The organism is Oceanobacillus alkalisoli (genome assembly GCF_021556485.1).
In the GTDB taxonomy this organism is placed as follows: Bacteria; Bacillota; Bacilli; order Bacillales; family Amphibacillaceae; genus Oceanobacillus; species Oceanobacillus alkalisoli.
The window spans coordinates 1-57,671 of record NZ_JAKGBW010000022.1 but is presented as its reverse complement, the minus strand read 5'-3'; the positions used below and the strand labels follow the sequence as shown (position 1 = coordinate 57,671).

Genomic DNA, 57,671 nt, shown 5'->3' with positions numbered 1-57,671 from the left:
ATCAGCATAGCTCCTTCATATGTATAATGATTGCCGATTCGGGCGGCAAAGGATGACATGACGGCAAAAGCGATCAAGGGCAAGCTCGTTAACAAACCAGCACTTGAATTCGTTAAGGCGAAATCATCCCGAATAACTCCGAGCAGCGGCCCCACAGCTGTAATCGCTGGCCGCAGATTTAGAGAAATTAAAATAATCCCGACAATTAATAGAAATTGGTACCCCTTCGACATAGGCAGAAATTGATTATCCGTCGGCATGAAAAATCCCCTCCTTGAGCGGTGAACCGTCGGGTAACAGTAGAATCATAGCATATATTGCTGAAATTCACCAATTCTTACAATCTGCCTTTATCCACTGTTCAAAACAAAGAAAACAAGATATACTGTTCTACAGTTTCGTCAAAAAGATGAAACCTTTGATAAAAGTCATCCGTATCAAATAGTAGGGAAAAAGAAAGGGGATTAGTAATGAAGAAATTTACAGTAGGCCTTGCAATTTTACTGATGGGCTTCTTAGCAGCTTGTGGGAACAGTGAAAATGCAGAGGAAGTATACCAGAAAGCTGTAGAGGCTGGAGAGAATATGGAAAGTGTTGAAATGGACATGGTGATCAACCAAACGATTGAGAGTGACGCGATGGAAGGTGCAATGGAGATGGAGATGGATACGCAATCTTCTATGACAATCGACCCGCTTGCAATGCACCAGACTGGCACGGTTAACATGGAAATGGAAGGGATGCCAATCGAAACAGAGATGGAGATGTATCTGACGGATACAGATTTTTACATGTATGAATCCATGTCACAAACGTGGTTAAAAATGAGTGCAGATATGATGCCGACAGAAATGATGAATACAGATCAAACTGCCCAAGACCAATTGGAGATGCTTGAGTCCTTTATTGATGACGTCGAATTTGTAGAAGAAGATGACTATTATGCATTTAAGTTTGATGGGGAAGGGGAAGAGTTTGCCGCACTTACCGAGGAACTTATCAAAGAGAATTTGGGTGAAGAAACATTTGCTGATCTAGGAGTGGAAATCTCCGAAATACTTGAAGAAATGACGATTCATTCCATGTATTATGAAATCCATATCGACAAAGAAACATATGATACGACAAAAGTAATGACGAATATGGACTTCGACATGAATGCAGAAGGTGAATCGTTACGTATGAATCAAGAAATGACTGCAACATACACGGGTATTAATACAGTCGATGAGATTGTAGTTCCACAAGAAGTAATCGATGCAGCTCAGGAAATGTAAGAATGAGTCAAAAAAACAGTCAGCTGGAAAATACTAGCTGGCTGTTTTTTTGTTAAGTGGGCGAATCGCGTACTTAGCCTGTGAGGACGCTTCCGTCTTTGTTATTACTGAAGCGAGTGATATAATTCTTCTATTCTATCACTTTCTACCGGGCGGCTGAAGAAGTAGCCTTGACCTTCGTGACATTGTTGCTGTTGAAGGTACTTGAACTGATCACTGTTTTCAATTCCTTCTGCAATAATCCGGAACTGGAGGTTTTTCCCCATGCTGATGATTGTGTTGACGATAATTTTACCATCTCTGTCAAGATCATCGATAAAAGATTTGTCGATTTTTAATGTATCGATCGGCAATTGTTTTAAGTAACTAAGGGAAGAATAGCCGGTTCCGAAATCATCAATGGAAACTTTGACACCAAGTTCCTTTAGATCATGCAATTTCTTTGCGGAGTTCTCGATATCCAGTAAGGTTCCTTCCGTAATTTCCAGTTCCAAATAAGGAGCGTCAAGCCGAGCTTCATGAAGGATTTCTTTCAAATTCGATACAAAATGCGGATCACGGAATTGCAGCGGAGACACATTGACGGATACCCGTTGTAGGAATAATCCTTGTTGCTGCCAGCTCATCATTTGATGGCAGACACTATGGAGAATCCATTTCCCGACCGGTACGATAAGACCTGTTTCTTCAAGAATTGGGATGAATTCCATTGGGGAAACTTTGCCAAGTAATCGGTTATCCCAGCGCAGCAACGATTCCACTCCAACAATTTTATTTGTTTTCAAGTTAATTAATGGCTGATAGACGAGGGAAAATTCATTCCGTTCCAGTGCATCACGAACTTCGAGTTCAATCTGATAGGTCCGTTCCATTTCCCTGATTTGATTACTGGAATGGAAGTGATAGTTGCTTATTCCTTGCTTTTTTGCATGGTACATAGCGATGTCTGCTTTTTTCACTAAATCTTCCAGCACTGCAATTCGTTCGCTGTCCTTTTGGAAAGGATAGCCGGAACTAATGCCGATGCTTGCTGTTAAGAGCAGCTCATGATAATCAATTCGGACAGGTTCACGGATTGCGTGCAGAATCGCGTTTAACAACAGATTCTTCTCATGTTTCGACTGATTCTGAAGGAGAATAATAAATTCTTCCCCGCCATACCGACAGATGAATGCCTCTTTATGAATGCTCTTTTTTAATCGTTTTGCTAAAGTGATTAAGACTTGGTCTCCGATATCATGGCCGAAATTATCATTAATTGCTTTAAAACGGTCGATATCGATAAAGAGAATGGTAATTTCGGTATCAGCTGCATCCTGCTTGTCCATTATCCATTTCTTCATATAATTCCGGTTTGGAAAGTTTGTCAGAGGGTCAATATAAGCTAGTCTTTCCATCATTTGCTCATGCTTTTTACGCTCCGTTATTTCACGTTGGATTAGCACATAATATTCATTCTCGGTTGCGTTATCGATAATAGGAGAGAAATTTGCTTCCACCCAATAATGGGTTCCATCCTTTTTCTGCTGTCTGATGTCGTCCGTCCATTTCTGCTTATTATTTGCAGCTTGTTTAACCATCGTTGAAAAGTCGTCAGTGAAAATGTCTGTAAATGCCTGCCCCAACAATTCTTCCTGCGTATATTGGGTGACTTCTATAAATCTTGTATTAACATACTGAATGATTCCTTGATGATTGAAAACGATAATCATCGTTAAGTCGTTTATCATTTTTTCAATTTCGTATTGAAATTTTTTCTGGTCGGTTTTATTTGATGTTTCATTCATATGACTTTCCTCACTCTTCCACTTGAATTAATGTCATGATGATGACCTTACAGTATAATTTTACTATATATGAAGCGGGTTGTCTGAGACAAATAAATAAATCTTTGTGTCTTTACTGTGATAAGATGTTTGGTTCAGGGTAATCATAGCCTTTTGTATCAACTTCAACGGTTTTCATCACTTGATCTTCAAATGGTTTATCCATTTCATCGCGATCAGCGGACACGATTGTTTCCACCACTTCCATTCCTTCCGTGACTTTACCGAAACCAGCATAATCCCCATCTAAATGGGGGGAGTTTTCTACCATGATAAAGAATTGGGAGCCGGCTGAATCCGGTGACTGCGATCTTGCCATGGACAGCACGCCTTTGTCATGCTCTAAATCATTTTCGAAGTTGTTGGAGGCAAATTCACCAGCAATCGAATAACCTGGTCCACCTGTGCCAGCACCATCTGGATCACCGCCTTGAATCATGAAACCGGGAATGACACGGTGAAAAATGACGCCATCATAAAATCCCTCCTCAATTAAGGAAATGAAGTTTGCTACGGTATTTGGAGCAATTTCAGGATATAATTCTAATATGATTTGTTCGTCATTCTCCATTGTAATCGTAACAACCGGATTTTCTTCCACATCGCTTGGATAAGCGGCTGCATCATCTGTATTTTCTTCAACTGGAGTTTCTTGTTCACCGCAAGCTGTTAAAAATATGGCAAACAGAAAAATAGTGAGTAAGAAGTATTTTTTCATCGTTTACTCTTCCTTTCGCTGCTTTAATAGTAAGGCACCAACTTATTATAGCACGTTACGCATCGCTGGTTTAAGCTTGATGGCCTCCAATCTTCTTGCTTCGTTCAAGGAGGATGCCTGCTTCCGTATAACTGGAAGCTCGGAGAATCGAGGTTGCACCGTATTTATCGCGAATTGCATCCATGACATAGCCGATATTATTTTTCTTTAAATTGTCTTCAAATAGATTGAGCTGGACATGTTCGTGATCATAAAGATTTCCGAGGGTTACGTACACATGGCGGATATAGCTGCACCCATCATAAAATGTTCGGAAAAGCTGCATACAGACTTCATACATATCCATCGTTACATTTGTAGGGCGTCCAATACTTTTTGAACGGGAAAATCCGCCTTTTTTCTCTGTGGAATAGGAAATACTAAGGCTAATCGTCTTTCCCGCCTGATTGGCAGTGCGGGCGCGCCGGCAGACTTCTTCACATAAATCTAAAATACAGGTCGCAGCTTCCTTTCCTGTGTAGTCTCGGAGCAGAGAAATTCCATGTCCGAATCCTTTTTGTACCGTCTTTGTGAAATCACCGTAGACAGGGCTTAAATCAATGCCCCAAGCATGCGAGTAAAGTTGTTCTCCCATTATGCCAAAGCGTTTTTTTAATTGACTTAAGTCATAACGGGCGAGCTGACCAAGCGTAACAATTCCCATACGGTTCAAGTTACGCTTCATTCTGCTGCCGATTCCCCAGATTTTTTCAATTGGAAACGGCCAAATTTTCTCTTCAATATCTTCATAGCGACATTCAGCGATTCCCTCTTTCTTTGCGTGAAGGTCCATGACGACTTTAGCAAGAAATTTATTATCCCCAATTCCGATTGCAGCCGTAAGTCCAAAGCTCTCCATAATTTCTGCTTTTATTTTCTCTGCAATCTCTCGGCGGTCACCGAATAGTCGCTCGAGCCCATTGACCGTCACCCATATTTCATCAATGGAATAGGGGTGGATGGCTTCTTTCGGTGCATAATTATGGATTAGCTTTGTAATTTCCAAGGAAACATGTAAATAATCGGCCATCCGGGCAGGGGCAATATAAATCTCCGGATCATCAGGAAGTTCGAAATATCGGCTGACATTACTGATGCCATATTTTTCTTTTAAAGCAGGGGAAGCGGCGAGGACAATACTTCCTGGCCGGTTTAAATCCCCAACGACGGCAAGCATAGTTGTCATTGGATCGAGATTACGTTTTACCGCCTCAACACTAGCATAAAAGGAGCGCATATCGATGCATAGAATGTCATGCCGCGGGTAAATTGAATAATCCATCGTAACACCACCTATAGAGAACGTTTGTTCTTATTATAAGTGGTTTATGAAACGTTAGCAATGGTAAAATCTGCAAAACAAAAAACTCTACCGAAACATCCGGTAGAGCAGGGTTCATGCTTTTTTGTCAATTCCGCTAATTGTTCCGTCAAGCGTCATTGGGGCATCCAGATCGACGAAAAATAAGACAAGCGTTGTATCCGTGATTGCTGTGAGCGATGGAAGAGATTGGTCGAGATCTGTAACTGATTGCTTGCTTCAAGCTTTTTGAGCATTGTTTTTCCTCCCGTTCTAATTTCTCCTTGCGATAAAGTATGCGGGAGAATGGAAGGGACGGCAATGAATTAGCTTAGGAGAAGGTTAGGGCTGCTCTTCTAATGTTTGTTTAACTTTCAATCGGTATGCTTCATCACCTATTAAATTCACTTCAAATGAATTGATGTTGTTTTGCAGCATCAAGCTTTGCCATAAGTTGAGGTCGTCTGTGAATAAAACAATTTCTATTCGATCACCCTCAAGGTCCTCAGCGTACAAGGCATCGTTTAAGATAAAAGCGGTGGATCCGCCTTTTGATCCGATATGGGTATAATAGTCCTGATTTGCTTCATTTATTTCCATCGGCCACTCCATTAAATCTCGCATGATTGCAGCTGCTTCTGCCGGCAGTTCGTCATTGGATATGATGGTTAACAGCTGCCCGTAATCCTTGGCAGACGCTCGAGTTAATCGGTCAGACCAGACCTTTTGAACCTCAAGTGGCAGATCAAACGAATGGTCATTAATATCAATCGTACCTTCTTTTAGTTGTTTGCTGAGATTAACTGCAAGTTCCCGGTAACGTTCCATCGGTATAGCCTCGAGTTCTCTGATGATATCCTCTTTGTCCATAGAGTCGTCAGCAATATATTCTGGAAAGAGCAGGGGACTGACTAAAGGATATATCGGTTCATGCTGTGTGAGCCCAACGGATTCTATCCGCTTGTTAATTGCGGAGATATCGAGCAGGTGGAGAAGGTAGTCGGTATTCGCATTTGAACTGTATGTAATCATTCCTTTAGCAACTTCGTGAAGAGGTACTTGCGCATCCTTTACTTTACCCGCCGCATGAATAGATTCGAGCCATGTTTCATGTGCATTCCCGTCCGTACCTTCATAAAAAAAGCGACTCAACTCATCAAGCGGGACGGGCTGAGTTTTATCCAGTGCCCCGGCTTCAACTTGCATTGCGTATTCTAAGGCAATCATTATTTTGACAGTACTTGCAAGTGGACGTACGATGTCTGACTGATAAGCAATGACTTCTTCGCCATTTTTCACAACATAAAGGGAAGTTGTTTCCCGATTATCTTGTAAATGATTGAGGACATAATCTGGGTTGTCACGGAAAATAACGAAGAATGCAGCTCCGATAACGATAATGATTCCGCCATAGATGATTAAGCGTTTCTTCGTATATGTTTTTCTATCTAATAGGATATAGGCTATCACACCAAGAAGAAAGGCTAGTATGTAATCTACATTAAAAAGTAATACGGTAATGATAATTGCGAGTACAATGGCAATCGTAATAAATGCTTCCCGAATTTTTTCTTTCGTTCGGTATTCTTTACGCAGAAAGGCAAGAAGCGCGAAGACGACGATGCCGGAAAGCCCAATCCAGGCCCATATATTCATATAGACACACTCCTTTAGTTAGTTAATTTATCGTATGGAAAGAGATTAAAAAACTTATCCTTCAACATTTAAAAGAGATAAAAGGATAATACTTATTTTATGTTTAGTAATAAATAAACCCACCTGATTCTGTAAATAATTCAATTACATTCCTGCTTTTTTTCAGTAGCAAATATCAAACCACTACAGACACCGATAATTATGAAAGCAAGCCTTAGAGCCATATTGTCAAATACTACTAAATCAACAACTGCCATCACGATAAAAAATGTAAAAAATGAAGCCCAATTTATTTTCAAAAGTTATTTCTCCTTTTTAAGTATATTTAATGAATTTCATAATACGTATTTAATGCTTCACCATCACCATATGTAGTTGAGTTGGTTCGTTCCCAACTACATATGGTGATGGAAAAGCCGACTTTGGTAATTATGAAATTCATTCTATTGTTTAACAAAGTGCCCCGATTATTGAAAAAACTACTGAATCAAACCTATTTCCACATATATCAATTCCACACGATAATCCGAATACCTGTTAATAATTTAATACCTTCTTTTTAGAACGCTCACAATGCTCGCATGGAGAATCATTAAGCCAGTAATTAAAAACCAAATCGCTAATTTGTACGTTTCATAGTCCAAATGCTGAATGAACCAATCATACAATTCAATGAGAAACCATCCTAACGGTATTAAAGGAAATACAATACCATACGATTTATTCGAAATGCTTTGACCCCGTTCATCCTTAGATTCCTCTCCCAATTCAAATTTTAAAGAAATAAAAACAGCAACAAAGAAGATAATGACATAAACAAGGCGTAGTATAGCTAAAAGCATATCCACCTTAATCCTCCTCCATTTCATATTGGAAAACATCTAGCAAATCGACATTAAAGAAAAGAGCAATATCGAATGCTAATTTCAAAGAGGGATTGTACCTGTTTTTTTCAAGAGAAATAATCGTTTGTCTGCTAACACCTAACTTGTCTGCAAGCTCACGCTGGGACAATCCTCTTTCTGCTCTTAACACAACAATCCTGTTACTTATTTTTCTTTTTTGGTTAAAGGACATATCCATTCACCTCTTCGAAAATAAAGGTAACATATTTTTTACATATAGTAAACTATTTTTTACTTTTGGTATGAAATAAATTACAGGAGAACTTGGGGAAAGCTGTGGGTTACTTGTATTTAGTGTAAGTGCAATTTTGTCTGTTTGCTCTAAGAGGGCAAATAGGACGAGCATAGAAATGGAGAATAAAACAATTATTTTTCAAAACAGCCGGGGAGGGGAGAGAAAAAGAAAAAATCCCGGCTACTGTATAAAGAAAAACAGTAACTGGGATTATCTTGTTGTTTATGAAACGAAAATTAATTTGTAATATCTTCTGCCGGTCCGAAGATTTCAAAATGGATATCTTCTTCAGCAACACCGTATTCTTTTAAGATTTTATAAGCAGCACGCATAAAGCCTTTCGGTCCGCAGAAATAATAAGCAGCATCTGTCGTTGGAAGAATGGTGCTTAACCATTCGGTATCAATATGTCCTAACTTATCGTATTGGTCATCTGTTTCCGGGCGATCGTACACGACATAGCTATTCACATTGTTATGGGATTCTGTAATTTCGTTCACACGGTCCTTCATTGCATGAACATTACCATTTTGTGCAGCGTGAATATACGTAACTTTACGTTCTGGCTGTTCCTTGATCACTGTTTCAAGCATACTCATCATTGGAGTAAGCCCGACACCACCGCTTAATAAAACGAGTGGACGAGTATCTTCCGTATCAAGGTAGAATTCTCCAGAAGGCGCACTGATGGAAAGCATATTTCCTTCTTCAACATGCTCATGTAAATAAGAGGATACAATTCCAGCTGGAATATCAGCAGTGCCATCTTCCCGTTTCACACTAATCCGGTACATACCTTCGTCTGGTGCACAGGATAAGCTGTATTGACGTTGATGTGTGTATGGTTCTCCTTCGATATCAACTTTTACTGTAATGTACTGACCCGCCTTGTAACCAGGGAAAGGATTACCGTCTGCCGGCTCCAGATAGAACGACGTAATCACGTTACTTTCTTTCACTTTCTTCATTACTTTAAAGTCGCGGTAATCAATCCAACCGCCTGTCATTTTTTTCGTTTCTTCATACATTTCTTTTTCGACGGAAATAAATACATCGGCAATCACACCATATGCTTTTTCCCAAGCATCGATGATTTCATCTGTTGCTGCGTCTCCCAGCACATCTTTAATGCCTAGAAGCAGATATTTACCGACAATCGGATAATGTTCCGGCTTGATGTTCAGACTCTTATGTTTATGTGCAATCGAGTCGACAGCTGGTAAAATCGCTTCCAAATTATCAATGTTTGCAGCAGCAGCATAAACCGTATTTGCTAAGGCTCTCGGTTGATCCCCGTGTCGTTGATTTGTTTGGTTGAAGATGTTTTTTAATTCTGGATGGTTTTCAAACATCAATTGATAGAAACGTGTTGTAATTTGTTCGCCATGCTCTTCTAATACTGGTACAGTCGCTTTAATAATGTTTCGGGTTTCTTCAGTTAAACCTGTTGTAGTAGTTGCCATAATTTAAACACTCCTCTTTTGAAAAGTTTAAACATGTATTTTGAATACATCTTTATTGTATAATCAATGTAATCACTGTATCAATAGGGAAAACTGAACTTATGTTACAATCATGTGAACCAGTATTTAATAAGGAGAAACGAATATGAATCTAAAAAAATATACAGATTATGGACTGCGTGTTCTATTATTTGCGGGGATGAAAGAGAACGATGAACTAGTAAACATTAAAGAAATCTCGGAAGTATTTAATATATCGCAACATCACCTTGGAAAAATTGTTCACGAATTAAACAAGCTTGAATTGATCGAAACAATCAGAGGACGAAATGGCGGAATCCGTCTAGCAAAGCCTGCAGAAGAAATTAATGTCGGGATTGTTGTCAGGCAGCTGGAGAATGATTTTGCCATGCTGGAATGCTTTGATAAAGGTCAGAGCCATTGCGTCATTTCACCTGGATGTATGTTGAAACATGTCGTCAATCGGGCATTGCATGCATTTTTTAAAGTGCTTGATGAGTATACGTTGAAAGATCTCATTCATAATGAAGAGGAATTAAAGGAATGGATGGGGATTCAATAAATGAATACAGTGGGCGTGAATCAAAACAGGGTTATGATGTTATATCTAAAAAATAATAGTATCTTTTTTGAATGCTGTGTGTTATACTGAGGTTACTTAATTGTTCGTGCTAGCAATACAGGATTTTGTCAAAGCATACATTGTATTTCATCGTCTTGAATTATTATCAGAACAACCAAAGTAATAAACGTGCTTGATGCACAATGGAGGAATTTCATATGAACACAGGTTCAGTAAAATGGTTTAACGCAGACAAAGGTTTCGGTTTCATCGAAGTTGAAGGTGGAGACGATGTATTCGTACACTTCTCAGCAATTCAAGGCGATGGTTTCAAAACTTTAGACGAAGGTCAACAAGTTTCTTTCGATATCGAAGAAGGAAACCGTGGACCACAAGCAACTAACGTTGTTAAATCCTAATTTATAAAAAAACCCTTCTGCTTCTGTAGCAGAAGGTTTTTTTGTGTTTAAATAAAATCACGGGACTAAATGTTCTAACGTTTATACTACAAAATCGGTTAAAAGTAGCACGAGCAGAAAAAAATATGACACCAGAAGAATTGGAGAGATTTAAAGATATGGGGATTGTTAGAGCGTCAAACCAGTTGAGAAAGGGTGAATGATTATTGCTGGTTAAATAGAGGGGGATCTGAGTTTGACAGTATTTGTTATTCCCATTGTAGCTGCATTATTAGTTACTATCATTTTATCGGTTATGTTCAGAGGTTCGGATAAGGTGGATAAAGGTTTTAAATTAAATTATTTTAAACTGTCGTATAGGAGAAAGCTGATAAAAACCTTAATAAGTTTACCTGTAATAACTTTGGCACTCATTGTTATTTATTCTTACACAGAGTGGAGTATGGCAGCCAATGTACTTTTAGGACTATTATTTCTTACAATCTATTTTGGTTCAACTTATTTATAACTATTTTATGTGGAAGAAAAATGAAAAATAATCAAATCTATTTCAACTAAAGGTTACCCTTAGTTGAACAAGAAGTTCGTTAAGGAAGGGACTTAAGAGAACCTGTTTGAGGCAATATTTTGCAAACAGGTTCTTTTAATTTACTCAAATATGATTGACTTTTTGAGCGAAATCGTCCAAACTAAAAAAAGAATAAACGTTCGGTTGAGAAGCGTGGATCAAGATTAAATGGAGAGTAGAAAACAAAAAATCCAGTGTGAAAAGTTAAACATACATGAAAGGGGATTGACTTAAAGATGGGATACACATTAATCCTCGCTGAAAAACCATCCGTAGCAAAAAACATTGCAGATGCATTGCAAATTAAGACAAAGAAAGATGGTTATTATGAAGGGAATGGCTATTTCATTACATGGGCTTTTGGTCATTTAGTAGAATTATATGATGCAAAAGACTATGAACCGAAGATGCAGCGCTGGCGTATGAATTATTTCCCGTTCATTCCGCAGGCGTTCAAATATAAAGTGAAAAGCAATCCGCGGAACCGGAAGTCGGCTGACCCCGGAGCTGCGAAGCAATTAAAAATTATTGAATCACTCATTCGAAAACCGGAAGTGGAATCTATTATTTCCGCTTGCGATTATGATAGAGAGGGTCAACTAATCGGGGACAGCATCATATATCGTGGCGGTAAACGTCCGAATAAACCGGTGTACCGTCTCTTACTGAATGAATGGACACCGAATGAAGTACGGAGCGGGTTAGAGAAACTAAAGCAGAATGACGAGATGCAACCGCTTCGGGATGCGGGAATCAGCAGACAGTGGGCCGACTGGGTAATCGGTATTAATCTTACGTCTGTCACAACATTGAAATACCAAGAGGGGAGTGGGCAAGCGTTAAATATCGGGCGCGTGCTCCTGCCGACATTAAAAATCATTTATGACCGGGATAAGGAAATCGAAAATTTTAAACCCGAAGATTATTATAAACTTGCCGCTGTTTTTGAAACAAAAGAGAAAAAGATTTATGAAGGGACATATACAGAAGGCAAAGAAGATAAATTTAAGAAAAAAGAAACGCTACTTGAGATCGAGGAAAAAATTGCCGGCAAACAAGGACAAGTCATCGATAAAAAAGTGACGAAGAAAAAGGAATTCCCGCCATTTCTCTTCAACCTCTCGAATCTCCAAGGGTTTATTACGAACAAATATAAAGGCTGGACCTCTGATAAAGTCCTGAAAGTTGCCCAGTCCCTATATGAAAAAAAGCTGATTACCTATCCAAGAACTTCGAGTGTCGCACTTGATGAGAGTTTAGTCGGGAAGACGGCACATGTATTAAAGACGCATAGCGAAGACTTACCTTATAAAGATGAAATTAAATTTATGAAGACAAGGCGGGTATTCAACAATGCGAAAGTAGAAAGTCACAGCGCAATCATACCGACTTATTTAAAACCGAAACGGCTCAACGCTGACGAATCAATCGTTTATCAGGCAATTAAAAACCGGTTTATCATGCAGTTTATGCCGATTGCTGAATACGAGGAAACCAACCTGACGACGAAAGTAATCGATGCCGCAATTGACGGTGTTTTTATGACAAAAGGAAGAGTCCAACTAATGGAAGGTTGGAAAAAAGTAGAGAAAATCCAGTCGAAGGATGTCCTTTTGCCTATTATTCAAGTCGACGATCAAGTAGGTATTCAGGAAACGAAATTAACCGATCATTTAACAACGCCACCAAAACAGCATACTGAACGAACGCTGCTGCGAGTGATGGAAACATGCGGTAAGAATATAAAAGAAGAAGACAGTGAAACAGATGAAGAATCGCTCGGCAGCATATTAACGGGTTTTAGCATTGGTACACCAGCAACACGTGCAGAGACGATTAAAAAGTTGAAGGATGTTGGCTATGTTTCCGCAGCAGGTAAAAATCTTACCTGTACAGAACTCGGCAGAAAGCTTGTCGAGACTTTCCCGGTGAAAAGTTTATTTGACTTGGAATTCACTGGCCGACTTGAAAAACGTCTTGCTGATATTCAAAAAGGGGAAGAAACGCGAAAAGACTTTCTCACCCTCATTTTCCAGTTTACAACAGAAGCAGTTGAAACAATTAAAGAGGACGAAGAAACAATTATCCAGAAAGTAGCGAAAAAGAAGGCGACGAACGAAGTATTAGGTAAATGTCCAGCTTGTGGAGAGGATGTTGTTGATACTTACATGGCCTTTAGTTGTAGAAACTGGAAAAACGACTGTAAATTCGCCATTTGGAAAAATGATAAATTCCTTGCCACGATGCGAAAGAAACCGACCAAAACAATGGTGAAACAGATTTTGAAAAATAACCGGGCGTATGTAAAAGGGTTGACGAGTAAAAAAGGGAAGAAATTCAATGCTTACCTTTCTTATCATAAGAAAGAAGGAGCAGCATATTATAGCTGGGAAATGGATTTCAATAAGAAACAAACTCAGGAAAAATGACGAATTCCTCAGGAAAATGAAAGATATAGGAATAATTTATCAAAAACCATTGAAAAACCTCCTGCTAAAAGCTTACAATAGAGACAATTGGAAAGATGTAGCAGGGAGGGGAAAATCGTGAAACCCAAGAAGCTATTAATAATTAACATTATTACGTTTCTTGTTTTTGTAGGGGTTGTCGGCTTAGGAATTTATCAAGCAAATGCAAATCGGGACGAACTCGGGAAGATAGATGAGGAAGAAATCGAAAAAGAAGAAACAGAAGTAACTGAGGAAGAAGATAGTGAAATGGCGGAAACAGAAGAAGAAAAAGATGATTCAGTAGACGCGCCGCAGGATATTGTTAAAAAAGAAACACTTAGTACTTTAGTTTTAAAAGATAAAGCGAAGTTCGCGCTTGCTTCGAACGATACATTTGAAGAAGTAGAGGAAGAGCCGCTGGAAGAACCAGAAGTTCCGGAAGAAGAAACAGTGGATAATGAATTAACAGAAACAGAAGAACCGTCGAACTGGACTGTTCCAAATAATAATTCAAATTCTGGAAATGATAATACTACAGATAGCTCAAGTAATTACAATAACTGGCGTGATAGCAGCTCTGACACAAACAAGCAGCCGACACCATCGAATCCGAAACCAGATCCGACTCCAAAACCAAAACCAAAACCAAACCCAGCTCCGAAACCACCGAAGCCAGAGCCTGATCCGGAACCAAAGCCAAAGCCAAACCCAAAGCCAGATCCAAAGCCAGATCCAAAGCCTGAACCTGACCCAGATTCAGAACCAGAACCAGAACCAGAGGAGCCGATTGAAGAAGATCCAGAAGGCGGAAGGTTGCATTAATAAGGAATGGAAGAAGGGATTTGTCTGAACAAATCCCTATTCAACTGTTATATGTAGCCAAAAGAATGACCTTTCTGAATTTAATAAAAACGATTTCATTAATGGCTTAATTAAGTAAAGTTTGCTATCATTATAAAGTAGGTTAAAAGTTAACTGGTACGAGCGTTCTTTTTGTACATAATCATGCTTAAAAAAGAAATAGCGCTTTTACTAATCACAGAAAAAATACAAAAAAGGGATGGTGTTTATAATGAACAAACCCAAAATTGTTGTCTTGGGGGCAGGCTATGCAGGACTTACTGCTACGAGAAAATTAGCTCAAAAACTGTCACCTGAAGAAGCAGAAATTGTACTGATTAACAAACATAACTATCACTATGAGGCAACATGGCTCCATGAAGTTGCAGCAGGTACAATTAACCATAACCAGGCTCGCTATATGATCTCTGATGTGGTTAATCCGAAACGTGTTCGTCTAATTTACGATACAGTAGTGGAAGTTAAAACAGAAGACCAGCGTGTCGTACTGGAAAACAGTGAAGTGGAATACGATTACCTTGTTTTCGCATTAGGATTTGTAACGAATACATTCGGTATTAAAGGGATGGAAGATAATGCATTCTTCATTCAAGATATCGACAGTGCGCGCATTATTCGCGAGCATATTGAATATAAATTCGCACAATACAGCAGCGGAGAATCAACGGATGAAAGTGATTTAACCGTACTTGTTGGTGGCGGTGGATTTACAGGTATCGAATTTGTTGGTGAATTAGCCGAGAAGATTCCTGAACTCTGCAAGAAATATGATATCCCGCGTAATAAGGCACGCATTATTAACGTCGAAGCGGCACCATCTATTTTACCGGTATTTGAAGAGGATCTTGTAGCATATGCGAAGAAATCGTTAGAAGACCGCGGTGTTGAATTCAGAATCGGTGCGGCTATTTCGGAATGTACAGAAGAAGGATTCATTGTTGGAGAAGATAATGAATTAATTAAAGCTGGTACAAGTGTCTGGACTGGAGGAGTAATGGGAAGTCCAGTACTTGGAAAATCCGGATTTGAAGTATTCCGAGGCAAAGTTAATGTTGACGCTGACCTGCGCTTACCAGGATCTGAGAATGTATTTATTATTGGTGACTGCTCATGGACAATGGATAAAGAAACAGGAAAACCATATCCACCAACTGGTCAATTAGCAACACAGGAAGGTGCCCATGTAGCGGCTAATATCAAGAATGCATTATATGGCCTGCCATTAACAGACTTTGTTTTTGATAACAAAGGTACAGTAGCATCACTAGGAATTTCCGACGGTATTGGAAATATCCTTAATGGTGTGAAATTGCAAGGGAAGCCAGCTGCTGCGATGAAGAAAGTTGTTGACGACCGTACACTCTTAGTAGTCGGCGGGCCGAAAGCATTGCTGAAAAAAGGTAAATATCGTCCTTTCTAATTTGGAATTCTACTATTAGTCCACTATAAAAGGTAAAAGGGGTAGATGAACGATGAAAAGATTTTGCAGCATTTTGTTGCTCACTGTAGCTGCAATTGTAGGCTACCGAGCAGTAAGTGATATCCTGGAAGACTCAAGGGATTTCCGCTAATAAATAAAAATAACAATCAGAAAGCCACCCAGTTTATAAACTGAGTGGCTTTCTGATTTATCGTATGTAATGTCTCTCGTTGAGCCATATTATAACAGAGGTGATAAAGTTGCGCCGTAATGTATTAAATTTTGTGTTCACGCTCACTCTGTTATTGTTTCTCTTGTCAACAGAAATTGTCTCTGCAGATGAAGATGATGAAATTGCTCTACAGAGAGACGAACTTAAATCTTATTCGCTGTCTGACTGGGAGCATGGATTTGTAGATTGGAAAAAGCTGGACGAATTAATGGATCAATTGGAAGAACAAGTTACAGTACCTCCCATTAACGCAACGCTCGGCAATGGTTTTGAAATTATGGAGGAGCAGCCTGGAAAAACGTTGGACCGAAATGGTTTTACTACTTCTTTTTTAAATGCCTTTTACACTGGAGAGGATCGGGCGGTTGAAATTCCGACGAAAGCAGTTCAGCCAAGGGTAGATCAGGAAATGATGCAAGAAATTATTCAAAAACGTCTTGGCTCTTATACGACTTACTATAATTCCGCAAACAAAGAACGGACGAAGAATATTAACCTTTCTGCAAAAGCTGTGCATGGCACGGTTATTTTTCCTGGTGAGGTGTTTTCCTTTAATGATATTGTTGGTGAACGGACAGAAGAGAAAGGATACCAGCGGGCACCTGTTATTGTAAAAGGGGAGTTTTCGGAAGATATTGGTGGTGGTATTTGTCAATTATCTTCAACGATTTTTAACGCAGTTGATTTGCGCGGTATTCAAATGATTGAAAGGTATACGCATAGCCGCTCCGTACCATATGTACCACCGGGAAGAGATGCAACCGTAAGCTGGTGGGGGCCAGATTTCACATTTAAAAACTTATACAATGAACCGATTGTTCTTACCGCTAACGCTGGAAGTGGCAGTTTAACGGTAGGGGTATTTTCATCAGAAACAGTAGAATATTTCCAAGCAAAATAAAAGCAGTGTCCCTAAGTTAAAGGGATACTGCTTTTATTTCGTTTATCCTTAAGCTTTATGAAGTTCTAGTTCGAAATGAATTTTAACTTCGTCGGATACGAGGACGCCACCTGTTTCAACTGCAGCATTCCAAGTAAGTCCGAATTCTTTACGGCTGATTTTTGTTTCACCGCTAAAGCCGGCAACTGTTGAACCGCTCATCGGATCTTTACTTTGCCCTTCGAATGTAACGTCTAATGTAACTTGATTTGTATTTCCGTTAATTGTTAAATCGCCAATTACATCATACTCGTTATTTCCTTTGCTTTTCACATCCGTTGAAACAAATGTAAGTGTCGGATGATTCTCTACATCAAAGAAGTCTGCGGAACGAAGGTGGTTATCACGGTCTTCGTTACGTGTGTTTACACTTGCAGCATCAATCGTTACTTCAATTTTAGAATCGGTAAGGTCTTCCACATTCGCTTCAATCACTGTATCAAACTTGTCGAATGTCCCTTTTGCTCTAGAAATCATCATGTGTTTAACTGAAAAACCTACTTCACTATGCGCTAAGTCTACTGTCCATTTTTCTCTTGTCATTAGAAAATCCCTCCAAATATTATTAAGCACTCTTCAATACTTACTTTCTGTTACCTAGTATATATTAATAAATCGGTAATGTCAATAGCTCTTAATTAAATAATACTTATTTAAATATAAATTAACAAAACGAGTCCATTATAAATTTAAATACCACTAAGTAGGTCATCTCAAACGTGTATTCTGTTTAAATGGATTTAAAAAATGAAATTCTTCAGATAGTTCGATACAATGAGAGGGGGAGATTAAGGAGGATCGAAATGAAAGAATATAATCCAACTTGGGATTTGGATTCATTATTTACAGGTGGAAGTGCGTCACAGGAATTTAGAAATTATCTTAACCAAATACAAACGGAGATTAAACAATTAGAAGAGCAATTCATTACATTGGAAGCGAAGTCAGATATATTTTCCGCTACGCTTACCGAGTTTATAAAAGAATTGGAAGAGACGTTGTTCAAGATTCGTGAGGCGGGGGCATTCGTTAGTTGTTTAAGCGCCCAAGACGTAATGGATGAAGGGGCTCATACACTTGTTGCAGAATGCAGCGCACTTTCCGCTTCGTTTAATGGAGTGCTGACAACCTTTATGCAGAAACTTGCGGAAGTTCCAGAAACCGAATGGCAGGCAACGATTCAGCATGAAGCCTTGCTAGATATAGGATATGTATTAACGGAATACCGGAATAAAGCACAGGACTTACTTGCTGTGGAGCAAGAAGTACTAATTAATGACCTTGCTGTCGATGGTTATCATGCATGGAATCAAATGTATAGTACGATTGTAGGAAATATGAAGGTAGAAATTGAAGGGGAAGAGTATTCGATTGGCCAAGCCTCGAATCTGCTAAATTCAAGCAAACGAGCAACTAGAAAGCAAGTTTTTGATCAGTTAAACGACGAATGGAAAGAACAAGCATCCTTATTTGCACAAACATTGAATCATTTAGCTGGTTTCAGGCTGCAAATGTATAAGCACCGGAACTGGGAAAATGTATTAAAAGAACCACTGAGTATGAACCGAATGAAACAGGAAACATTAGATGCAATGTGGACAGCAATAGCTAATAATAAACAACCTTTTGTAACTTATTTAAATAAGAAAGCAGAACAATTGCATCTAGATAAGTTAAGCTTCTATGATGTCGACGCTCCTATTACTGACAATGTTAAAAAGGTGAGTTATACAGAAGGTGCAAACTTTATCATTGAGCAATTCCGTTCTTTCAGTCCAAAGATGGCGGATTTTGCTGAGCAAGCTTTTGAAAAACGATGGATTGAAGCGGAAGACCGGCCTGGCAAACGTCCTGGCGGTTTTTGTACAAGCTTTCCGGATAGTAAAGAAACGAGAATTTTTATGACGTATTCCGGGACTGCATCAAATATTGCTACGTTAGCCCATGAACTTGGTCACGCTTATCATCAGCACATAATGAATGACATTCATGGCCTTAATCAGCGTTATGCAATGAACGTGGCTGAGACGGCTTCTACATTTGCGGAAATGATTGTTGCGGATGCAGCAGTCGAACAGGCGGAAACGACAGAAGAGAAAAAGGCTTTATTAGAAGAAAAGGTCAGTCGTAGTGTCGCTTTCTTTATGAATATCCATGCTCGGTTTATTTTTGAATTGAATTTTTATAAGGAAAGAGAAAAAGGTTTTGTCTCTCCGGCAAAATTGAATGAATTGATGGTGGAGGCACAGAAAGAAGCTTATCAAGATTCACTCAATGAATATGACCCTTATTTCTGGGCATCCAAACTGCATTTTCATATTACAGGGACGCCATTTTATAATTTCCCTTATACATTTGGCTATTTATTCAGCCTCGGCATCTATGCCCGTGCAAAAGAGCAGGGAGAGGGCTTTGAAGATGACTATATTGCATTACTGGAAGATACAGGCCGGATGTCTGTGGAAGAACTTGCGATGAAGCATTTACAGATTGATCTTACAAAACCGGATTTCTGGGAAGGTGCAATCGAGCTTTGCATCGAGGACGTAGAAGCGTTTCTTAAACTGTAAATTTGTTTTATAACTGTACATTAGTTATAATAGGTTTAACGAAAAAAGCATAGAAAAAGCCAACAGGGGGAGCTTGTAGCTGAGAGTGAGCAACGGAGGATTGCTCAGACCCTTTGAACCTGTTAAGTTAGTACTAGCGTAGGGATGATGGTCTTTTGATGGATAAAAAGCAATGTGAGCGGATTCCCCATCAGGAACCTTCCCTTGGCATTGCTTTTTTTGTATTTAAAATAGCTTATAAAAGGGGAGTTATAACGAATGAAATCTAATAAACTATTGTTTTTAATTGAAGTGTCAATCTTCACTGCGTTAGCCTTGCTATTAGATATTTTACCAATATCATTTAAAATCTGGGCACAAGGCGGTTCGGTTTCCTTTGCAATGATCCCAGTGTTCATTGTAGCACTGCGTTGGGGGTTAAAAGGAGGTTTAGTATCCGGTTTCCTCTGGGGAATGTTGCAGATCGCAACGGGGAACGCATATATTCTGACGCCGCTCCAAGGATTCATTGATTATGCACTCGCCTTTACAGTGATCGGATTTGCCGGTTTGTTCGCAAGGCAAGTTCAAGAAGCGGTACGGGACGGGCGAACCAAGGTATATCTGACATATATAACAGCGGGTGTACTGCTCGGTTCTGTGTTGCGTTTCCTTGCGCACGTTGTTGCCGGGGCAGTATTTTTTGGTTCAGCAGCGGTCGAGGGACAATCCGTTTGGGTATATTCAACAATCTATAATGCATCCTACATGTTCCCATCATTCGTATTGTCAACAGTGATTGTATTCTTTTTATTTCATAAACAACCACGTGCATTGCTCAACCTGGCATCAAACTAAACTGCAACCTATCCGCTTACATTGCAATCGTAAAAAATCTCTCCTGAATGAAGGAGAGATTTTTTTAAATTAACTGTTTCATAGTGAATACATAATTCTTTCCGGCTGCAATATGATAAATAGGAATCAATTCGTTCTGGTTGATAATTCGCTCAAAGTCGCCGATAATAGAAGATAATTGTCTGAATAAATATAAAAGTACATATGAAAGGGGAAGTGGGTATGAAGGCGTTTGTTTTAGAATATGGAGAATTGAAACTAAAAAGTATGCCAGAACCAAAACCACAGAGTAATGAAATAGTCGTTAAGTTAAAAACAGCGGGTCTGAACAGGAGAGACCTCTATATACCGAACCGCAGAGGCAGCGATAAAGAAGCACTCATCCTCGGTTCTGACGGCGCAGGGATCGTTAAATCAGTAGGAGCAGCTGTTACTCGTTTTAAAGAAGGCGATGAAGTCATCATCAACCCGTCACTAAACTGGCACGAAAATAGTGACGCACCTCCAAAGGGATTCGATATCCTTGGCATGCCAGATCATGGTACATTTGCTGAAAAAATTGTTATCAATGAAGAACAAGCGGAAAAGAAACCGGATTACTTAACATGGGAAGAAGCTGGCGTTCTTGCACTTGCTGCCTTGACAGGCTACCGTGCCTTAGTGACAAAAGGAGATATTAAAGCAGGGGAAACAGTCTTTATACCTGGAGCAAGCGGTGGCGTAAACACGTATATCATCCAATTTGCAAAAAGTCTTGGAGCTCGTGTGATTGTTACTTCGAGAAGTGCTGAAAAGTTGAAACAAGCAGAAGAGATTGGGGCGGATCTTGCGATTGGAACGCAAAGTGACTGGAAGGAAGAGTTGAAGAACGAGCAGATTGATCTTGTGATCGATAGTGTAGGTGCAGCGACCTTTAATCGTTCGTTGGACGTATTGAAACAAGGCGGAAGAATTGTTATTTACGGAGCAACAGCAGGAGATCAGGCAGATCTTAACTTACGGACCTTCTTCTATGGTCAATATAAACTGTTTGGCTCCACGATGGGAAGTCGTGAAGAACTTCAACAGTTACTAGCCCATATGGAGAAACATGAAATAAGACCAGTTATGGATAAAACCTTTGCACTTGATGACGCCCAGCAAGCATTCGACCACCTGGAGGAGAACAGCCAGTTTGGTAAAATCGCTTTATTAACAGAATAAAAAATAGGACTGGGAGTTTTTCCTAGTCCTATTTTTTTACTGTATTTGAAAGCCTCTGTTTGTAACATAATTAGGGATACTCCAAACACCGATTTTTTTATTTCGAGCTTCTGACTCAGCTTTATAAAAATCAGAAGCATATTTATCATTTGGTGGGAAAACATAGGCGACTCTAGCTAATCCTTCCTTAATTAAAAGCTCATTGAATAGCTCATCATCTTTTGTGTAAAGATAGGCTAATACTCGGTCATAGCGATCACGTTCATCTGTCCCGTATTCTAAAAAGATTGGATCAAATTTGTCGAAGGAATCCGCCATCCGTGCACTCGCCTCTTCTGCAAAGGGCTGATGGTTTCCTGCTTTGTGATCCAGTTCGGGAGTATCAACAAGCAGTAAGCGGACATATTCTTCTTCACCGTCAATTTCGGCTAGGAACGTGTCTCCATCTACCACTCGCAAGAATGTAGCATTAGCCCCTTCATCTTCTTGGAAAAAGAAATAAATAACAGCGAGTATTAGGACTGTGAGTATGGTTGTTACCGTTCTTTTCTGCATTAACTTTCTCCTCTTATTATAATTTCTTATTATAACATGAGTGAAAGAACTGCATCGCTAAAAATACTATGCTTTTGGCTTAAAGAGAATAGCACCAAGCACACCGAAAATAATTGCGGCTGAAATACCAGCGCTCGTTACTTCAAACATGCCGGTAACGACGCCAATCAATCCGTGTTTCTCAGCTTCAGCTAATGCCCCGTGGACTAATGAGTTTCCAAAGCTTGTAATCGGAACTGTCGCTCCTGCTCCAGCAAAATCAATTAACGGTTCATATAGACCAAACCCATCAAGGATAGCACCTGAGATGACGAGAATGGTCAGGGTGTGAGCGGGACTGAGTTTGAATACATCGAACATGATTTGTCCAATTACACAAATAAGGCCACCAATAACAAATGCCCAGAAAAATACCATGAACTAGTCACTCCATTTCAATTGAGACTGCATGTGCAATAGCAGGGATGGAATCTTTTTGTTGAACACTTAGTGGTGAATGCAAAGAACCAGTAGCTACAAGTAACATCCGTTTGAACTCACCTTGAATCATCCGTTTCAGGAAATGCCCGTACATGACGATCGCTGAACATGCTGTTCCGCTTGCACCTGATTGAACAGGTTGATCTGGACCGTAAATCGTCATGCCACAATCCACATATTGCTTATCTTCCAACTGAATTCCTTGTTGTTTTAATAAATCAAAGGAAGTTTTTCTCCCGATTTTTCCTAGATCTCCGGTTATAATCAGGTCATAATAATTTTCGTCTACATTTCTTTCCTTGAAATGTGTTTGAATCGTCTCCACTGCAGCAGGTGCCATCGCTCCTCCCATATTAAAAGGATCAGTAATCCCCATGTCTACAACTTTTCCAATTGTTGCAGAAGTTATAGCTGGACCATGCCCCTGCTTGCCGATAATTGCACAGCCAGCACCGGTAACTGTCCACTGGGCAGTCGGAGGTTTTTGGCCGCCATAATCATTCGGGTAGCGGAATTGCTTCTCCGCTGCAGCATGGTGACTAGCAGAGCCACTCACGATAAAATCGGCAAATCCGCCATCAAGTAAAGCAGCAGATAAAGCGAGCCCTTCTGTAGATGTAGCGCAAGCGCCGAATAAGCCAATGTAAGGCATAGCAAGTGTCTTAGCGCTAAAGGTAGTAGGTGTAATTTGATTAATTAAATCTCCGCTTATAAAGAAGTTTACCTGTTCTTTTTCAACTGGACTTTTCTGAAGGGCTATTTCAACTGCCTCTTCCATCAGGCGCTGCTGAGCTTTTTCAAAGGTTTTCTCCTTCAGCCAGCCATCATCGAATAAATAATCGAAATCACTTCGCAGAGGTCCTTCCGCTTCGAAAGGGCCACCGGTTATGCCGGTAGAGAGAATGACCGGACGATTTTGAAATTCCCATGTCTGCTTTCCTTGTAACATTTTATAAGCCTCCTAATTGCAGGAAAATCGTTTTGATTAACGCAATTACAAATGCGGCAAATACACCATATACGATCACGGGGCCGGCAAGTTTAAACATATTTGTTCCAACTCCAAGAATGAATCCTTCTGTCCGGTGCTCCATTGCTGCAGAAATGACGGCGTTCCCGAAACCGGTAACAGGAACAGCTGACCCAGCACCGGCAAATTGACCAAGTCGATTATAAAGGCCAAAGCCTGTCAGGATCATCGTAATAAAAATAAGTGTTGCAGTTGTCGGATTCCCTGCAGTTTGTTCGGTGAAATCGAAGTAATAAATATAAAAGGTGGTGATCACTTGTCCAATTAAACAGATAAAACCTCCAACAAGAAAAGCTTTTACACAATTAAGTAAGATTGGCCGCTTCGTTTCCCGTTTATCTTCAAAGGATTGATACTGTTTTGCTTTATTCTTTTGATCTGCCATCGGAAAAAAACCTCATTTCTTATGTCTGTTCTTTGGATAACTTCCGGATTCTTTCAAGCTCTTTCTTTAAGTCAGCTCTGGACAAAGTACCATTCGTTATTCGTTCTTCAAGCTTTCTTAATTCGAGAACTATTTTCTGATCCGTCGATAGTTCAATTTTGTGCTTATGGAAGGAGGATTCGACACTGTCTTTTAAGTTCTTTTCTAATTTCTTCAATTGCAGACGGTCATGCTGTTTCGGATCAATTGCAATGACGATTACGTCGTCATTATTGATTGCAATAACTTCATTGAGTTCATGTTCCTGTTCAATAAGTTCTTTTGCATGCTCACTTGGTTCTTGATTGCAGTTGGTAGATGTGCGCAGGATGGATGGATTTGTTTCATTTGCTGATTGGCCGGTATTGTTCGTTGCACAAGCATTCAGCACAAGTAAGAGAAGAAAGGAAATTACAATTACATAACGTCCCATTGTATTCGTTTCACACCTTTCTGCAAGGGCTTATATTCTTGAAATTACAGTTTATAGCATTGGGAAAACAGGAGGAAATATACTTGGAATTTACTTCCTATCGAGTTAGAGAAGAAGAAAAAACATCAGGAGGTAACCTGATGTTTACTGTTTATTTATATTTTTACTTTGTACGTATGCTGCTACGTCTATACGGGTTGGAATTTTATATTTCCGGAGCATTTGCTTTGACCAGTTATCATCTTTCAAATTGGAATCGCGAGCTTGGTAATAATCTGAAATCGTTCTATCATAACTCTCTACATGTTTATGTGTTGCTTGCTGGTATGTATTCTCATGGAAGACAGCTTCAAATGGCAGACGCGGCTTAAGGTTTGGCTCATGATCTGGGTGACCAACCGCAAGACCGAACAATGGGATAACATATTCCGGAAGCTTTAAGAGTTCGTCTACCCGGTTAATATCATTTCGCAAGCTCCCAAGGTAACATGCGCCAAACCCTAAGGCTTCCGCCGCGATAACCATGTTTTGTGTCACTAATGCACCATCTACCGTGGCAACGATGAATTGCTCAGTGCTTTCCAAATTCTGTTTAACATTTTCATGAACTGCATCAGAATCCAAGTTAGCAATCCGGCTAAGATCAGCACAAATAACAAATAGGTAGCCATTATTTTCTACGTAGGGTTGGCCGGATACTTTTCTAAGCTCTTTTTTTATATTTTCATCCGTTATCCCGATGATGGAGTACGCCATGACATTACTCGACGTGGAGGCTCGTTGACCAGCTTCTACGATTGTTCTTACTTCCTCTTTCGTCAACTTTTCGGGGGTGAATTTTCGAATAGAACGATGGTTATGGAGTAGTTTAATTGTTTCGTTCATTAGATGATCTCCTTTATCTTAAAATTATTGTAGATTTAAATGGTACGTTTCGGTAATAAATGGTGGTTCCTCAAGCGTGGTCCAAGCATCCAACGCTTCTTCAGTCGGTTCGTTCAGGTCGGGAAAATCAATTGCCAGTGATGAATCATCCGACCATTCAATAGAAAAAATCGGCCATGTAAAGCCGAGTCCGAAAGCTTCATCCCCTTCATTTCTCATGGTAACAGCTGTCCATTCCTTAAGATCAAACACAATAACATGACTTGGAACCAAATGTGCTTCTCCAGGCCGGTTAAAATGAAAAGCGACCTTTGTTGCGTCAGGGGAGAATGTATGGTTTACATAGGAAGCCATATCTGCAACTAAAAATGCGGACTTATTTTGGTCAGGATGTAAGAGAAGATAGGAACATTGCTTATCGTAACAAGAAAAGCACAAAATAAAGAATTCTTCCATTCCTAAAACGTACTTCTTCAGCTCCATGTCCGAGATAGCTTGCTGTGGTTTTTTCTGGACCTGAAGAAATTGATGAAGGATAGGAATATCACGGATGGAAAGAGAAATGATTTCCTCATCAATTGTAAATTCCACATATTCTTCTATATCTTCAGGATCCTGGTCTAATGATTCCGATTTTTTTGCAGCGGAGGTTTCCAGCGGTTCCAGATCCAGGTCAGCTTTATGAATAGGAGAGAGCGTATCGTTTTCCGAACAAGCTGATAAAAAAATTACAATGAAGACGACAGAGAGAACCATTCGCATCATAACCGCTCCCTAGTTGTATTTTTACAATCCAATTGTACACTACTTTTCGTAAACATGCAGTTGCTTTGCACTTGAATTGTTTGTTAAGTTTTATTCCCATCTGCTAGCATTTTTGATACACTTCAATATAATGAAATCAAGGGGGCATTAGGGTGAAAACTTTTAAATTAAAACAATTGCAGATTGTAGAATTCGATACAGACGCTTATAAAACAGTACATATCCCATTATTTGATGGATTGATTATCAATCGGGAAGATGTAGAAAATCGTTGGTTGATTGAAGCATATACGAATCCTGAACTGCTTGATTACTTCACAGCATTAAAGGAAAATAATTCGGAATTAATTATTCATGTCAAAATTACAACAGAGTCGAATGAATTGGCAACTTGTATTACATCGATTATCGATATCAATCCAATTGGTGATAATATAAATGTATTATTACTCGGCACCATGGTGGATCAAAAAACAGAAAAAATAGAGAAGGTTTTAGAGAAATTAGTGACAGAAGGAAATAGAGGAGAGGATTTGCTGAATAAGTTTAAAGAAAATCTTTAAAAATTGAAGTCATAGGAGTATCCCAGCAATGAATATACGTGATGGTAAATTAATATGGTTGAATCGATTAACACCAGTACAATTGCTACTGCTTTTTTATATTGTTGCAGTCATTTTCTCGACTGTGCTTCTAGCCTTGCCAGTGGCATATAAAGAAAATGCATCCATTTCATTTATTGATCTTTTATTTACAGCCGTTAGTGCGTTAAGTGTTACGGGGTTAAGCACAATTTCAATTGTTGATACATTCAGCACAACAGGAGTTATTCTCCTGACAATAATTTTACACCTCGGAGCAGTCGGTGTAATGGCGATCAGTACGTTGATCTGGCTGATAATCGGAAAAAAAATTGGCTTGATTGAAAGAAGATTAATTATGACGGATCAGAATCAGACAAGTTTTAAAGGAATGGTTCGTTTAATTAAGCAAATTATTATTCTAATCTTGTTTGTTGAACTGCTTTTTGTCATTATTTTAGGTTTTTACTATTTAACGTATTATGATTCTGTAGCAGAGGCCTTCTTTCATGGTTATTTTACAACGATTACGGCTATATCGAATGCAGGCTTTGATTTGACAGGTTTATCAATGATTCCGTTTCGTGGTGATTATTTTATTCAAGGGGCAGTTATGTTTTTAATCATTTTTGGAGCGGTTGGTTTCCCTGTTTTAATTGAATGTAAAGAGTTTTTGCTAGGAAAAAGGAAGAAAAACAGGACGTATCGCTTTACTTTATTTTTTAAAGTGACCGTTGCGACTTTCTTTGCATTGATTCTTATAGGAGCGATTGGAATATATCTGTTGGACATTAATGGATTTTTCAAAGGAGTTGTCTGGCATGAGTCATTCTTCTATGCAGTTTTCCAATCTGTAACAACGAGAAGTGGCGGACTTGCGACACTAGACGTAAGCAAGCTAACAGACGCGAATCAGCTCTTTATGTCATTTCTTATGTTTGTAGGTGCCTCACCGAGTAGTGCGGGCGGAGGGATTCGAACGACAACTTTTGCACTTGTGATGTTATTTATCTTAACGTATATTAGCGGGAAGAAGCAGGTACGGATTTTTAACAGAGAAATTCACGAAGAAGATTTGAGGAAAGCTGTAACAATTACCCTAGTTGCACTTTTCATCATGTTTGCTTCGGTCTTGCTCGTTTCGGTTGTCGAGGATTTTTCGTTGACACAGATTTTATTTGAAGTCACCTCGGCATTTGGTACGGTTGGACTTTCAATGGGCATTACGGCGGATTTGAGTATTCTCAGTAAAATCTTGCTCATGCTTCTTATGTTTATCGGAAGAGTCGGTATTATCACGTTCTTACTCATCTTTCGTCCGCGTGTCAACCCGAGTAATGTCCGCTATCCTAAGGAAAGAATGATCATCGGTTAATCGATTCATAAAGTGAAACTTCATTCAGTGAGGGTATTGGTCACAGGACGTGACCGTTCTTAGCCGGCCTTCCGCGGGAGTCTCGAGGTGTCTGGACTGCTACTAAGTTATTTCCTAAGTATTATTAGAAAAACAAAAATAGCTTGTGCATTGGGTGGGGAATGCACAAGCTATTATTCGTGTTTTAGAAGTAAAATGCTGCTCCGACGATAATTAGCAAAATAAAAAGTACCACGATTAAAGCGAAGTTGCCGCCATAGCCACCGCCATAGCCTCCGCCGCCGTAGCCGCCACAACCGTAGCCACCGCCACCGAATCCGTAGCCCATAACTTTCACCTCCCACATCTACAGTGTTACTATATGCAGGAAACCAAAAAACGTATAGACGTTAGCACAGAAAAGGACAAGGAGCAATTCACAAAAAACCTCTAATCCGTTGTATCGGTGATTTTTACAATTTTTAATTGATCATTTTCATATGCAAAGATAAATTCAAATTGTTGGGAAGTCGTTTTTTCTTTTTCGTCATCTTGATTGCTGTCCCTTTCCATAACGTCAACTTCAACCGTTGTTTCAATTTGATTATGGTCTAATACTTCACTTTCTGAATCTGTTATTCTTAAGTCAATGATATGGATATATTGGTTTCTGAAATCTGCATAGGAAGTGCTCTGTTGCAGGGTGCTGCCTAAGAGTGAGTAAGCACTAATATAATCACGGATGCCAATACTATCCCAAAAATATTCGGTTAAGTAATTCGCATCCTGCAGCCCTTGTTCCATATTTATGTTACTCATGATGTCTGTGATACTAGCAAATTTCAAATCTTCATTCACAGCTTCATTAGACCATTTCTTAGCGATGTCAATCACTTCATTTATTGGGATACTGAATCCGAACATTCCATCATCCATCCCAACGGAGTTGATGCCAATAATCTCACCCGTTTCCCTTTTAATGAGAGGGCCGCCGCTATTACCATGAGTGATCGATGCGGAAATCTGGTAGGCATTGGCATAATGATAACCATCAACATCTAAGTCTCTTTCTGTCCCAGAAATAATCCCTAATGTAACAGTGTTTTGAAAGCCGTGCGGGCTACCGAGTGCGATGATTTCATCTCCAATCTCTGCTAGTTCATCAGAAAGAGGGAGAGGGTCACGATTGGCTAATTGCGGCACACGGATGACTGCAATATCAGTATCTTCACTTATTCCAATGACAGCAGCAGGATAGAATCTTGCATTTGATGTTCGGACATAAATCGCGTCTGCGTCTTGGATGACGTGGGCATTCGTAATAATGTCGCCTTTACTATTATATAAAAATCCGGAACCGGTAATCGTACTATATTCATTATGTCCTTCGATTTGAATCACGCTTTTTTCAGCTTCGTGGATAATTGTTTTCAAGTCAAGATTTTCACTTTTTTCAGCAATGTGATTTACAAATGGTTGATTGATAGCAAGTTCTGTATCTTTCCAGTCAGAATACAGCTTGAATGTAATAAAAATGCCGATAAGCAGAAAAACAATACTTATAAAAATAGCGGGATATCTTTTTTGTTTCATGAAGTCTCACCTCGGATGATTATAAACCAGAAATTCATTAATCGGTATACCATGTTATTTTTTTAACTGCAGCTTCCAGATTACTCGATTTGTCTTTTAAATCAAAATGCGTAAATTCGAATTTCCCCTGTTCGGTTGGATAAAGCGTATCCGGATAGACAAATATTTCATTTGTCAAGATTTCCTCATCATTCCGTGAGACTGTATATTTAACAAGAATGGAATTAATCGGAACAGTTGCATTACTCTTGACCGCTCCTTTAACTACAATTCTGCCATCTTCATCATTCTCTACATCGATAAAATTAAGTTCAATCGCATCATTCTCATTCATTTGATGTTCTTGATAGGCAGTATCCATTGCTTGCTCCAGCCGTTCTTGTGCTGCAGCTTCGAAAGAACTTTTTTCTTTATTGATATTTGCAAGTAAGCTTTGCAGTTTCTCAGCATCTGGTGCATATTTTAATCCGTCCTCTGTAATTAACTGAGCATCATTGAATTGTTTGTTATTCAAAGCTTCACTTGCTGTTGAGAAGGTATATTCCACAAGTTCATTCCGTAACTGTGTGACAATGTCGTTTGCTTCAGAATGATTTATTTCTTCCGCCTCCCAAATAAGCATACGAATTTCATCTATACTAGGACTGTCTTCAAGTTTTGTTTTTAACTGTTCCAAAAGAACGGAAGCGTGCGTTTGATTAATTTTTTCGACGAGTTTACTGACAACAGGCCCTTGATACGTTTTTAATTTATCCTCAGTTACATGGAGAATGTCCAATGCCTCGTTGTAACTCCTATCTTGGAGGAGCTGATCTGTCTTTTTCAGTCGTTCATCTATTTGCAGCGCTTCATTCGTGTATTGCAATGCTACTTGCGCTTGACTGAAATCCTTCCGGTAATCAAGAGAGCTTTGCAGCAATTGACTTGCTTGTTCGTAATCTTCATCAAGCAGCGAATTTTCCGCTTCTGTATATAATTCGACCGCTTTTGTTGATTGATGATTTAAGTAAGTGGAGAATAAAAATACACTGCTAATCACAATAATTAGTGTAGCAATTGGGAGAATCCACCATTTCTGGAATCTTGCAGGCTCTAGTCTTGAATCGATATCAGGTAGAGATTTTCCACATTTTAAACAAAAGTGTTCCTCTTCTTTTACTTTTGTTCCGCAATTTGGGCAATAATACATCACGTGTCACCTCCAATAATCTATATTATTTTATCATAAATGCTTTATTAAAAAGAAAAAAGTTGATATGATAAGGAGGATGATAAGATACATAGCTTTAATATAAAGTGAAACTTCAATCCGTGGGTTTTTTTCTTCATTCCCCACTGATTGTTAGCTGAACAAATCCGGGTGTTAGCTCACGTTTCTTCCCACCTAAACATTCTCGAAGACCCTACAGTTTTGAAGTGGAGTTTCATGGACGGTTACACCAGGAAAAAAATACCAATGAAAATTATGAAAGGGGAGCATATGAATGGAAACGATTTATGCGATTGTTCTTTTTGCCATTCTTATCCTTAACATCGGCTACTGTGTATTGGATAATGAAAAGTAATGAATCGAACAGGGCAGCCACACTTGACTGCCCTGTTTACTTTATTATTTTGTTCGCTCCCATTCACTAATTGGGTAAATAATGAGTTCTGACCTCCCAATGATTTCATCGCGCTGAATATATCCGAGGCCGTTACGGCTGTCTTTACTAATCGCGCGGTTATCTCCCATCACAAAATAACTATCCTGAGGAACGTGTACCGGGCCGAACTCCCCAGTCTTGCTGCTAATTTCTTCGCTCAGAAATGTCTCAATGTATCTTTCTCCATCAATATATAATTCACTATTTTTGATTTCAACCGTTTCACCTGGCAGGGCAATAACCCGTTTGACATAATTTTTGTCTACTTGCTGAATGATAATAATATCACCACGCTTCGGCTCATCAACGATATAAATTATTTTATTAAAGATGAGCCTTTCACCGTTTTCAAGCGTTGGTTCCATACTATCGCCTTCAACAATCGAAGTGGCGAATACAAAGTTTTGGATTAAAAGAGCAATAATGACAGCGATCATAATGGCTTTTAGCCATTCAAGCCATTCGGATTTTTGTTTTGTAGCCAATTGCTACCATCCTTTTCTATTTGAATTCACTTTTTATAGTAGCATATCTTTGTTTCATTATCGACAGTAAACGACAAAGTTTTTTCACGACAATTAATGAATTACAATTCAGTTTTAAAGGAGTGCTATACTTTCAATGGATACGCTTGGAGAGATGCTTAAACAGATTGAGTTTTTACGCAAAAAAATGATTCAGGCTGCGGAAGAAAATGGGCTTAATCACGAAAAATGCATTACAATAAGCAAGGAATTGGATCAACTACTAAATGAATACGAAAGAATGAAAGAGGAATCGAATTCTGAAATAAAAAAAAGCAATGAAGTTATTTAAAAAAGTGTACAGGATGGAAGAGTATATATTCGTTTGTAAGCTATTTATTTGGGGATAAGCAATTGAAAATAGCTTTATTGACTTTGTGAAATTGGATGTAAAAGAGTAATTTGTTTGAAAATTATCATTAAATGATATAAAATATAATTGAAATAGTAATTTTCCGTTAATTACGAATAAAAGTTCCTAAAATGTTCAAATAATTTCGATTAGGAACATGGAAAATTGGGTATAATGAAATTAGTATGTGTAAAGGAGTGCAAAAGATGAGACCTAAACGTATGAGTTTTGAACAACTCGTAAGCCAAAATATAAGAGAGTTGCTTGATGATGAGAATAGCCTCGATCAACTGGAAATGCGTTTGGAGAAGAAGCATGAAGCGAAAGCTAAGAAACAGCGCGAACAGGACTCTGGGCTTTTATCAAATGAATAAATTAGCGTAAAAAAACGGGATGTGAACATACTCCCGTTTTTTTATGCTCGAAGTTTGGGTGACCTGGTTACATTATTTTGATTACTGCTATAAACTTGCACAACAATCACAGCACAGATAATACAAGCCATTCCTAGCATTTGAATGAACGAGAAAGTTTCTTGGAAAATGAAAATTCCAATCATGGTCGCTACTACGGGTTCTACCGTTGTCAGAATAGAAGCTTTTGAAGCCTCTGTGCGATTTAATCCATGTGTATAAATGATATAAGCGACTGCAGTAGGGAGTAATCCTAAGCCGAAAGCGTAAAAGAGTACTTCTTGATTGATTAATAACATAACTTTCTCTTTGTAAGGAAAGAAGGGGATTAAAGCAATAGCTGCAGTTAGAAATGTAAAGGTCGTAATCGGTAGTGTTGTATATTTCCTCAAAGCGTATTTACTGAATATGCTATACAGTGCATATCCAACTGCTGAACCGATCCCGAAAACAACACTCCCAAATTTAAATGCTTCCTTGTCAAAGGGAATTAAACCAACGACAAGACTCGTGCCGAATAATGTGATACAGAGGGCAATGATTTTAATTCGTGTTAACGGCTCTTTGAATAAAAGGTAAGAAAAAATGGTCACAAATGCCGGACCTGTATAAAGTAATGCAGTAGCAACAGGGATTGTCGATGTTTCGATAGCAGTAAACATGCAATAGTTGAAAAATACAATACTGAAAATACCGGTGCCAATGAAGTATTTGATGTCGGTTAATTGATGCAATTTCAATCTTTTCGGTGCAGTGAACAGTAAATATAAGACGAGAATAACAGCTGACGTCCATACTCTGAGTGTCACTACCTCCATTGGAGTAAAACCATATGCATAGAGATTTTTTACATAAAATCCAATTGTCCCCCATAACGCAGCCCCGATAAGAATATAGATAAATGCTTTATTCACCAACATCGCTCTCTTTCTACCATTCTCACTTTCATTATATTCGTAAAGTATTTAGATGTATAGTAATTTTTTAAATGGGAACAATAAAGCTATTTAAATTGCTTAGTTGGAGGTTTCATAATGGGCCGTTTCTTTTCCGAATTGATTTTCTTTCATTATGACTTTCTTTTTATTATGGCGGGTTTATTGTTGCTCTTATGTATATTTATACTGGTGAAACGTCTAATTGAGTGGGGCAAGGAAAAAGAATATTTACTCGGATATCTCGTAGGAAGTATTACTTTTTTGAATTTTTTCTTTTTTATATTGATTATTGGCAGGAAAGAAATGCAGGCGGTTATATTTTTACCATATTTATTACAGATTATTGGAATTTATGGGATTTTGTTGATCATTAGTTTGGTGTGCAAATATTTATTTAGACGGTTCATCAGTAAAAAGGCGTAAACAGCCATGTTGCTGTTTGCGCCTTTTTACTGATGAATATTTTAGAGGGTTAATAATTCCTGTGTCTACTAGTTGGCGGCCATTCCATCTTACCAAGAGATGAGGGTGTGTAGTAAGCTGATGTATAAGTTCGGCTTTTTTTCGGTTTAGTTGAAGGCTTATAGTTGATATAAGGATAAAGAACTCGTTTAGCTTGTGAAAGTGACATTTTCGAATGGGGATTTCGGTAGTTTTTATCTAAGGAACCGAGATGTTCCAATTCTTTGAAGTCTTCCTTTGTTGGAGGAATGTGAAAATAATAATCTGCCACTTTAACAAGTAATGTGGAATGCTGGTTGCTGTACTTAGGCCTGTCCGAGAAATGAAGCCCGATTCTTTCGGCGCGCTTTTCCTTTAATAATTTATTGATTGCTTCTTTTTTGATGAAATATAAATGTTGAGGCTCCGGGGCAGTTTTCGCATGGCGGTTAACGCTGAAAATTGCTTGAGCTATTTCGTGTATATCACTGTCTGTACTCATAAACTCACTCCTTTACAACATCTCTATTATATCTATCGTACCTTAAAGAAACGGTTTAGGCAATGGGAGATTTAAGGTAGATTCACTTTCGCTTCATGATCCAGCGTATTAGAGAAAGAGGTTTCGTTCAGCGTTATATGATGATCTATTTTTTTTATGAAAAAAAGCATTCGTTTTGAATGCTTTTCGAAGAATTGTTTTATTCATTTAGTTTATTGATATCATTTATAATTGATTCTATCGTTTCGGATTGGACTCCATCGTAATATTTAATAACTTCTCCTTCAGGATTGATCAGGAAAAATCTAGTTCCATGTGTTACTTGGTCTGTACCTTCCGGGGCCTCGGCAAGTAAACTCTTAAACGATTTGATTGAGATTTCTTTAATCGTTTGAAAATCATAACCCGTTAGAAATGTCCAATTACTGAAGTCGACATCATAGCTTTCCCCATATTCCCGGAGTACTTCCGGTGTATCATAATCAGGGTCGACACTAAAAGAGACAAGATTGAGATCGCCATATCCTTCTTCAGCTAAACGATCCTGGAGCATTTTCATGTTGGAAGTCATTGGTAAACATACGGTTGTACAGTTTGTGAAAATCATATCAGCAATCCAATATTCACCCTCTAAATCCTTCAGGCTCATCGTTTCGTTATCTTGAGTGGTGAACTCGAAATCCAGCATATCTTCACTCATATTCGTTTCGATTGCTTCACCGCAGCCAGCCAGGAAAAGGGAGAGTGCCAAGATAAATAATAGGCGCTTCATGTAAGACAATCTTCCTTTCTAAGTAAATAAGCTTATGTTTAGTATAGCATTCTTTTATTTAGGTTTTAGCTGAACCCAATGACTTTCCTGTGAAACATTTATGACAAATTGGCTTTTAATGTGTATTCATGGATTTCAGGTTTACAAAATAAACGGTAGGGGACACGGGTTGTTCCGATGCCTGCATTTACGAATAGTTGCAATCGATTGTCAATGAGATATTTACCAACTACATAATTTTCCGCATAAGGGGGAGTGTAGAGGTGTCCGATGATAGGTAAGCGCACTTGACCGCCGTGGCTATGGCCTGAAAGTTGCACATCCACTGGATACTTTACCGCTTCATCTGCAAAATCCGGTTCATGGGCAAGCAGGATTGTAAATAGCTCTGAGTTCGCTTGATTTAGTGCGGCTTCCAAATCGGGTTTACCGAGCATAAGATCATCAATTCCTGCAAGAATGAATGCATCCTGTTCTGAATTGATTTCTACGTGGCTGTTTTGTAATAAGGTAAAATCAGCTGCTTCCATAATGTCAAGAATCGTATCCGTGCCATAACCGCCATGATCATGATTCCCGTAAATCCAATATTTACCTAAGGGAGCATCTAAGCTTCCGAGCACATTGATAATAGGTTGATGTTCCTGCTCTTGCAAATACTTTGGATTATCGATCAAATCACCTGTAAACAAGATAATATCTGGCTTTCGTTTATTAATCAGGCTGACAAGCTTTTCTAAGTCTTCAACCGAATAATTAAATCCAAGATGGGTATCGGAGAATTGGATGATTTTCTTATTATGGAATGTTGCTGGGATTTTAATTGATGTAATAGGTTCTTCTTGGATATGTAAGCTTGCTGGCTCAATTTCTCTGCTGTAAAAAAATGTTCCACCGCTTAAACCAATTAAAGTAAACATGAATCCTGCCGCTCGCTTTAAAAATGCTCGTCGATTCATCTGGGTCAAACCTTTCTATAATAAAACTTCCGTCCTGTTTAAATCGTTATACTTTCCGATTATAGCACGGAAGTGAAGATGCCGTACAGAAGGAAAGTGGTATGGGCAAACAATAGGTTCGTATTTATAAAGGCAGAAAATGAAGAACGTGTTATAATCTAAATTATCAGTCAAATCATTGACATATTTCCTACAAAACGATATACTTTAATAAGATGAAGTTTTTTGAATTTAATTTGAACCATGCTTTTGTACATCTGCTATCCATCCTTCGAAGTGTATCATTCGTTCATCTCCTTTTATTATTTAGGACTTGAGTTTCGTAATATAACATGATATCTGCTATAATGGAAGTGAAACATCTTTGTAAAAGAGTTAATCCGTATGATAATTAAAAATTAATTACTCAAGAAATGATAGCGCCAACATGTATTTAAAATTGCAGCTAGCTTACGGACAAATTATAACAATTAACCCGAACAAAATATGGATGTATCGTTTGAGAAGGGGGTAATTTTTTGAGTACCATGCAAGAAAGAGAATTACAGAATATACTAGTAGGAGAATTAATGATTTCATCCGAAAAGGTTGCTCACGTCCAACTAAACAATCCGCTGGAGCACGCCTTACTCGTGCTTGTGAAATCTGGTTATGCGGCAGTACCCGTACTGGATTCTTCTTATAAATTAGTAGGTATTGTTGGCAAAACAGTCATTTTAAATGAGATTCTTGGCCTGGAACGTTTTGAAATTGAAAACTTGTCGGAGATGCGCGTAGAAGAAGTTATGAACTGCGACATACCTTGTTTGACAAGGGACAATAATTTAGTAGATGGCTTAAATGCTTTGATTGATCATGCTTTTATTTGTGTAGTGGATGAAGATGGTTACTTTGATGGAATCTTAACGCGACGAGCCATTTTGAAGGAATTGAAGAAAGATATTTATATGAAAAATTATAAAAAATAATAACCTGAATGAATTTCATAATTACCAAAGTCGGCTTTTCCATCACCATATGTAGTTGGGAACGAACCAACTCAACTACATATGGTGATGGTGAAGCATTAAATACGTATTATGAAATTCATTAACCTATACTGCCTGAAAAAATATCCTCATGATTTGAGGATATTTTTTTTGGATAAAAAAGCATTTGTCTTTATCCCGATATAATCGTCCGTAGATTTCCCATCTCAATCCTTCAGGCCATGTCGAGAATAGTAAGGCGTAAGATAATGGACGCTAATATCAATTAACGATCAGTGAGGGGTGAAAAAACCCCCACTGATTGAAGTTTCACGTTATATTGAGAAAGTGGGACAAAACCTCTGACCGAGGCCTCTGACCCCATGTCCCAAAAAAGTTAGTAAAAAATAATAAATTGTTATAGCTATTTATTTCGGTATCCGTTATATTAATATATACTGACAATTTAGAAGGAGGTATACAATTGGATACTTTTAAACGATTGAAAGAATTCTATTGGCCGCATAAGCATTATTTCCTTTGGTCGTTATTCTTTTTGATTATCCTGACGTGTATAACGGTTGTTTATCCAATCATTCTGCAAATAACGATTGATGAAGTCGTACTTAAAGACCGATATGGACTTATTCTTTATATTTCACTTATTTTCTTCGGTCTCATGGTGATTAAAGGAATTTCTACGTTTTCTTTTCAATATTTAAGCGAGTTATTCGGAATGACGTCGGTTTATCATCTTAGAAACGCATTGTATGGAAAGTTACAAGCATTGTCCTTTGAATATTACGATAATTCAAAAACCGGAGATATAATGTCAAGAATGACGGCAGACGTTGAAGGGTTTCGCTTTTTTTTATCTGCTGGTTTCGCGGAATTAATTCGGATTGTCCTGCTGATTGGAATCAGTTTAACGGTCATGTTCTACTATTCCATTCCGCTTGCCATCGTCACAATGCTTGCTATGCCGTTTCTTGGAATCGTTGTTTTTCAATTTGATAAACAAGTGCATCCAGCATTTAGGAATGTCAGGAAGTCCTTTGGAAGGTTGAATACGCGGGTGCAAGAAAATATTAGTGGAATGAATACAGTTAAATCACTATCACGGGAAGAATTCGAGATCGGCAGATTTTCTTCCAGTAATGATGATTACCGGAAGCGATACTTATTCACCTCTAAACTATGGGCAAAATATTTCCCGTTAATGGAACTGATCGGCAATATTGCAGTCGTTTCATTATTAGGATATGGAGGCTATCTTGTCATTCATGACAGACTAGCGCTTGGTGAGCTTGTTGCTTTTTTCAGTTTAGTTTGGTATATCCTTAGTCCGATTATGAACCTTGGATTTGTTGTTAATATGTTCTCCCAAGCAAAAGCATCAGGCGAGCGATTAATTGAGATTCTTGACCGGGAGGAGGAAGTACAGGAAAAGGAAAATCCAATCATCAAGCACATAAAAGGTCATGTCACGTTCAAAGATGTTTCGCTGCAATATGTGGAAGATGATGATACAGCACTTAAACATATTGATTTTGATGCACCACCTGGAAAAGTCGTCGGTCTAATTGGTGCTACCGGTTCAGGGAAAACGAGCATTACCCAATTGATTACGAGGTTTTATGAAGCAGAGCAGGGCAAGGTGCTCATCGATGGCCACCCGGTTTCCGATTTTGAATTAAAGTCATTACGGAGTCAGATTGGTTTTGTTTTGCAGGAGCCTTTTTTATTTTCTACATCAATTCGTGAAAATATAGCATATGGGCAGCCGGATATAAGTGACGAACAGGTGGTAGATGCTGCAAAACGCGCTCAAGCGCATGACTTTATTATGGATTTGCCAAAAGGATATGACACATTACTTGGCGAAAGAGGAATGGGGTTATCCGGTGGACAAAAACAGCGAATCGCGATAGCCCGTGCACTTTGTATCAATCCGAGCATCTTGATTCTTGATGATGCTACTTCCGCGGTCGATATGGAAACAGAGTTTAAAATCCAAGCTGCTTTAAAGGAAGTAATGAGAGAAAGGACTTCCTTTATTATCGCTCACCGCATTTCCTCCATTAAGCATGCTGATGAAATTTTAGTATTAGAAGAAGGGGAAATAAGGGAACGTGGCACCCATGATCAATTACTTGCAATGAACGGTATATATCGCCGAATTTATGATATTCAATACCAAGACCGGGAAGAAATTATGCAAATTGTGAACTAATGGAAGGAGGGTTTTGGTTGGAAACTACAAGTAAAACAAAGAAAAATCACTTGACACGGTTTCGCTATACTGTTGAGCAAGTTATTGAGAAACCGTTTAACTGGAAGCAAATGCTGCGGCTTCTAACTTATTTAAAACCTTATGCGAAAAGTTATTTACCAGCAGCAGTTATCGCAATGCTCGTATCAACTTTCGTGCGTTTGGCTGTGCCGATTTTAGTCGGGAAGGTTGCCATTGATATTGCGATATTAAATAAGGATACGACATTATTGACATGGCTCGTTGTGTTTATCGGCGGATTGTATATGTTAAATTATCTTGCCAATACGTTACGGGTTAAGTGGGTGAACCAGCTTGGACAAAATGTCATTTATGATTTACGTCATCATTTATTTTCCCACGTACAACGTTTATCCCATGGATTTTTCGATAATCGCTCAGCAGGTTCGATTCTGGTTCGAATTTTAAATGATATTAACTCGCTGCAAGAACTATTTACAAACGGAATCATCAATCTATTAATGGATTCCATTACATTAATTGGAATTATGGTGATCCTCATTGTTTTAAGTCCCAAATTAGCGATTGCTGTATTAATTGTTTTACCGATCATGTTTTATATTTCCACCAAGTTAAGAAGAAATATCCGCAGATCGTGGCAAAATGTCCGGATAAATCAGTCGCGGATGAATTCCCATCTTAATGAAGCCATTCAAGGTATGCGTATTACTCAATCATTCTCACAGGAAAAAGAAAATGCTGAGTTTTTTGATGGGGTGAACAAAGGATTCTTTCACAGCTTCAGAGATGCAGCGAAAAAAAGCGCATTTTTCCGTCCGTTTGTCGATATGAGTGATGCTGCCGGAACAATCATTCTTATCGCTTTTGGTTCCTATTTGATTATACTCGGAGAAGATAATGGTGGGATTGCGATCGGTACATTCGTAGCTTTTGCTTATTTTACCGGAATGTTCTGGGAGCCGATTTCTCGGTTAGGTCAAATGTATAATCAGCTGCTGATGGCGATGGCTTCCTCAGAGCGTATATTTGAATTTCTTGATGAACGGCCGAATGTAAAAGAGAAAGAGAATGCGTATATCTTTCAGGATATGAAAGGGCATATTCAATTTGATCATGTACAATTTTCTTATGACGATGAACGGATTGCTCTTCATGAAGTATCACTCGACATCCGAGCAGGCGAAACAATTGCTTTAGTAGGTCATACAGGAAGTGGTAAATCAACAATTGCCAATTTAATTAGTCGCTTTTACGATCCAACAAAAGGTGCAGTTAAGATCGACGGGAAAAATCTTCAAGAAGTCGAACTCGCAAGTATCCGTGAACAGATTAGTGTTGTTTTACAAGATACGTTTATCTTCTCGGGTACCATAATGGAGAATATTCGCTTCGGAAGACCGAACGCAACGGATAAAGAGGTAATAGAAGCAGCAAAAGTTGTCGGGGCAGATGGTTTTATTAAACGACTGTCTAACGGTTATCGAACAGAGGTGGAAGAGCGGGGGAACATACTGTCAGCTGGAGAGCGGCAATTACTTTCCTTTGCAAGAGCATTACTTGCGAACCCGCGGATCATTATTTTAGATGAGGCAACAGCGAGCATCGATACAGAGTCAGAGATGAGAATACAAGAGGCATTAAAGCTGCTTTTAAGAGGAAGAACATCCATTATTATCGCTCATCGACTATCAACGATTCGGGAGGCTGACAAGATATTCGTCCTGGAAAACGGAAAAATCCTTGAAAGCGGCAATCACCAAATGCTTATCTCCAAACGAGGGAAATACTACGAACTAGTCAAATCCCAATTTACCATGCTTGATTCCTTGTAAAGAAACAAAAGAACTCCAGCAGAAAGCATGAGTGTTTATCACGCATTAACGGGTCTGTAATACTCCCCATCTCTAAACATGAGAGAAACCCAATTGATGAAGGTGGGGACTAAACAGTCCGTAACTCCCTGATTCTATTCAACTACCATTCAATAGGGAAGGAGACCCCACTGAATGAAGTTTCACTTTTCAATTTTGTACAATGTTTATGTAGAGGTTATAATAAGTCTACAAAGATGACTAGTTCTGGAGGGATACTGATGGGTAAGGATTATGCGGTGATTGGTTTGGGGAGGTTCGGTGGTAGTATTTGCCGGGAATTGAGCAAGGAAGGGAAGCAAGTTCTCGCAATTGATATTGACGAAGCAAAGGTAAATGAATACAAAAATATCGCATCCCATGCTGTCATCCTTGACTCAACCGATGAAGAATCATTAAAAGAAATTGGAATCAATAATTTTGAACATGTGATCGTAGCGATTGGGGAAAGTCTCCAAGCAAGTATATTAACAACCGTAATCCTAACAGATTTATATGTTGAACGAATAACTGTAAAAGCACAAAATGATTATCATGAAAAAATACTGCGAAAACTTGGCGTGGATCGTGTCATCCATCCAGAGCGAGATATGGGCAGAAGAATTGCCCAAAATATTATTTCAAATAACATTCTCGATTTTCTCGATTTATCCGATAATCATAGCATTGTCGAAGTAAAAACAGGCAGGAAAATGATTGGAGAATCATTAATTGAGCTTGATATTCGAGCAAAGTTCGGTTGTAATGTAGTTGCGGTTAAAAGAGGCGAGGTAATCGATGTCTCACCAAGTCCGGAATATATATTTGAACCTGAGGATATATTGCTTGTCATCGGAAGAGATGATGACATCCACCGATTTGAAAAACATCTTATTATTGATGAACAATAAAATACATTAGCAGGTATTTGCCTGCTAATGTATTTTAATTTATACTTCCATAATGATTGGTAAGACCATCGGGCGGCGTTTTGTGCGCTCGTATAAGAATGGTGCGATGGTGTCGGTAATTTCATTTTTAATTTCCGACCACTGGCTTGTCTTACGTTCCATTACTTTATTTAAATGTGTCGTTACGAGCTCTTGTGCTTCCTTGATAAGGTCTTCTGATTCTCGCATGTAGACGAACCCGCGGGAAATGATATCCGGCCCAGCTGCAAGCTTGAATTGTTTCATATTGATGCTCACAACAACAATCACAAGACCTTCTTCTGAAAGGATACGTCGGTCTCTTAAAACAATATTTCCGATATCGCCAATACCGCTACCGTCAATATAAATCGTACCTGAAGGAATTTTTCCAGCTACTTCTGCAGTATCTTTGCTTAATGCGAGTACATCGCCATTGTCGAGAGTAAAGCAATTGTTTGGCTCGATTTCACAATCAACTGCAAGCTTGATATGTTCCTTTAACATTCGGTATTCACCGTGGATCGGCATAAAGAATTTCGGTTTCATGAGACGAAGCATCAGTTTTTGTTCGTCTTGTGCTCCGTGACCTGACGTGTGCACATTGCTTAATTTACCGTGGATTACGTCAGCACCGGCGCGGTAAAGTTTATTGATGATACGACCAACACTAATTGTATTTCCCGGGATTGGAGATGATGAAAATACAACAGTGTCTCCAGGTATTAATTGAACTTGTTTGTGTGTACCGTTAGCAATTCTTGAAAGAGCCGCCATTGCTTCCCCTTGAGAACCTGTACAAAGGATCGCTACTTCATCGGCAGGAAGGCGATTGATTTGATTACTATCCACAAATGTGTCTTTAGGTGCTTGAATATAGCCGAGTTCCAGCCCGAGGTTAATCGCATTTTCCATACTGCGTCCAAACACAGCCACTTTTCGATTGTGTTTTACAGCTGAATCAATTACTTGGCTCAAGCGATAAATATTAGATGCGAATGTGGCAAAGATTAGTCTGCCATCAACACGGCTGAATATATCATCGATATTTTGACCGACGACTTTCTCAGACAAGGTGAAGCCAGGGACTTCACTGTTTGTACTGTCTGATAATAAGCAAAGTACGCCTTCTTTGCCAATCTCAGCCATTTTTGTTAAATCAGCATGCTCTCCAACTGGGGTGAAATCGAACTTATAGTCCCCAGTATGAACGATATTTCCTGGAGGTGTTTTGACGACAACCCCATAGGAATCCGGAATACTATGAGTTGTCCGGAAAAAACTAACGGAAGTCTTACGGAATTTAATAACATCATCTTCTTTAATTGGAATTAACTTAGCATTTCTTAGTAAACCATGTTCTTCTAGTTTCGATCTGATTAAACCTATTGCAAGTTTTCCAGCATAAATCGGCACATTGATTTCACGTAACAGATAAGGGATCCCTCCGATATGGTCCTCATGCCCGTGCGTGATGAATAATCCTTTAATTTTATCTTGGTTTTGTACTAAATACGTATAATCAGGGATGACATAGTCAATTCCGAGAAGCTCGTCCTCAGGGAATTTAATCCCAGCGTCGATTATAATGATTTCATCTTGAAATTGAACAGCATACGTATTTTTACCAATTTCCCCCAGTCCTCCTAGTGCGAAGACAGCGGTTTGGTCATTTTTCACAAATTTCATACCTAGATATTCTCCACTTTAAAATCATCGGATTGTTTTTCATACTCTAGATGTGCCTCATCTAATTCTTGAATATATTCTACATTGTAATTTCGATCGTCTAATTTTTCTCTTACTTCTCTTACAGAAGCAGCTTCAATATAGAGACTTTGCGTCCGTTCTCGAACTGGAGCTTCATCTGCGAGTTCTTGATATAAAACCTTATATATCATATTATCTCTCCTGACATTTTTAGATATTGATTGCAAATAAAACATGCCGAGCGCACGCTTCGATGGTCATGCGCCTAGCATGTAATCGATGTTATTAAATTCCTGCAAGTTTCCGTAGCATGCATGACTTCCAGTTGATTGGTGAACAGTAATCATTCTATTTATAAGGTGTAGGCACACGTTCTTTTTGACCTATAAAATCTTTCAAACGTTTCTTGAGCTTTTCTCTAAGGCGCTTCAACATGTTTACACACGTCTCCTTTCAGATATTAAGAAAAGCAGCAAAAACATTTTACCGATCCAATCCTCTTATCTACATTATAGTACGAATCAATGAAATTTGAAATGATTAAGGAAAAAAATATTATTTAAAGGTACATATTCCCTTTTTAATAGTGGAAAAAACTACCCTGGAAATAGTGGCGCTGAACGGATACCTTAACTATCTAAAGATGTCATGCTGCTTCCGTTTTGGTAATCCTATTTTTTGTCATTCCTCGGAATTTATACTTTATTTTATGCACGTTTGTCCTGAAAGGTACTTTATTAAAGAGAGAGGGAAGGTGGGGAGACCTTCCGATTATTCAAGGGGCTTTGAATTTTCCGGAATATGGAACGGGTTCTCTTGATTAATACGGTCGTAAAACATGATACCATTCAAATGATCAATTTCATGTTGGAATACGACTGCAAGATACCCTTTCAACCGTAATTTGATTGGATTATTGTCGATATCAAAAGCTTTAACAGTAATTCTTGTATAACGCGGGACATAACCTTCTACTTCCCTGTCCACGGACAAACAACCTTCTCCTGTGGGCAGAAATGTTTTTTCAACAGAGTGAGAAACAATCTTTGGATTGACGAGGGCATGTTCATGAACTTTGCCTTTCTCATCTACATAAAAAACGGTGAACATCTGCTTTTCAATCCCTAGTTGCGGGGCGGCAAGACCTACACCTGCACGCAATCCATATTCTTCAGCAATTTCATCATCTTGACTGTTTTTAAGAAATGTAAGCATATCTTTTAAAAGCTGCTTTTCATCTTCTGTTAATGGCAGTCTTACTTCTTCAGCAACTTTCGTTAACGAAGGGTGGCCTTCACGTACAATATCCTTCATTGTAATCATATCTATTTCTCCTTACTATAGTGAATTAATCAGTTTTCTTACTCCATCTTATCATATCTGAAATGCTCAACTTTCGCATCTAAAAAAATCGCCAATTGCTTTCATTCAGCGTAAGTGTGCACTTTCTACGGGAGGTCCGCAGTCCAGACACCTCTCGCACCTGCTGAGCGGTCGACAAGCCTCCTCACGCTGAGCACTAAGGGGTCTCGCCAAGTCTAACCGGAGTCTCAAGGTGTCTGGACTGCTACCAGGAAAGGCCATGATAATTGTCTATCAGTTCGAACTTAATTTATGATATACTCTAAAAACATACTCATGAATTAGATGTCTAGGAGGTTAAAGGTTATGACTTGGAAGAAAACAGTACTTATGTTTGGATTATTACTCATCGTCTTATCGGCGTGCAGCAGTGAGAGTACAGAGGAGAAAATACATACACATTTAGAGGAAACCGTTGTACTTGAACAAGAATTTGAAGCACAGCAAAGTGAGATTACAGAGCTTGAAAAGCAGGAACAAGAAATTTATGCTCAAGTAATTGATCTGGGAATGGATGATTTTGAAGAAATTACAAAGCTTTCGCAAGATGCTATTGCATTGATAGAGGAGCGCAAAGAAAAGATTGATGTTGAAAGTGAGAGCATACAGGCGGCTAAAGAGGAATTCCAATCAATTGAAGCGCTGCTTGATGACCTTGAAGAAGGAGACGCAAAGACAAAAGGCGAAGAAATGTATCAGACAATGATGGACCGTTATATTACATATGATGATCTGTATGAAGCATACAAGCAATCGCTCGATTTAGAAACTGAATTGTATACTTTGTTGCAAGATGAAGAAGTGGAACAAGAAGTATTGAATGAACAGATTGAAAAAATAAATGCAACATATGAACAAATATTAACTGCGAATGATACGTTTAATGAATTAACGGTCGGATATAATGAATTGAAACAAGCGTTTTATGAAGCGGCTAATATGGAAGTGACATTTGAAGAAGAATAATACATTAAAACCTTATGCAGAATGAATCTGGTGCATAAGGTTTGTTTTTTTGCCCATTTTATCTATATAGATTAAACTATACCTGTATTAGTGATGTTGTTAAAACTGTGGTGGGACAGAACCGTGAAGAAATTTTGTACTATAACATTATTTGGTGGTTAGGCTTACATCATTAAGGGTAAAGTGAAGTTAAAGTGAGTGAAGTTAAAGTGTTTGACCTATTGAGGAATTTAAGCTAAGATTTAATTGTACAGGTTTTGTACTAGTTTTTTTGCGGGAATCTATATAACAGTTTGAGGTGAAGAAGATCCGCCCCGAGTTGTTGGGCATGAATGGAGTGGGAGTGTTTACTCCCAATAATAATATTTTACTAATAAAGGAGAGGTGACTACCTTGAAACATGTATTAAAAGATGTTGAGAGTAAGTTCGAAATGTTCCAGATTCTAAATGAAGATGGAAAAGTTGTTAATGAAAAGGCGATGCCTAAGTTATCTGATGATGAGCTAAAAGAGCTTATGCGTCGGATGGTTTACACAAGAATTCTAGACCAACGTTCAATCGCACTTAACCGTCAAGGACGTTTAGGTTTCTACGCACCGACTGCAGGTCAGGAAGCTTCCCAGCTGGCAAGTCATTTTGCGTTAGAGAAAGAAGATTTCATTTTACCGGGATATCGTGATGTACCACAGCTTATTTGGCACGGTCTGCCACTGTATCAAGCATTCTTATTCTCGAAAGGTCATTTCCACGGAAACCAATATGAAAATGACTTGAAAGCATTAGCTCCGCAAATTATTATCGGTGCACAGTATGTACAAGCAGCTGGCGTAGCACTTGGTATGAAATTACGTGGCGCGAAAAATGTTGCAATCACTTATACAGGTGATGGTGGAACGTCACAAGGTGACTTCTATGAAGGTATTAACATGGCGGGTGCTTATCAAGCTCCAGCAATTTTCGTTGTACAGAACAACCGCTTTGCTATCTCTGTTCCAGTAGAAAAACAAACTGCTGCGAAAACATTAGCACAAAAAGCTGTTGCAGCTGGTATCGAAGGAATTCAAGTAGATGGAATGGACGTGCTTGCAGTTTATGCAGCGACCAAAGATGCGCGCGACCGTGCTGTGAAAGGTGAAGGTCCAACATTGATTGAAACAATGACATACCGTTTCGGTCCACATACGATGTCAGGTGACGATCCAACTCGTTATCGTTCGGAAGACTTAGATAAAGAGTGGGAAAAGAAAGATCCACTTGTACGTTTCCGTAAGTTCCTTGAAGGGAAAAAACTTTGGAGCGAAGAAGATGAAAACAAGGTAATTGAAGAAGCAAGAGAAGATATTAAGGAGGCAATCAAGAAAGCCGACCAATATCCAAAACAAAAAGTAACGGATTTAATTAATAATATGTATGAAGAGCTCCCGCAAAACTTACAGGAGCAGTTAGAATTTTACGAAGAAAAGGAGTCGAAATAAATCATGGCGCAAATGACAATGATTCAAGCAATTACAGACGCAATGCGTAACGAATTGAAGAATGATGAAAACGTACTTGTGTTTGGTGAAGACGTTGGACAAAACGGTGGAGTTTTCCGTGCGACAGAAGGTTTGCAGGCAGAGTTTGGTGAAGAACGTGTATTTGATACTCCGCTTGCTGAGTCAGGGATCGGAGGACTTGCAATCGGACTTGCTACTCAAGGTTTCCGTCCAGTTCCAGAAATTCAGTTTTTCGGCTTCTTATTTGAAGTAATGGACTCTGTTAGTGGACAAATGGCTAGAATGCGTTACCGTTCTGGTGGTACGCATCAAGCACCAATTACGGTTCGTGCACCATTTGGAGGAGGAGTTCATACACCTGAACTTCACGCAGATTCACTGGAAGGGCTTGTTGCACAACAACCTGGTCTTAAAGTTGTAATCCCATCTACTCCATACGAAGCGAAAGGATTACTTATTTCTGCAATCCGTGATAATGATCCGGTAATTTTCCTTGAGCATATGAAGCTTTACCGTTCATTCCGTGAAGAAGTACCGGAAGAAGGATATACAATTCCATTAGGAAAAGCGGCTGTAAAGCGCGAAGGTAAAGATGTTACACTAGTTGCTTATGGTGCAATGGTACACGCAGCACTAAAAGCGGCTGATGAGCTTGCAGAAGATGGTATTGAAGCAGAAGTAATCGACTTACGTACGGTATCACCAATCGATTACGATACAATCCTTGCATCTGTTGAGAAGACGAACCGTGTGGTAGTTATTCAAGAAGCACAGCGTCAAGCTGGAGTTGCAGCAAATGTAGTTGCAGAAATTCAAGAAAGAGCTATTCTGCACTTAGAAGCACCAGTATTACGTCTAACTGCGGCAGATACTGTATACCCGTTCGCAGAAGCAGAAGAAGTTTGGCTTCCAAACCACAAGGATATAATAGAAAAAGTAAACCAAGTAGTAAACTTCTAAAATCAACATAGGAGGTAGAAGAAATGGCATTTGAATTTAAATTTCCGGACATCGGTGAAGGAATCGCGGAAGGCGAAATCGTAAAATGGTTCGTAAATGAAGGCGATGAAGTCAGTGAAGATGATGTCCTTTGTGAAGTACAAAATGATAAAGCAGTTGTAGAAATCCCAGCACCAGTAGATGGTACAGTTAAGAAAATCTACGTTCAAGAAGGTGACGTTGCGACAGTAGGAGATACTTTCGTTTCGTTTGATGCTGAGGGTTACGAGTCAGACGACAGTGCGGAAGAAGCACCGGCACAAACAGAAGAACCAAAAGAAGAAGCAAAAGCAGAAGCTGCAAAGCCAGCACAAACAGAAAGTGCGGACACGGACAGTGATGCAGTAGTGATTGCAATGCCTTCTGTAAGAAAATACGCACGTGAACAAGGCGTTAATATTAGAGAAGTATCTGGAACAGGTAAAAACGGCCGAATTTTAACAGAAGATATCGATGCGTTCGTAAGCGGAGATGCACAGCCAGCTGAAACTGTTGCAGCGGATACTTCAGAAGATACAGCGAAAGCTTCAAGCACACAGCAAGTCGCCATCCCAGAAGGTGACTTCCCGGAAACTCGCGAGAAAATGTCGGGTATCCGTAAAGCTATTGCAAATGCAATGGTTAATTCGAAAACAAAAGCTCCTCACGTTACATTAATGGACGAAATCGATGTGACAGAGCTTGTTGCACACCGTAAGAAATTTAAGGAAGTTGCAGCTGAGCAGGATGTTAAATTGACATTCCTCCCATATGTTGTAAAAGCTTTAATTTCTGCATCGAAGAAATATCCAATTATCAATGCTAATATTGATGATGCAACAGATGAAATTGTACAGAAACACTATTACAATATCGGTATTGCTGCAGATACAGATAAAGGCCTGCTCGTACCGGTTGTTAAGAACGCAGATAGAAAATCCATCTTTGAAATTTCAGCAGAAATCAACTCCTTGGCAGAGAAAGCCAGAGATGGTAAACTGAAACCTGAAGAGATGAGAGGAGCTTCTAACACCATTACCAATATTGGTTCTGCAGGTGGACAATGGTTCACTCCAGTTCTGAATTATCCTGAAGCAGTTATTTTAGGAATTGGTAGAATTGCTGAGAAGCCAATCGTACGTAACGGAGAAGTTGTTGTAGCTCCAGTACTTGCTTTATCTCTAAGCTTTGATCATCGTATCGTTGATGGTGCAACTGCACAACTTGCACTGAACCAGATTAAACGTGTACTAAATGATCCACAATTAATCATGATGGAGGCGTAAGAAGATGGTAGTAGGAGATTTTCCAGTAGAAGTAGACACACTTGTCGTTGGCGCTGGACCTGGGGGATATGTTGCTGCAATCCGTGCCGCTCAACTTGGACAAAAGGTAACGATTGTCGAAAAAGGAGCGTTAGGCGGAGTTTGCTTGAACGTTGGATGTATTCCATCGAAAGCACTCATTACTGCAGGACAGAAAGCAGCTGAAGCACAAGGTATCGAAGATCTTGGTATTAAAGCGGAAAAAGTTACGGTTGACTTTTCTAAAGTGCAAGAATGGAAAGGCTCTGTCGTAAACAAACTTACGAGCGGTGTTGAAGGATTGCTTAAAGGGAATAAAGTAGACATCGTAAGTGGAGAAGCATACTTTGTAGATAAAAATACTGCAAAAATCATGGATGAAAAGAATTCACAAACCTACAAATTCACCAACTGTATCATTGCAACGGGATCTTCGCCTATCGAAATTCCGAGCTTCAAATTCTCTGATCGTGTACTTGATTCTACAGGTGCATTGAACTTAAAAGAAATTCCTAAGAAGCTTGTTGTAATCGGTGGAGGTTATGTTGGAACAGAGCTAGGAACTGTCTTTGCCAACTTCGGTACAGAAGTTACTTTCCTTGAAGGTGCAAAAGATATCCTTGGCGGGTTTGAAAAACAAATGACACAGGTTGTGAAAAAACGTCTTAAGAAAAAAGGTGTCACCATTGTTACAGAAGCGATGGCTAAAGGCGTTGAAGAAACAAAAGACGGCGTGAAAGTCAGTTATGAAGCAAAAGGTAAAGAAGAAACCCTTGAAGCGGACTACGTACTTGTTACAGTCGGCCGTAAGCCTAACACGGAAGAAATCGGCTTAGAGCAAGTTGGTATCGAACTTGACGAAAAAGGTCGCGTTAAAACAGATAAGCAGTGCCGTACATCCGTAGATAACATTTATGCGATTGGCGACATCACTGCAGGTCCTCCACTAGCCCATAAAGCTTCCTATGAAGGGAAAATTGCGGCAGAAGTAATCAGTGGCGAGAAGTCCGAGGTTGACTATATTGGTGTTCCTGCAGTAGCATTCACGGAACCAGAATTAGCAACTGTTGGATTATCTGAACAGGAAGCGAAAGATAAAGGCTTTGATGTTAAAGTCGGCAAATTCCCATTCGCAGCGAATGGACGTGCATTGGCCCTAAACGAAACAGACGGTTTCTTGAAGCTGATCACTCGTAAAGAAGACGGTCTTGTTCTCGGTGGTCAAATTGCTGGACCGAACGCAAGTGATATGATTTCCGAAATCGGTCTTGCAGTTGAATCTGGCATGACAGCGGAAGATATCGCATTAACCATCCATGCGCACCCGACGCTAGGTGAGATTACGATGGAAGCTGCAGAAGTAGGACTAGGAAAACCAGTTCATATGCTATAAAAAACAAATAAAAAATGGCGGCTATTGATTTAGCCGTCATTTTTTATTTGTCTAAAAGCTAGCTTTTCATTGTCATCTATTCTAATCATTACTATAATATATACCAAATAGAAACATCAGGAGGATACAAAACATGAAGCGAATTGTTTTTCTGCTCATTTTTGCGCTGGCTTTATCTGCCTGCTCTGGAAATGAGGCAGAAGATCCGGATGATTCGATGAATGAAGACATGAATCAACAAACAGAAGAAGTAGAGCGTGAAGACGAAAGAAAGGAGGAAGACGAGCCTGCTGAAGATGAGGAAACCGAGGTAGAAGCGGATGCAGAAGCGGTAAATGATCCAGCGTACTATATTGCGGAAGATGCAAGTGTTGCACCATTAGAGGAAGGTACAGAAGAAAATGTCGTACTTTTAACGATTGACGATGCACCAGCAGAATATACTTTGGAAATGGCGGAAACGTTACAACGATTAGACGCAGGCGCTATTTTCTTTGTAAATGGGCACTTTCTTGATACACCAGAAGAGGAAGAAGCTTTAAAACAACTACATGAAATGGGCTTTCTGATTGGGAACCATACATATAATCACCCTTTAATACCAGATATACCTGAAGAAGAACAACGAGAAGAAATTGTAAGCTTAAGTGATCGAGTAGAAGAAATTATTGGTGAAAGACCAAAATTCTTCCGGGCACCTAATGGAATGAATACAGATTATTCCGAGCAAGTGGCCTTCGATGAAGGGATGGTATTAATGAATTGGACATATGGTTATGATTATTTCGAACCGTATATGGATGCAGATAAGTTAGCGGAAGCAATGATTACAGGTGAAGGTTCCGAAGTGGATGTTGATTACTCCTTACTGAAACCCGGAGCAAATTTATTAATGCATGACAGGGAATGGACGAACGCTGCCTTAGAAAGAATTGTAAATGGTTTAAGAGACAACGGTTATGATATTGTCGATCCGACTCTTATTCAAACATTAGATAAAGCGAATTAAATAAAATAGAAAGCATGCTCCAGTGATAAATCTAGGGGGGAACCGTATAAATGAACTTTAAAACAAAGGTAACAGAGTTGCTGAATATCAAATATCCGATCATTCAGGGAGGACTCGCTTACTTAGCTTATTCTGAACTAGCCGCAGCGGTTTCGAATGCGGGTGGCCTTGGGCAAATTACTGCGATGACATTACCGTCACCGGAAGCATTACGTGAGGAAATACAAAAGGTGAAATCATTAACAGGTAAACCGTTTGGAGTGAACTATGCAATCGGACAACATGGTCGGCCATATGAACACATGGTGCAGGTAGCGATTGATGAAGAAGTTCCGGTTATATCTGTTACAGGAGGTAATCCTAAAGGAGTCCTTGACATGGTAAAAGGGCATCCTATTAAAAAATTAGTTCTTGTCGCTGCTAGGAGGCAGGCAAAGAAAGCGGAAGAACTCGGTGCTGATGCTGTGATGGTCGTCGGACAAGAGGGTGGAGGACATTTAGGTCGTTCCGATGTCGGTACATTCATTCTTACCCCGCAAGTAGTCGATCATGTTTCAATTCCGGTTATCGCCTCTGGCGGAATTGCAGATGGTCGTGGCTTTATGGCGGCGCTCAGTCTCGGAGCGGAGGGGATTGAAATGGGCACCCGCTTTATTGCTACAAGGGAATGTCTCGCCCACACCAATTATAAACAGGCAATTGTGGATGCGGAAGAAGAGGGGACGACAGTTATTAAACGTTCGATCGGCGCCCCCGCTCGAGTGCTGAAAGGTCCATTCGCCGAGAAAATCCTTGAAATTGAAAAGCAGCAGCTTGGCTATGAGTCACTAAAGGATTATATAAGTGGGAAGGTTAATTATCGCTATATCCAGGAAGGGAACGACACGGAAGGCTTTGGGTGGGCTGGACAATCCGCGGCAAGAATTCATGATATCCCAACTGTAGAAAACGTAGTTCAGTCTCTTATTAGTGAAGCAACAGAAATACGAAATCAATGGGCAAAGTGAGGGAAGTAGATGAATTATTCCTATCCGATCGATGAAACTTGGTCACAACAGGAAATTGTTGATGTCGTAAATTTTTTCACCTTAATTGAACGGGCGTATGAGAAAAATGTGCGAAGAGATGATATTCTTGCTGTGTATCGACGTTTTAAACAAATTGTTCCATCTAAATCAGAAGAGAAGCAATTATTTGCTGCGTTTACAAAAGCATCAGGCTATGCGCCTTATCCTGTAGTCAAACAAGCAAGGAATACAGAAGAGAAAAATATTAGAATGTAAAAAGACAGCTGGGACATTTAAAATCGTCCCAGCTGTTTTAGCGTTCTTTTAATGCCAATTGATAGAAAGGAATAAGATCATCGTAAGTCGCGATGACTATATCAAGTAATTGCTCCCCGTCTTGAACTTGTTCATCATTCATATCCAGATTTCTTCCGATTAAAAATTCCGCTTTTTTCACATCACGGAAACGTTCCAGATGTGATTCTTCCAATTCTTTGAGTGGTAAAGAATTTTTCTTCATATGGTCCATTGAAACAACAAAATCATTCGGCAGTTCCTTCAGTGAAGCGAAATTATCGATAAAGCCCTGAGCGATTTTTTGTTTGTTCGGTAATTCATAAACATGTGCCAGCCAGATAAATAAACGATCATCAAACAAGCCTACTTGAAAATGTGGATGCTTCTTATAACCTCGTTTATTATCACAAATTGCCAGCCAAGTATCTATTGGAGGATTCACCGTCCTTCTTGCATGTTTTGCGATATGTAAATACATTTCATTCCCGAGCTTCATGGATAGATTATCTTTTAAAATTTCCCCAAGTTCACGGAATTTCGGTTGAATGCGAGTTTGGATTGCTTCCATTCGAGCTTCCAATCCATCGATATGAAATGTGTCAAAATCAGTTTGTTTAAAACCATTAAAATCCATTTTTGTCATCCTTTCTAATCAATGATAACTTGTCCCTTGCACCTCGCAAATATTAGCAAATCATCCTTAACAAAAGCCTGCAGTTGTTGAAATATGTACCTAAACATGCCCGATTCTGGAATTTCTATTCTTATAAAAATCACACAGAACCCTTCATCCTAATTACCTTCCCATTCACTTCAGGACCAATTTCATTCATACCAATTTTGCGATAAAATTTAATCGCAAAAATGTTGGTCGGTGATACCCTTAGATGAAATTCTTTAATATTATTGGCTTTAAAAAACTGTCTTGCATAGTCGTGTAATTCTTGACCTATGCTCTTGCCTCGTTCCACTGAAGTTAAGTAATACAAGTGAACGTAACCTATATCTTTACCTTCGTATTGCCTAACTGATAATTCAAGTTGCCCCACATAATTGTTGTTTTTCTTAACCAAAACAAAACCTTTTGGGTAATCGGCTATTTTTTCTTTTAACCAATGTAGGTAATCTTCTTCATCAAAATCAAATCCATCTCCAAAACTTACTTCAAATGAATCTCTTCGGAATTTAGTTACTATTTCACGATGTTTTTCTGAATCCAGGTCAATATTTACAAACTGAAGCATGTTTCCCACCCCATTAAAATTCACGTTTTAATCTTCAACAAAATGGCCCGTTTGTGGAATATCAAGAACCATCATTTTTTATATAATAATTTTGCCTATTCCAGTTCCACATTGCTGTCACTATAAAGCCTTCATCTTCTTTTTCATCATCATCATTTTCATCATTAACTTTTATCAAATCGCCATCTTCAGCGCTGTCCAAATTTAATTCTTTATGAATTACCTTTAATAAACCACCGTAAGAAATCAATCTTTTACGATACAAACCTTCCTCCAAATCCTTAACAATTTGTAAATTCCGCTCTTCATCATCTGTTAAATAATCATCAGATTTAACCGAGTATTTCGCAGTTTCATTAACCGCTTTTTCAATCGCTTGCTTGTCCTGTTCAGAGGAAACCCTAGATTTAATTGCAGTGACAAAAACATTCGGATCATAGTCCAACTTCATAGCCCTTTTCCAAAACGCCTGCCAATCTTCATGGGTAATATAATTATCTTTACCCCTGAAATAACTGCTTTCAAAGCACATCATGGCATGAATATGCTGGTTATAGGAGTTGTCCGTTTTATTCACCGTCACCTCAGTGGTCCTCATAAAACCAATTAAATTTTTATCGATTTTTTTATATCTAACCATTCTACCAAAGCCCTTGGCCATATCAGCAAGACTCTTATTCAATTCTTCACCGTCATAAACATATTCCATTAAATAAAAAGCTTTTCAAACTGAACTGATTATCACCTTCATACAGCGTGAGTGTGCTGAACTCCGAAACTTTCTACTGGAGGTCCGCGATCCAGACACCTCTCGCACCTGCTGAGCGGCTGGTGAGCCTCCTCGCAGGCAAGCCTGCTGCGAGGTCTCACCAAGCCTATCCTCCCGCAGGAGTCTCCAGGTGTCTGGACTGCTACCAGGAAAGGCCAAATATGGATCACTGTTCGTAACGGAACAATTTCTATTCAGAGAATCATCTAACCAGTTCAGTTTCCCGGGGGACGGTGACTCCTACGGGAAAAGCACGAGTCCAGAGCAGCGCAGGAAGCGGTTTTCTTCCGAGGAGGCTGAGGCCGTGCCCATGGAAAGCATCCGTTCCCCGGGAAACTGAATGGCGATTAGAACGCCAGTCTAGAGAATGAGCAAATCACTTACATTGTATGAAAGTAATCGTAATTAATGATTTGCCGACCTTACAAATTAATATAAAGGGATAGCTAACTGTTTCAGATTGTGAAAGCCAAGTGATAATAATTATTATTAAGTAAGGGATCTGATTTGTCAATAAATCAAACTTTATAAAGAAAATTCCATTGTATCTAAAGAGGACAAGCCCATTAGACTGCAGGTTTTTCACTGAATGAATGTTTAAATTAGAAAGGATATGGGAAAACCTATTTTAAGAAGCTAGTTCTAAATATTGGCGAACTTCCTTTAGAAATCTTCATAAACTAAATTAAAAGAGCCATCGTAATCACTTAGAGAGGTGTGATTAAAATTGAAATATCTAATGCAAGCAATTGAAAAGCAAGAGGCGAAACTTAAACTCCCGGTAATTCGAATGGAAATAGATTATGAATTAATGAATCTTTACGAAGCTATGGAGGCCGGGGATAAAACGGAAATGATTAAAGTCAAAGAGCGTCTAAGTACGCTGCGTCATCAGTTGATTGAAATTACTGAAGATGAAAATGAGTAAATGGAAGGACTTCGTATTTAAGTGGTTACTACTTCGGTGGCCAAATGAATACGAGGTCCTTTTATTATGACTTACAGAGTTCGTTTGATACAATAAAGGCGGACTAAAGAGAATTGGGGGAATTGACTGATGGATAAAATGGAACGTAATCAAGTTTATCTGAATGCCGAAGCTTGGGTATTGGAAGCCGGTGAGCAGATACGAAATAAAATAAATGAACCGAGAATTATTGAAACGAAATCAAACCCGAATGATCTTGTGACTGAAATGGATAAACAGACGGAGAAGTTCCTCGTTGAAAAAATTAAAGAAACCTACCCTGAGCATTATATTATTGGGGAAGAAGGCTATGGAGACGAGCTTACCTCTTTGCAAGGTACCGTCTGGATTATCGATCCAATCGATGGAACGATGAATTTTGTACACCAGCGGAAGAATTTTGCGATTTCAGTTGCAGTATTTCATGATGAAATTGGCGAAATTGGACTGGTTTATGATGTAATGGCTGATGAACTGTACCATGCGAAGCGTTCTGAAGGTGCGTATAAGAATGAAGAATTGCTGCCAGAACTTAGAAGAGACTTGAAGCTGGAAGAATCAATCGTTGACATGAACCATTATTTTCTCTGTCCGAACAGGGTTGTTGACGAGAAAATTATGCACCAAATGATTCGAACAGTCAGGGGCAGCCGTTCATACGGATCCGCCGCGCTTGAGTTTGCCTATGTTGCTGAGGGAATAATTGATGGATATTTATCCATGCGGCTTGCTCCGTGGGATATAGCGGCTGGAATTGTGCTCGTTAATGAGGTTGGTGGGGTTTCGACAACGTTAGATGGAGTGTCATTAAATATGCTCACCAACAACTCCATATTAACTTGCAATCCGAAGATTCAAGAACAATTACTTGCGTTTATTAAAAATGGCCGGAAGAGGCTGGGACATAACTAGCCAAAAATAATAAAAAAAGAATCCAAGTCATTAAAATGCGGCTTGGATTCATTTTTGATAGAAATTTATCATCGTTATTTATTTTTTTGGAGTTTTTGGCGGTGAA

Annotated in this window: 62 protein-coding genes and 1 riboswitch (1 of these 63 running past the window's edge); of the genes, 31 read left to right on the top strand and 31 right to left on the bottom strand. The window is 39.1% G+C overall.

Annotation, left to right across the window (positions count from 1 at the left end):
* Positions 1-260, bottom strand: the beginning of a protein-coding gene (locus LZD48_RS16960) for a CynX/NimT family MFS transporter (RefSeq protein ID WP_235763889.1). Its footprint begins 964 nt before the window's first position; only the first 260 of its 1,224 coding nucleotides appear in the window; it begins with the start codon at positions 258-260; its stop codon lies off the left edge, out of view.
* Positions 261-470: 210 nt separating this feature from the next.
* Between LZD48_RS16960 and LZD48_RS16955 the strand changes: the two genes are divergently transcribed.
* Positions 471-1,277, top strand: coding sequence for a DUF6612 family protein (locus tag LZD48_RS16955; RefSeq protein ID WP_235763888.1), 807 nt, complete (start codon positions 471-473; stop codon positions 1,275-1,277).
* Between the two features lie 104 nt (positions 1,278-1,381).
* Here LZD48_RS16955 and LZD48_RS16950 read toward each other — a convergent pair whose 3' ends face one another.
* The 7 genes from LZD48_RS16950 to LZD48_RS16920 form a co-directional block, all read right to left on the bottom strand.
* Positions 1,382-3,064 (bottom strand): sensor domain-containing protein, encoded by a 1,683-nt coding sequence (locus tag LZD48_RS16950; protein ID WP_235763887.1) that lies wholly within the window; start codon positions 3,062-3,064, stop codon positions 1,382-1,384.
* A 112-nt stretch (positions 3,065-3,176) separates the two neighbouring features.
* Entirely contained in the window at positions 3,177-3,821 is a 645-nt protein-coding gene (locus tag LZD48_RS16945) for a peptidylprolyl isomerase (RefSeq protein WP_235763886.1), read from the bottom strand.
* Positions 3,822-3,891: 70 nt separating this feature from the next.
* Positions 3,892-5,142, bottom strand: coding sequence for a DNA polymerase IV (locus tag LZD48_RS16940; RefSeq protein WP_235763885.1), 1,251 nt, complete (start codon positions 5,140-5,142; stop codon positions 3,892-3,894).
* 360 nt (positions 5,143-5,502) lie between these two features.
* Positions 5,503-6,816, bottom strand: a complete 1,314-nt coding sequence (locus LZD48_RS16935) for a serine hydrolase (protein WP_235763884.1) — start codon at positions 6,814-6,816, stop codon at positions 5,503-5,505.
* 140 nt (positions 6,817-6,956) lie between these two features.
* Positions 6,957-7,115, bottom strand: coding sequence for a hypothetical protein (locus tag LZD48_RS16930; protein ID WP_235763883.1), 159 nt, complete (start codon positions 7,113-7,115; stop codon positions 6,957-6,959).
* Between the two features lie 246 nt (positions 7,116-7,361).
* Positions 7,362-7,664, bottom strand: coding sequence for a hypothetical protein (locus LZD48_RS16925; RefSeq protein WP_235763882.1), 303 nt, complete (start codon positions 7,662-7,664; stop codon positions 7,362-7,364).
* A 1-nt stretch (position 7,665) separates the two neighbouring features.
* Positions 7,666-7,893: a helix-turn-helix transcriptional regulator gene (locus LZD48_RS16920; protein WP_235763881.1), complete on the bottom strand. Its 228-nt coding sequence runs from the start codon at positions 7,891-7,893 to the stop codon at positions 7,666-7,668.
* A 178-nt stretch (positions 7,894-8,071) separates the two neighbouring features.
* Here LZD48_RS16920 and LZD48_RS18835 point away from each other — a divergent pair, with 178 nt between their 5' ends.
* On the top strand, positions 8,072-8,203 hold the full coding sequence (locus LZD48_RS18835; RefSeq protein ID WP_255771125.1) for a hypothetical protein: 132 nt from the start codon (positions 8,072-8,074) through the stop codon (positions 8,201-8,203).
* Here LZD48_RS18835 and hmpA read toward each other — a convergent pair.
* Complete coding sequence (gene hmpA / locus LZD48_RS16915; RefSeq protein ID WP_235763880.1) at positions 8,193-9,419, bottom strand: NO-inducible flavohemoprotein; 1,227 nt, start codon at positions 9,417-9,419, stop codon at positions 8,193-8,195. The two genes, LZD48_RS18835 and hmpA, sit on opposite strands and share 11 nt — an antisense overlap.
* Before the next feature lie 145 nt (positions 9,420-9,564).
* Between hmpA and LZD48_RS16910 the strand changes: the two genes are divergently transcribed.
* The 7 genes from LZD48_RS16910 (at position 9,565) to LZD48_RS16880 (ending at position 16,853) form a co-directional block, all read left to right on the top strand.
* Positions 9,565-10,002: an RrF2 family transcriptional regulator gene (locus LZD48_RS16910; protein WP_235763879.1), complete on the top strand. Its 438-nt coding sequence runs from the start codon at positions 9,565-9,567 to the stop codon at positions 10,000-10,002.
* Positions 10,003-10,220: 218 nt separating this feature from the next.
* The gene (locus LZD48_RS16905; protein ID WP_156857784.1) at positions 10,221-10,421 is read left to right on the top strand and encodes a cold-shock protein; all 201 of its coding nucleotides are present in this window, start codon (positions 10,221-10,223) and stop codon (positions 10,419-10,421) included.
* Between the two features lie 235 nt (positions 10,422-10,656).
* Positions 10,657-10,929: an ATPase gene (locus LZD48_RS16900; RefSeq protein ID WP_235763878.1), complete on the top strand. Its 273-nt coding sequence runs from the start codon at positions 10,657-10,659 to the stop codon at positions 10,927-10,929.
* Between the two features lie 296 nt (positions 10,930-11,225).
* Complete coding sequence (locus LZD48_RS16895) at positions 11,226-13,418, top strand: type IA DNA topoisomerase (RefSeq protein WP_235763877.1); 2,193 nt, start codon at positions 11,226-11,228, stop codon at positions 13,416-13,418.
* A gap of 117 nt (positions 13,419-13,535) precedes the next feature.
* The gene (locus LZD48_RS16890) at positions 13,536-14,261 is read left to right on the top strand and encodes a hypothetical protein (RefSeq protein ID WP_235763876.1); all 726 of its coding nucleotides are present in this window, start codon (positions 13,536-13,538) and stop codon (positions 14,259-14,261) included.
* Between the two features lie 250 nt (positions 14,262-14,511).
* A complete protein-coding gene (locus tag LZD48_RS16885) occupies positions 14,512-15,720 on the top strand; it encodes an NAD(P)/FAD-dependent oxidoreductase (RefSeq protein WP_235763875.1) in 1,209 nt (402 codons plus the stop codon).
* 260 nt (positions 15,721-15,980) lie between these two features.
* Positions 15,981-16,853: a VanW family protein gene (locus tag LZD48_RS16880; RefSeq protein WP_235763874.1), complete on the top strand. Its 873-nt coding sequence runs from the start codon at positions 15,981-15,983 to the stop codon at positions 16,851-16,853.
* 48 nt (positions 16,854-16,901) lie between these two features.
* Here LZD48_RS16880 and LZD48_RS16875 read toward each other — a convergent pair whose 3' ends face one another.
* A complete protein-coding gene (locus tag LZD48_RS16875; RefSeq protein WP_235763873.1) occupies positions 16,902-17,435 on the bottom strand; it encodes a YceI family protein in 534 nt (177 codons plus the stop codon).
* A 260-nt stretch (positions 17,436-17,695) separates the two neighbouring features.
* On the opposite strand from LZD48_RS16875, the gene LZD48_RS16870 reads away from it, so the two are divergent.
* The 3 genes from LZD48_RS16870 (at position 17,696) to LZD48_RS16860 (ending at position 21,502) form a co-directional block, all read left to right on the top strand.
* Positions 17,696-19,462 carry a M3 family oligoendopeptidase gene (locus LZD48_RS16870; RefSeq protein ID WP_235763872.1) on the top strand — a complete coding sequence of 589 codons (1,767 nt, stop codon included), beginning with the start codon at positions 17,696-17,698 and terminating at the stop codon, positions 19,460-19,462.
* 55 nt (positions 19,463-19,517) lie between these two features.
* Positions 19,518-19,624: riboswitch (TPP riboswitch) on the top strand.
* A 96-nt stretch (positions 19,625-19,720) separates the two neighbouring features.
* Positions 19,721-20,299 carry an energy-coupled thiamine transporter ThiT gene (gene thiT / locus LZD48_RS16865; RefSeq protein ID WP_235763871.1) on the top strand — a complete coding sequence of 193 codons (579 nt, stop codon included), beginning with the start codon at positions 19,721-19,723 and terminating at the stop codon, positions 20,297-20,299.
* Positions 20,300-20,521: 222 nt separating this feature from the next.
* A complete protein-coding gene (locus LZD48_RS16860) occupies positions 20,522-21,502 on the top strand; it encodes a zinc-binding dehydrogenase (protein ID WP_235763870.1) in 981 nt (326 codons plus the stop codon).
* Positions 21,503-21,538: 36 nt separating this feature from the next.
* On the opposite strand, the gene LZD48_RS16855 is transcribed toward LZD48_RS16860, so the two are convergent.
* The 7 genes from LZD48_RS16855 to LZD48_RS16825 form a co-directional block, all read right to left on the bottom strand.
* Positions 21,539-22,057 carry a thermonuclease family protein gene (locus LZD48_RS16855; RefSeq protein WP_235763869.1) on the bottom strand — a complete coding sequence of 173 codons (519 nt, stop codon included), beginning with the start codon at positions 22,055-22,057 and terminating at the stop codon, positions 21,539-21,541.
* A 66-nt stretch (positions 22,058-22,123) separates the two neighbouring features.
* Positions 22,124-22,474, bottom strand: a complete 351-nt coding sequence (spoVAE, locus tag LZD48_RS16850; RefSeq protein WP_235763868.1) for a stage V sporulation protein AE — start codon at positions 22,472-22,474, stop codon at positions 22,124-22,126.
* A gap of 7 nt (positions 22,475-22,481) precedes the next feature.
* Positions 22,482-23,486, bottom strand: coding sequence for a stage V sporulation protein AD (gene spoVAD, locus LZD48_RS16845; protein ID WP_235763867.1), 1,005 nt, complete (start codon positions 23,484-23,486; stop codon positions 22,482-22,484).
* Between the two features lies 1 nt (position 23,487).
* Positions 23,488-23,952: a stage V sporulation protein AC gene (gene spoVAC / locus LZD48_RS16840; protein WP_235763866.1), complete on the bottom strand. Its 465-nt coding sequence runs from the start codon at positions 23,950-23,952 to the stop codon at positions 23,488-23,490.
* A 19-nt stretch (positions 23,953-23,971) separates the two neighbouring features.
* On the bottom strand, positions 23,972-24,424 hold the full coding sequence (locus LZD48_RS16835) for a YhcN/YlaJ family sporulation lipoprotein (protein WP_235763865.1): 453 nt from the start codon (positions 24,422-24,424) through the stop codon (positions 23,972-23,974).
* Positions 24,425-24,568: 144 nt separating this feature from the next.
* Positions 24,569-25,309, bottom strand: coding sequence for an oxygen-insensitive NADPH nitroreductase (gene nfsA / locus LZD48_RS16830; RefSeq protein ID WP_235763864.1), 741 nt, complete (start codon positions 25,307-25,309; stop codon positions 24,569-24,571).
* A 24-nt stretch (positions 25,310-25,333) separates the two neighbouring features.
* Positions 25,334-26,074 carry a hypothetical protein gene (locus LZD48_RS16825; RefSeq protein WP_235763863.1) on the bottom strand — a complete coding sequence of 247 codons (741 nt, stop codon included), beginning with the start codon at positions 26,072-26,074 and terminating at the stop codon, positions 25,334-25,336.
* A gap of 152 nt (positions 26,075-26,226) precedes the next feature.
* On the opposite strand from LZD48_RS16825, the gene LZD48_RS16820 reads away from it, so the two are divergent.
* Together LZD48_RS16820 and LZD48_RS16815 are read left to right on the top strand one after the other, a co-directional pair.
* Positions 26,227-26,637, top strand: a complete 411-nt coding sequence (locus LZD48_RS16820; protein WP_235763862.1) for a YwpF family protein — start codon at positions 26,227-26,229, stop codon at positions 26,635-26,637.
* Between the two features lie 28 nt (positions 26,638-26,665).
* Positions 26,666-28,030 carry a TrkH family potassium uptake protein gene (locus LZD48_RS16815; RefSeq protein WP_235763861.1) on the top strand — a complete coding sequence of 455 codons (1,365 nt, stop codon included), beginning with the start codon at positions 26,666-26,668 and terminating at the stop codon, positions 28,028-28,030.
* 184 nt (positions 28,031-28,214) lie between these two features.
* Here the strand turns inward: LZD48_RS16815 and LZD48_RS16810 are convergent, their stop codons facing one another.
* From LZD48_RS16810 to lepB, 4 genes are all read right to left on the bottom strand, one after another.
* On the bottom strand, positions 28,215-28,358 hold the full coding sequence (locus tag LZD48_RS16810) for a YjcZ family sporulation protein (protein ID WP_235763896.1): 144 nt from the start codon (positions 28,356-28,358) through the stop codon (positions 28,215-28,217).
* A gap of 101 nt (positions 28,359-28,459) precedes the next feature.
* Positions 28,460-29,602 (bottom strand): S1C family serine protease, encoded by a 1,143-nt coding sequence (locus LZD48_RS16805; protein ID WP_235763860.1) that lies wholly within the window; start codon positions 29,600-29,602, stop codon positions 28,460-28,462.
* Positions 29,603-29,639: 37 nt separating this feature from the next.
* Entirely contained in the window at positions 29,640-30,791 is a 1,152-nt protein-coding gene (locus LZD48_RS16800) for a zinc-ribbon domain-containing protein (RefSeq protein WP_235763895.1), read from the bottom strand.
* A gap of 420 nt (positions 30,792-31,211) precedes the next feature.
* Positions 31,212-31,733, bottom strand: coding sequence for a signal peptidase I (gene lepB / locus LZD48_RS16795; RefSeq protein ID WP_235763859.1), 522 nt, complete (start codon positions 31,731-31,733; stop codon positions 31,212-31,214).
* Positions 31,734-31,869: 136 nt separating this feature from the next.
* On the opposite strand from lepB, the gene LZD48_RS16790 reads away from it, so the two are divergent.
* Both LZD48_RS16790 and LZD48_RS16785 read left to right on the top strand, forming a co-directional pair.
* A complete protein-coding gene (locus LZD48_RS16790) occupies positions 31,870-32,064 on the top strand; it encodes an aspartyl-phosphate phosphatase Spo0E family protein (protein WP_235763858.1) in 195 nt (64 codons plus the stop codon).
* A 266-nt stretch (positions 32,065-32,330) separates the two neighbouring features.
* A complete protein-coding gene (locus tag LZD48_RS16785) occupies positions 32,331-32,498 on the top strand; it encodes an FbpB family small basic protein (protein WP_235763857.1) in 168 nt (55 codons plus the stop codon).
* Between the two features lie 41 nt (positions 32,499-32,539).
* Here the strand turns inward: LZD48_RS16785 and LZD48_RS16780 are convergent, their stop codons facing one another.
* Positions 32,540-33,457, bottom strand: a complete 918-nt coding sequence (locus LZD48_RS16780) for a DMT family transporter (RefSeq protein ID WP_255771124.1) — start codon at positions 33,455-33,457, stop codon at positions 32,540-32,542.
* 114 nt (positions 33,458-33,571) lie between these two features.
* Between LZD48_RS16780 and LZD48_RS16775 the strand changes: the two genes are divergently transcribed.
* Entirely contained in the window at positions 33,572-33,898 is a 327-nt protein-coding gene (locus LZD48_RS16775; RefSeq protein WP_235763855.1) for a hypothetical protein, read from the top strand.
* Positions 33,899-33,947: 49 nt separating this feature from the next.
* Here the strand turns inward: LZD48_RS16775 and LZD48_RS16770 are convergent, their stop codons facing one another.
* From LZD48_RS16770 to LZD48_RS16760, 3 genes are all read right to left on the bottom strand, one after another.
* Positions 33,948-34,418 (bottom strand): YkyB family protein, encoded by a 471-nt coding sequence (locus LZD48_RS16770; protein WP_235763854.1) that lies wholly within the window; start codon positions 34,416-34,418, stop codon positions 33,948-33,950.
* A 199-nt stretch (positions 34,419-34,617) separates the two neighbouring features.
* Entirely contained in the window at positions 34,618-35,190 is a 573-nt protein-coding gene (locus tag LZD48_RS16765) for an SCO family protein (protein WP_235763853.1), read from the bottom strand.
* Between the two features lie 98 nt (positions 35,191-35,288).
* Positions 35,289-36,149, bottom strand: a complete 861-nt coding sequence (locus LZD48_RS16760; protein ID WP_235763852.1) for a metallophosphoesterase — start codon at positions 36,147-36,149, stop codon at positions 35,289-35,291.
* 518 nt (positions 36,150-36,667) lie between these two features.
* Here LZD48_RS16760 and cbpB point away from each other — a divergent pair.
* The 4 genes from cbpB to LZD48_RS16740 all read left to right on the top strand — a co-directional run bounded on the left by cbpB (position 36,668) and on the right by LZD48_RS16740 (position 42,132).
* The gene (cbpB, locus tag LZD48_RS16755) at positions 36,668-37,117 is read left to right on the top strand and encodes a cyclic-di-AMP-binding protein CbpB (RefSeq protein ID WP_235763851.1); all 450 of its coding nucleotides are present in this window, start codon (positions 36,668-36,670) and stop codon (positions 37,115-37,117) included.
* Positions 37,118-37,601: 484 nt separating this feature from the next.
* Positions 37,602-39,350, top strand: coding sequence for an ABC transporter ATP-binding protein (locus LZD48_RS16750; RefSeq protein WP_235763850.1), 1,749 nt, complete (start codon positions 37,602-37,604; stop codon positions 39,348-39,350).
* A gap of 110 nt (positions 39,351-39,460) precedes the next feature.
* Complete coding sequence (locus LZD48_RS16745; protein ID WP_235763894.1) at positions 39,461-41,203, top strand: ABC transporter ATP-binding protein; 1,743 nt, start codon at positions 39,461-39,463, stop codon at positions 41,201-41,203.
* Positions 41,204-41,463: 260 nt separating this feature from the next.
* A complete protein-coding gene (locus LZD48_RS16740) occupies positions 41,464-42,132 on the top strand; it encodes a potassium channel family protein (RefSeq protein ID WP_235763849.1) in 669 nt (222 codons plus the stop codon).
* 39 nt (positions 42,133-42,171) lie between these two features.
* Here the strand turns inward: LZD48_RS16740 and rnjA are convergent, their stop codons facing one another.
* The 3 genes from rnjA to def form a co-directional block, all read right to left on the bottom strand.
* Positions 42,172-43,839, bottom strand: coding sequence for a ribonuclease J1 (rnjA, locus tag LZD48_RS16735; protein ID WP_235763848.1), 1,668 nt, complete (start codon positions 43,837-43,839; stop codon positions 42,172-42,174).
* Between the two features lie 2 nt (positions 43,840-43,841).
* Positions 43,842-44,051, bottom strand: coding sequence for a DNA-dependent RNA polymerase subunit epsilon (locus LZD48_RS16730; protein ID WP_235763847.1), 210 nt, complete (start codon positions 44,049-44,051; stop codon positions 43,842-43,844).
* Positions 44,052-44,631: 580 nt separating this feature from the next.
* Entirely contained in the window at positions 44,632-45,183 is a 552-nt protein-coding gene (gene def, locus LZD48_RS16725; RefSeq protein ID WP_235763846.1) for a peptide deformylase, read from the bottom strand.
* Between the two features lie 345 nt (positions 45,184-45,528).
* Here def and LZD48_RS16720 point away from each other — a divergent pair, with 345 nt between their 5' ends.
* From LZD48_RS16720 to LZD48_RS16685, 8 genes are all read left to right on the top strand, one after another.
* On the top strand, positions 45,529-46,188 hold the full coding sequence (locus LZD48_RS16720; RefSeq protein WP_235763845.1) for a YkyA family protein: 660 nt from the start codon (positions 45,529-45,531) through the stop codon (positions 46,186-46,188).
* Between the two features lie 432 nt (positions 46,189-46,620).
* Positions 46,621-47,664, top strand: a complete 1,044-nt coding sequence (pdhA, locus tag LZD48_RS16715) for a pyruvate dehydrogenase (acetyl-transferring) E1 component subunit alpha (RefSeq protein ID WP_235763893.1) — start codon at positions 46,621-46,623, stop codon at positions 47,662-47,664.
* A 3-nt stretch (positions 47,665-47,667) separates the two neighbouring features.
* Entirely contained in the window at positions 47,668-48,645 is a 978-nt protein-coding gene (locus LZD48_RS16710) for an alpha-ketoacid dehydrogenase subunit beta (RefSeq protein ID WP_235763844.1), read from the top strand.
* Between the two features lie 23 nt (positions 48,646-48,668).
* On the top strand, positions 48,669-49,949 hold the full coding sequence (locus LZD48_RS16705; RefSeq protein ID WP_235763843.1) for a dihydrolipoamide acetyltransferase family protein: 1,281 nt from the start codon (positions 48,669-48,671) through the stop codon (positions 49,947-49,949).
* 4 nt (positions 49,950-49,953) lie between these two features.
* Positions 49,954-51,360 (top strand): dihydrolipoyl dehydrogenase, encoded by a 1,407-nt coding sequence (gene lpdA, locus LZD48_RS16700; protein WP_235763842.1) that lies wholly within the window; start codon positions 49,954-49,956, stop codon positions 51,358-51,360.
* Positions 51,361-51,493: 133 nt separating this feature from the next.
* A complete protein-coding gene (locus tag LZD48_RS16695) occupies positions 51,494-52,369 on the top strand; it encodes a polysaccharide deacetylase family protein (protein ID WP_235763841.1) in 876 nt (291 codons plus the stop codon).
* 50 nt (positions 52,370-52,419) lie between these two features.
* Positions 52,420-53,376, top strand: coding sequence for an NAD(P)H-dependent flavin oxidoreductase (locus LZD48_RS16690; protein WP_235763840.1), 957 nt, complete (start codon positions 52,420-52,422; stop codon positions 53,374-53,376).
* A 9-nt stretch (positions 53,377-53,385) separates the two neighbouring features.
* A complete protein-coding gene (locus tag LZD48_RS16685) occupies positions 53,386-53,652 on the top strand; it encodes a UPF0223 family protein (RefSeq protein WP_235763839.1) in 267 nt (88 codons plus the stop codon).
* Positions 53,653-53,689: 37 nt separating this feature from the next.
* On the opposite strand, the gene LZD48_RS16680 is transcribed toward LZD48_RS16685, so the two are convergent.
* The 3 genes from LZD48_RS16680 to LZD48_RS16670 form a co-directional block, all read right to left on the bottom strand.
* The gene (locus LZD48_RS16680) at positions 53,690-54,307 is read right to left on the bottom strand and encodes a YktB family protein (RefSeq protein WP_235763838.1); all 618 of its coding nucleotides are present in this window, start codon (positions 54,305-54,307) and stop codon (positions 53,690-53,692) included.
* A gap of 139 nt (positions 54,308-54,446) precedes the next feature.
* On the bottom strand, positions 54,447-54,917 hold the full coding sequence (locus LZD48_RS16675) for a GNAT family N-acetyltransferase (RefSeq protein WP_235763837.1): 471 nt from the start codon (positions 54,915-54,917) through the stop codon (positions 54,447-54,449).
* Between the two features lie 61 nt (positions 54,918-54,978).
* Positions 54,979-55,626: a protein rep gene (locus tag LZD48_RS16670; RefSeq protein ID WP_235763836.1), complete on the bottom strand. Its 648-nt coding sequence runs from the start codon at positions 55,624-55,626 to the stop codon at positions 54,979-54,981.
* A gap of 787 nt (positions 55,627-56,413) precedes the next feature.
* Between LZD48_RS16670 and LZD48_RS16665 the strand changes: the two genes are divergently transcribed.
* Both LZD48_RS16665 and LZD48_RS16660 read left to right on the top strand, forming a co-directional pair.
* Entirely contained in the window at positions 56,414-56,614 is a 201-nt protein-coding gene (locus LZD48_RS16665; protein WP_235763835.1) for a YkzI domain-containing protein, read from the top strand.
* Between the two features lie 129 nt (positions 56,615-56,743).
* On the top strand, positions 56,744-57,565 hold the full coding sequence (locus LZD48_RS16660) for an inositol monophosphatase family protein (protein WP_310739854.1): 822 nt from the start codon (positions 56,744-56,746) through the stop codon (positions 57,563-57,565).
* Positions 57,566-57,671 lie beyond the last annotated feature (106 nt).

Bases quoted from the DNA above. Each gene is read 5' to 3' on its own strand.
- LZD48_RS16955 (WP_235763888.1), top strand. From the start codon at position 471: ATGAAGAAATTTACAGTAGGCCTTGCAATTTTACTGATGGGCTTCTTA.
- LZD48_RS16950 (WP_235763887.1), bottom strand. From the start codon at position 3,064: ATGAATGAAACATCAAATAAAACCGACCAGAAAAAATTTCAATACGAA.
- LZD48_RS16945 (WP_235763886.1), bottom strand. From the start codon at position 3,821: ATGAAAAAATACTTCTTACTCACTATTTTTCTGTTTGCCATATTTTTA.
- LZD48_RS16940 (WP_235763885.1), bottom strand. From the start codon at position 5,142: ATGGATTATTCAATTTACCCGCGGCATGACATTCTATGCATCGATATG.
- LZD48_RS16935 (WP_235763884.1), bottom strand. From the start codon at position 6,816: ATGAATATATGGGCCTGGATTGGGCTTTCCGGCATCGTCGTCTTCGCG.
- LZD48_RS16920 (WP_235763881.1), bottom strand. From the start codon at position 7,893: ATGTCCTTTAACCAAAAAAGAAAAATAAGTAACAGGATTGTTGTGTTA.
- LZD48_RS18835 (WP_255771125.1), top strand. From the start codon at position 8,072: ATGGAGAATAAAACAATTATTTTTCAAAACAGCCGGGGAGGGGAGAGA.
- hmpA (WP_235763880.1), bottom strand. From the start codon at position 9,419: ATGGCAACTACTACAACAGGTTTAACTGAAGAAACCCGAAACATTATT.
- LZD48_RS16910 (WP_235763879.1), top strand. From the start codon at position 9,565: ATGAATCTAAAAAAATATACAGATTATGGACTGCGTGTTCTATTATTT.
- LZD48_RS16905 (WP_156857784.1), top strand. From the start codon at position 10,221: ATGAACACAGGTTCAGTAAAATGGTTTAACGCAGACAAAGGTTTCGGT.
- LZD48_RS16895 (WP_235763877.1), top strand. From the start codon at position 11,226: ATGGGATACACATTAATCCTCGCTGAAAAACCATCCGTAGCAAAAAAC.
- LZD48_RS16885 (WP_235763875.1), top strand. From the start codon at position 14,512: ATGAACAAACCCAAAATTGTTGTCTTGGGGGCAGGCTATGCAGGACTT.
- LZD48_RS16875 (WP_235763873.1), bottom strand. From the start codon at position 17,435: ATGACAAGAGAAAAATGGACAGTAGACTTAGCGCATAGTGAAGTAGGT.
- LZD48_RS16870 (WP_235763872.1), top strand. From the start codon at position 17,696: ATGAAAGAATATAATCCAACTTGGGATTTGGATTCATTATTTACAGGT.
- thiT (WP_235763871.1), top strand. From the start codon at position 19,721: ATGAAATCTAATAAACTATTGTTTTTAATTGAAGTGTCAATCTTCACT.
- LZD48_RS16860 (WP_235763870.1), top strand. From the start codon at position 20,522: ATGAAGGCGTTTGTTTTAGAATATGGAGAATTGAAACTAAAAAGTATG.
- LZD48_RS16855 (WP_235763869.1), bottom strand. From the start codon at position 22,057: ATGCAGAAAAGAACGGTAACAACCATACTCACAGTCCTAATACTCGCT.
- spoVAE (WP_235763868.1), bottom strand. From the start codon at position 22,474: ATGGTATTTTTCTGGGCATTTGTTATTGGTGGCCTTATTTGTGTAATT.
- spoVAD (WP_235763867.1), bottom strand. From the start codon at position 23,486: ATGTTACAAGGAAAGCAGACATGGGAATTTCAAAATCGTCCGGTCATT.
- spoVAC (WP_235763866.1), bottom strand. From the start codon at position 23,952: ATGGCAGATCAAAAGAATAAAGCAAAACAGTATCAATCCTTTGAAGAT.
- LZD48_RS16835 (WP_235763865.1), bottom strand. From the start codon at position 24,424: ATGGGACGTTATGTAATTGTAATTTCCTTTCTTCTCTTACTTGTGCTG.
- nfsA (WP_235763864.1), bottom strand. From the start codon at position 25,309: ATGAACGAAACAATTAAACTACTCCATAACCATCGTTCTATTCGAAAA.
- LZD48_RS16825 (WP_235763863.1), bottom strand. From the start codon at position 26,074: ATGATGCGAATGGTTCTCTCTGTCGTCTTCATTGTAATTTTTTTATCA.
- LZD48_RS16815 (WP_235763861.1), top strand. From the start codon at position 26,666: ATGAATATACGTGATGGTAAATTAATATGGTTGAATCGATTAACACCA.
- LZD48_RS16810 (WP_235763896.1), bottom strand. From the start codon at position 28,358: ATGGGCTACGGATTCGGTGGCGGTGGCTACGGTTGTGGCGGCTACGGC.
- LZD48_RS16805 (WP_235763860.1), bottom strand. From the start codon at position 29,602: ATGAAACAAAAAAGATATCCCGCTATTTTTATAAGTATTGTTTTTCTG.
- LZD48_RS16800 (WP_235763895.1), bottom strand. From the start codon at position 30,791: ATGTATTATTGCCCAAATTGCGGAACAAAAGTAAAAGAAGAGGAACAC.
- LZD48_RS16790 (WP_235763858.1), top strand. From the start codon at position 31,870: ATGGATACGCTTGGAGAGATGCTTAAACAGATTGAGTTTTTACGCAAA.
- LZD48_RS16785 (WP_235763857.1), top strand. From the start codon at position 32,331: ATGAGACCTAAACGTATGAGTTTTGAACAACTCGTAAGCCAAAATATA.
- LZD48_RS16780 (WP_255771124.1), bottom strand. From the start codon at position 33,457: ATGTTGGTGAATAAAGCATTTATCTATATTCTTATCGGGGCTGCGTTA.
- LZD48_RS16775 (WP_235763855.1), top strand. From the start codon at position 33,572: ATGGGCCGTTTCTTTTCCGAATTGATTTTCTTTCATTATGACTTTCTT.
- LZD48_RS16770 (WP_235763854.1), bottom strand. From the start codon at position 34,418: ATGAGTACAGACAGTGATATACACGAAATAGCTCAAGCAATTTTCAGC.
- LZD48_RS16765 (WP_235763853.1), bottom strand. From the start codon at position 35,190: ATGAAGCGCCTATTATTTATCTTGGCACTCTCCCTTTTCCTGGCTGGC.
- LZD48_RS16760 (WP_235763852.1), bottom strand. From the start codon at position 36,149: ATGAATCGACGAGCATTTTTAAAGCGAGCGGCAGGATTCATGTTTACT.
- LZD48_RS16745 (WP_235763894.1), top strand. From the start codon at position 39,461: ATGCTGCGGCTTCTAACTTATTTAAAACCTTATGCGAAAAGTTATTTA.
- LZD48_RS16740 (WP_235763849.1), top strand. From the start codon at position 41,464: ATGGGTAAGGATTATGCGGTGATTGGTTTGGGGAGGTTCGGTGGTAGT.
- rnjA (WP_235763848.1), bottom strand. From the start codon at position 43,839: ATGAAATTTGTGAAAAATGACCAAACCGCTGTCTTCGCACTAGGAGGA.
- LZD48_RS16730 (WP_235763847.1), bottom strand. From the start codon at position 44,051: ATGATATATAAGGTTTTATATCAAGAACTCGCAGATGAAGCTCCAGTT.
- def (WP_235763846.1), bottom strand. From the start codon at position 45,183: ATGATTACAATGAAGGATATTGTACGTGAAGGCCACCCTTCGTTAACG.
- LZD48_RS16720 (WP_235763845.1), top strand. From the start codon at position 45,529: ATGACTTGGAAGAAAACAGTACTTATGTTTGGATTATTACTCATCGTC.
- pdhA (WP_235763893.1), top strand. From the start codon at position 46,621: ATGTTCCAGATTCTAAATGAAGATGGAAAAGTTGTTAATGAAAAGGCG.
- LZD48_RS16710 (WP_235763844.1), top strand. From the start codon at position 47,668: ATGGCGCAAATGACAATGATTCAAGCAATTACAGACGCAATGCGTAAC.
- LZD48_RS16705 (WP_235763843.1), top strand. From the start codon at position 48,669: ATGGCATTTGAATTTAAATTTCCGGACATCGGTGAAGGAATCGCGGAA.
- lpdA (WP_235763842.1), top strand. From the start codon at position 49,954: ATGGTAGTAGGAGATTTTCCAGTAGAAGTAGACACACTTGTCGTTGGC.
- LZD48_RS16695 (WP_235763841.1), top strand. From the start codon at position 51,494: ATGAAGCGAATTGTTTTTCTGCTCATTTTTGCGCTGGCTTTATCTGCC.
- LZD48_RS16690 (WP_235763840.1), top strand. From the start codon at position 52,420: ATGAACTTTAAAACAAAGGTAACAGAGTTGCTGAATATCAAATATCCG.
- LZD48_RS16685 (WP_235763839.1), top strand. From the start codon at position 53,386: ATGAATTATTCCTATCCGATCGATGAAACTTGGTCACAACAGGAAATT.
- LZD48_RS16680 (WP_235763838.1), bottom strand. From the start codon at position 54,307: ATGGATTTTAATGGTTTTAAACAAACTGATTTTGACACATTTCATATC.
- LZD48_RS16675 (WP_235763837.1), bottom strand. From the start codon at position 54,917: ATGCTTCAGTTTGTAAATATTGACCTGGATTCAGAAAAACATCGTGAA.
- LZD48_RS16670 (WP_235763836.1), bottom strand. From the start codon at position 55,626: ATGGAATATGTTTATGACGGTGAAGAATTGAATAAGAGTCTTGCTGAT.
- LZD48_RS16660 (WP_310739854.1), top strand. From the start codon at position 56,744: ATGGATAAAATGGAACGTAATCAAGTTTATCTGAATGCCGAAGCTTGG.